Annotated in this window: 42 protein-coding genes, 2 pseudogenes and 1 riboswitch; of the genes and pseudogenes, 8 read left to right on the top strand and 36 right to left on the bottom strand. The window is 44.2% G+C overall.

What is annotated here, in order from left to right; all coding sequences use genetic code 11:
- The 13 genes and pseudogenes from ABR397_RS17250 to cobA form a co-directional block, all read right to left on the bottom strand.
- Positions 1–459: pseudogene (locus ABR397_RS17250) on the bottom strand (ISAs1-like element ISPlu17 family transposase); the annotation flags it as partial.
- An 11-nt stretch (positions 460–470) separates the two neighbouring features.
- Positions 471–659, bottom strand: a complete 189-nt coding sequence (locus ABR397_RS17245; protein WP_350306843.1) for a hypothetical protein — start codon at positions 657–659, stop codon at positions 471–473.
- A gap of 281 nt (positions 660–940) precedes the next feature.
- Positions 941–1795 (bottom strand): gp53-like domain-containing protein, encoded by an 855-nt coding sequence (locus tag ABR397_RS17240; RefSeq protein WP_350306842.1) that lies wholly within the window; start codon positions 1793–1795, stop codon positions 941–943.
- Positions 1796–2108: 313 nt separating this feature from the next.
- Entirely contained in the window at positions 2109–3092 is a 984-nt protein-coding gene (locus ABR397_RS17235) for a tail fiber protein (protein ID WP_350306841.1), read from the bottom strand.
- 370 nt (positions 3093–3462) lie between these two features.
- A complete protein-coding gene (locus ABR397_RS17230) occupies positions 3463–3996 on the bottom strand; it encodes a tail fiber assembly protein (protein WP_350306840.1) in 534 nt (177 codons plus the stop codon).
- A 5-nt stretch (positions 3997–4001) separates the two neighbouring features.
- Positions 4002–5705: a pyocin knob domain-containing protein gene (locus ABR397_RS17225; protein WP_350306839.1), complete on the bottom strand. Its 1704-nt coding sequence runs from the start codon at positions 5703–5705 to the stop codon at positions 4002–4004.
- A gap of 306 nt (positions 5706–6011) precedes the next feature.
- Positions 6012–6425 carry a tail fiber assembly protein gene (locus ABR397_RS17220; RefSeq protein WP_350306838.1) on the bottom strand — a complete coding sequence of 138 codons (414 nt, stop codon included), beginning with the start codon at positions 6423–6425 and terminating at the stop codon, positions 6012–6014.
- Positions 6426–6427: 2 nt separating this feature from the next.
- Positions 6428–7006, bottom strand: a complete 579-nt coding sequence (locus ABR397_RS17215) for a gp53-like domain-containing protein (RefSeq protein ID WP_350306837.1) — start codon at positions 7004–7006, stop codon at positions 6428–6430.
- A gap of 847 nt (positions 7007–7853) precedes the next feature.
- Positions 7854–8492 (bottom strand): hypothetical protein, encoded by a 639-nt coding sequence (locus ABR397_RS17210; protein WP_350306836.1) that lies wholly within the window; start codon positions 8490–8492, stop codon positions 7854–7856.
- 419 nt (positions 8493–8911) lie between these two features.
- Complete coding sequence (cobO, locus tag ABR397_RS17205) at positions 8912–9475, bottom strand: cob(I)yrinic acid a,c-diamide adenosyltransferase (RefSeq protein ID WP_350306835.1); 564 nt, start codon at positions 9473–9475, stop codon at positions 8912–8914.
- Between the two features lie 70 nt (positions 9476–9545).
- Positions 9546–10175 (bottom strand): annotated as a pseudogene (locus tag ABR397_RS17200) (NAD(P)-dependent oxidoreductase); the annotation flags it as partial.
- Between the two features lie 19 nt (positions 10176–10194).
- Positions 10195–11286: a threonine-phosphate decarboxylase CobD gene (cobD, locus tag ABR397_RS17195; protein ID WP_350306834.1), complete on the bottom strand. Its 1092-nt coding sequence runs from the start codon at positions 11284–11286 to the stop codon at positions 10195–10197.
- 31 nt (positions 11287–11317) lie between these two features.
- Positions 11318–12100 carry a uroporphyrinogen-III C-methyltransferase gene (gene cobA / locus ABR397_RS17190; RefSeq protein ID WP_350306833.1) on the bottom strand — a complete coding sequence of 261 codons (783 nt, stop codon included), beginning with the start codon at positions 12098–12100 and terminating at the stop codon, positions 11318–11320.
- A gap of 315 nt (positions 12101–12415) precedes the next feature.
- Between cobA and eutA the strand changes: the two genes are divergently transcribed.
- The 3 genes from eutA to eutC are packed head-to-tail and all read left to right on the top strand — an operon-like array spanning position 12416 to position 16078.
- A complete protein-coding gene (gene eutA / locus ABR397_RS17185) occupies positions 12416–13828 on the top strand; it encodes an ethanolamine ammonia-lyase reactivating factor EutA (protein WP_350306832.1) in 1413 nt (470 codons plus the stop codon).
- Positions 13829–13840: 12 nt separating this feature from the next.
- The gene (locus ABR397_RS17180; protein WP_350306831.1) at positions 13841–15202 is read left to right on the top strand and encodes an ethanolamine ammonia-lyase subunit EutB; all 1362 of its coding nucleotides are present in this window, start codon (positions 13841–13843) and stop codon (positions 15200–15202) included.
- A gap of 57 nt (positions 15203–15259) precedes the next feature.
- Positions 15260–16078 carry an ethanolamine ammonia-lyase subunit EutC gene (gene eutC / locus ABR397_RS17175; protein ID WP_407072886.1) on the top strand — a complete coding sequence of 273 codons (819 nt, stop codon included), beginning with the start codon at positions 15260–15262 and terminating at the stop codon, positions 16076–16078.
- 342 nt (positions 16079–16420) lie between these two features.
- On the opposite strand, the gene ABR397_RS17170 is transcribed toward eutC, so the two are convergent.
- Complete coding sequence (locus ABR397_RS17170; protein WP_350306829.1) at positions 16421–17053, bottom strand: hypothetical protein; 633 nt, start codon at positions 17051–17053, stop codon at positions 16421–16423.
- A 2186-nt stretch (positions 17054–19239) separates the two neighbouring features.
- A complete protein-coding gene (locus ABR397_RS17160; protein ID WP_350306827.1) occupies positions 19240–20070 on the bottom strand; it encodes a DUF4225 domain-containing protein in 831 nt (276 codons plus the stop codon).
- A 118-nt stretch (positions 20071–20188) separates the two neighbouring features.
- Here ABR397_RS17160 and ABR397_RS17150 point away from each other — a divergent pair, with 118 nt between their 5' ends.
- Positions 20189–20401 (top strand): hypothetical protein, encoded by a 213-nt coding sequence (locus ABR397_RS17150; protein ID WP_350306826.1) that lies wholly within the window; start codon positions 20189–20191, stop codon positions 20399–20401.
- A 202-nt stretch (positions 20402–20603) separates the two neighbouring features.
- On the opposite strand, the gene cobT is transcribed toward ABR397_RS17150, so the two are convergent.
- Genes cobT through ABR397_RS17045 form a run of 21 tightly spaced genes read right to left on the bottom strand, consistent with a single transcriptional unit; the run spans position 20604 to position 37766 of the window.
- Positions 20604–21668, bottom strand: a complete 1065-nt coding sequence (cobT, locus tag ABR397_RS17145; protein WP_350306825.1) for a nicotinate-nucleotide--dimethylbenzimidazole phosphoribosyltransferase — start codon at positions 21666–21668, stop codon at positions 20604–20606.
- Between the two features lie 5 nt (positions 21669–21673).
- Positions 21674–22291, bottom strand: coding sequence for an adenosylcobalamin/alpha-ribazole phosphatase (locus tag ABR397_RS17140; protein WP_350306824.1), 618 nt, complete (start codon positions 22289–22291; stop codon positions 21674–21676).
- A 9-nt stretch (positions 22292–22300) separates the two neighbouring features.
- Entirely contained in the window at positions 22301–23047 is a 747-nt protein-coding gene (gene cobS, locus ABR397_RS17135) for an adenosylcobinamide-GDP ribazoletransferase (protein WP_350306823.1), read from the bottom strand.
- The gene (cobU, locus tag ABR397_RS17130) at positions 23044–23589 is read right to left on the bottom strand and encodes a bifunctional adenosylcobinamide kinase/adenosylcobinamide-phosphate guanylyltransferase (protein WP_350306822.1); all 546 of its coding nucleotides are present in this window, start codon (positions 23587–23589) and stop codon (positions 23044–23046) included. The genes cobS and cobU overlap by 4 nt, the downstream gene beginning before the upstream one ends.
- Positions 23586–25124, bottom strand: coding sequence for a cobyric acid synthase (locus ABR397_RS17125; protein ID WP_350306821.1), 1539 nt, complete (start codon positions 25122–25124; stop codon positions 23586–23588). The genes cobU and ABR397_RS17125 overlap by 4 nt, the downstream gene beginning before the upstream one ends.
- Before the next feature lie 11 nt (positions 25125–25135).
- Entirely contained in the window at positions 25136–25939 is an 804-nt protein-coding gene (locus ABR397_RS17120; protein ID WP_036840064.1) for an ATP-binding cassette domain-containing protein, read from the bottom strand.
- Between the two features lie 13 nt (positions 25940–25952).
- Positions 25953–26630: an energy-coupling factor ABC transporter transmembrane protein gene (locus ABR397_RS17115; RefSeq protein ID WP_350306844.1), complete on the bottom strand. Its 678-nt coding sequence runs from the start codon at positions 26628–26630 to the stop codon at positions 25953–25955.
- On the bottom strand, positions 26617–26898 hold the full coding sequence (locus tag ABR397_RS17110) for an energy-coupling factor ABC transporter substrate-binding protein (RefSeq protein ID WP_021324508.1): 282 nt from the start codon (positions 26896–26898) through the stop codon (positions 26617–26619). Before ABR397_RS17110 ends, ABR397_RS17115 begins: the two co-directional genes overlap by 14 nt.
- A gap of 1 nt (position 26899) precedes the next feature.
- Entirely contained in the window at positions 26900–27631 is a 732-nt protein-coding gene (cbiM, locus tag ABR397_RS17105) for a cobalt ECF transporter S component CbiM (protein ID WP_350306820.1), read from the bottom strand.
- 3 nt (positions 27632–27634) lie between these two features.
- Positions 27635–28348: a cobalt-factor II C(20)-methyltransferase gene (locus tag ABR397_RS17100; RefSeq protein WP_350306819.1), complete on the bottom strand. Its 714-nt coding sequence runs from the start codon at positions 28346–28348 to the stop codon at positions 27635–27637.
- The gene (gene cbiK, locus ABR397_RS17095) at positions 28348–29142 is read right to left on the bottom strand and encodes a sirohydrochlorin cobaltochelatase (RefSeq protein ID WP_350306818.1); all 795 of its coding nucleotides are present in this window, start codon (positions 29140–29142) and stop codon (positions 28348–28350) included. The genes ABR397_RS17100 and cbiK overlap by 1 nt, the downstream gene beginning before the upstream one ends.
- Before the next feature lie 27 nt (positions 29143–29169).
- Positions 29170–29967, bottom strand: coding sequence for a cobalt-precorrin-6A reductase (locus ABR397_RS17090; RefSeq protein WP_350306817.1), 798 nt, complete (start codon positions 29965–29967; stop codon positions 29170–29172).
- Positions 29964–30689, bottom strand: a complete 726-nt coding sequence (locus tag ABR397_RS17085) for a precorrin-3B C(17)-methyltransferase (RefSeq protein WP_036840078.1) — start codon at positions 30687–30689, stop codon at positions 29964–29966. The genes ABR397_RS17090 and ABR397_RS17085 overlap by 4 nt, the downstream gene beginning before the upstream one ends.
- Positions 30683–31744 (bottom strand): cobalt-precorrin 5A hydrolase, encoded by a 1062-nt coding sequence (gene cbiG, locus ABR397_RS17080; RefSeq protein WP_350306816.1) that lies wholly within the window; start codon positions 31742–31744, stop codon positions 30683–30685. Before cbiG ends, ABR397_RS17085 begins: the two co-directional genes overlap by 7 nt.
- Complete coding sequence (locus tag ABR397_RS17075) at positions 31725–32498, bottom strand: cobalt-precorrin-4 methyltransferase (protein WP_350306815.1); 774 nt, start codon at positions 32496–32498, stop codon at positions 31725–31727. The genes cbiG and ABR397_RS17075 overlap by 20 nt, the downstream gene beginning before the upstream one ends.
- Entirely contained in the window at positions 32491–33060 is a 570-nt protein-coding gene (locus ABR397_RS17070) for a decarboxylating cobalt-precorrin-6B (C(15))-methyltransferase (protein WP_350306814.1), read from the bottom strand. Before ABR397_RS17070 ends, ABR397_RS17075 begins: the two co-directional genes overlap by 8 nt.
- Positions 33057–33650 (bottom strand): cobalt-precorrin-7 (C(5))-methyltransferase, encoded by a 594-nt coding sequence (locus ABR397_RS17065; protein WP_350306813.1) that lies wholly within the window; start codon positions 33648–33650, stop codon positions 33057–33059. Before ABR397_RS17065 ends, ABR397_RS17070 begins: the two co-directional genes overlap by 4 nt.
- On the bottom strand, positions 33647–34783 hold the full coding sequence (gene cbiD, locus ABR397_RS17060; RefSeq protein ID WP_350306812.1) for a cobalt-precorrin-5B (C(1))-methyltransferase CbiD: 1137 nt from the start codon (positions 34781–34783) through the stop codon (positions 33647–33649). The genes ABR397_RS17065 and cbiD overlap by 4 nt, the downstream gene beginning before the upstream one ends.
- The gene (locus tag ABR397_RS17055) at positions 34780–35412 is read right to left on the bottom strand and encodes a cobalt-precorrin-8 methylmutase (RefSeq protein ID WP_350306811.1); all 633 of its coding nucleotides are present in this window, start codon (positions 35410–35412) and stop codon (positions 34780–34782) included. The genes cbiD and ABR397_RS17055 overlap by 4 nt, the downstream gene beginning before the upstream one ends.
- Positions 35413–35427: 15 nt before the next feature.
- Positions 35428–36387 carry an adenosylcobinamide-phosphate synthase CbiB gene (cbiB, locus tag ABR397_RS17050; protein WP_350306810.1) on the bottom strand — a complete coding sequence of 320 codons (960 nt, stop codon included), beginning with the start codon at positions 36385–36387 and terminating at the stop codon, positions 35428–35430.
- Positions 36384–37766, bottom strand: a complete 1383-nt coding sequence (locus tag ABR397_RS17045) for a cobyrinate a,c-diamide synthase (RefSeq protein WP_350306809.1) — start codon at positions 37764–37766, stop codon at positions 36384–36386. The genes cbiB and ABR397_RS17045 overlap by 4 nt, the downstream gene beginning before the upstream one ends.
- A gap of 113 nt (positions 37767–37879) precedes the next feature.
- Positions 37880–38066, bottom strand: a riboswitch (cobalamin riboswitch).
- Positions 38067–38402: 336 nt separating this feature from the next.
- Here ABR397_RS17045 and dmsD point away from each other — a divergent pair.
- The 4 genes from dmsD (at position 38403) to ABR397_RS17025 (ending at position 41834) form a co-directional block, all read left to right on the top strand.
- The gene (dmsD, locus tag ABR397_RS17040) at positions 38403–38999 is read left to right on the top strand and encodes a Tat proofreading chaperone DmsD (RefSeq protein WP_350306808.1); all 597 of its coding nucleotides are present in this window, start codon (positions 38403–38405) and stop codon (positions 38997–38999) included.
- A gap of 422 nt (positions 39000–39421) precedes the next feature.
- Complete coding sequence (locus ABR397_RS17035; RefSeq protein ID WP_350306807.1) at positions 39422–40933, top strand: trypsin-like serine peptidase; 1512 nt, start codon at positions 39422–39424, stop codon at positions 40931–40933.
- A 318-nt stretch (positions 40934–41251) separates the two neighbouring features.
- On the top strand, positions 41252–41548 hold the full coding sequence (locus ABR397_RS17030; RefSeq protein WP_350306806.1) for a type II toxin-antitoxin system RelE/ParE family toxin: 297 nt from the start codon (positions 41252–41254) through the stop codon (positions 41546–41548).
- A 1-nt stretch (position 41549) separates the two neighbouring features.
- Entirely contained in the window at positions 41550–41834 is a 285-nt protein-coding gene (locus tag ABR397_RS17025; protein ID WP_350306805.1) for an addiction module antidote protein, read from the top strand.
- The last annotated feature ends 730 nt before the right edge of the window (positions 41835–42564 follow it).

Genomic DNA, 42564 nt, shown 5'->3' with positions numbered 1-42564 from the left:
GGTAATTTCATTGGATTTTTTCTGAGTTTTAACCTGGCCGATGACCATTTTATTGGCTGTCGCATAAGCACTCACAAGGTGGAGCGCCGAACTGCGTTCTCCCGGGGCATAGGCACCCCGTAAGACTTTACCATCAATCGCCACTAATTCCTCCTGAGTGACCTGATGAACCGAACGCATCCAGTTGATAAAACAAAGATTAAATTGTTCCGGATTAATCCGTGAGAGAAGTCGGGCAATCGTGTCATCAACAGGGATCCCCTCCTTGAACATATTATGTTCAAGAAACCATTCATGGTGGCCTTCAATATACTCTTGGATCTCACTCCAACCATCTGCGCCGCCCAGAACAGCGCACAATGAGGCAAATAAAATATCGAATAAAGGGTAGGCGACTTTGGCGCTTTGACGGGGATCTTGAATGTCTGAGAAATGTTCAGTAAAAATATCAAAGCACATGGTTTTTGCTCTCAAAAAGAGAGTATGAGATCATAACTATTACTGTCGGTCAAATCTGATTTTTTTAACAAAATATTCACGATCTTGCCCTGGGGGGGAAACCCAGTCAGCAAATCCTTACTTTCTTCATATCTTTCCTGACTCACTACATTGGCATTATTACTAATAGGAAAATCTCTAAAATCATTCTTATGACTCATATACCTTCCTTAAATTAAATGATGTTATAATCAATATATTGAATTATTGTAAAAATAATCATTCTATAATTCACACCAATCAAAGTCTAATTCAGAAAAAGAATAATGCAGTGCTCTTATTACTTATATGGCTATTTTTTATTTCTGGAATTTTATTAAAGCAAAAACCAATCGGGAGAATTTATTTATTCTCCCTTGATTTAAAACCTATTGTTACCTACAAACTCAATAAAAAAACCAATTCTTTAACCTTTATCACATCGTTAGGAAATGTACCGGCATTAAAACCCCCAAGCGTACCAGACACATCTTGACCCAACTACCGGTCCAAATTCTTTAGAGTTACGACTCAAGGTGCCAAGATTTTCCGCAGTGAAACCGGATAATTTAATATTATTTATTTGCCAAATTGCCGTCAAAATTCCACCACCGTTATCTTGCTGACCAACTATAACAACCCTTTGTGGAAAAGGAATTGGGAAACTAACATTTACATTAGGACTGGTATATCCAGTAATATTAGATACTCCCCACTGAAATATTATCCCAGTATCACCACATTTCCACCAACCATTCTCTGATTTTAAGATTGTATTTTTAGCCCCTCTGGCATTGATTTGGTGGTCTATTTCTGCTTTGGTATATGATCCTATATCCACGGCATTCAAACTGATATCCGAGCTTAACGCCTTCCCATTCACTCTACGGATATTAGGTACTCTATTATTAATATCTTCACGCAATGAATTTATTATTTCCTGAACCAGCTTTTGTGTAACCGCCAATGTGTCGCTATTGCCAATCACATTTGTCAGCTGAACAACGCCTTTTTGGGTTAACGAGGCATCAGGAACTTTTGTTGTGGTTTTTTGTTCTAAAGCTCTATTTAATTGTGCGGTGAGTTTAGTTATATCACCATCATCCAGAACATCATTACCAGATTGTGTCGCAATGAAATTGGCTACGACAGATGATATAATTGACGATTGACGCAATACTTTATTTAACAAATGAGTAGGAACGTCATTTGTCGGAAACCCTGTCAGTAAATCCTTACTTTCCTCATATCTTCCCTGACTCGCTACATTAGCACTATTACCAATAGAAAAAGCCTTAAAATCATTCTTGTGACTCATATGCCTTCCTTAAATTAAATGATATTATAATCAACATATTGAATTATTGTAAAAATAATCCCCCATTCATACCAATTAAAGTCTAGTTCAGAAAAAGAATAATGAGGTATCTTTATTACTTATAAGATTAACTGTTTTTGTATAATTGGCAGCAATAAATCATTCAATTTTATCTCAAGTTATAGATGGAATCTTTCGACATTTAAATTATAACATCATCAAAATAACTGTAAAAATGGCCTTTTTATTCAGGCCATCTTCATTATTTTGGTGGTTAAGCCCATTGAATATCAGTTAATAATTTATTATTGTTTTATACTCCCAAATAAATTACAGGAATCATACTAACATTGAGTGGCCGGTTTTCGTTTGCCGTTGGCACAACTTTTGATGCATCAAAAGTTGTATATGCTGAATATGAATGTTGGCTATTATCTACCGTTCCCGCAGCAACTATATTAGCGTTACTCTTTACACCATAAAATACCCCACTGACACGAGTAAAAAGTCCATGAGACCACCACCCCACATTACCTGTAATATTTCTAATCGCATCTCCCTGTATCACACCAGGTGTCAATCCGGCACGCATAAATACCCCTCGTCCATCAGCAAACAGATTAGGGAGGTTGATTTTATCACCATTCTGCTTAATTCCCCATGCTGCCTTATATGCATCAGACAAATTATTCAATGCCCTACCAACAGTTGAATTAATCGCGTGAACAGCCCCATTCGCAATATACTCTCCTTTAGCCAGATCTGATGCCGGATGTGCAGATAAATAAATATCACCCGGCCGTTTTGCTCCGATATCAATCGCGGAAAGCGCAATATTATCAGTCAATGCTTTCCCGTTAATTTTACGAGTATTAGGTACTCTGACATTAATATCTTTACGCAATAAATTTATTATTTCCTGAACCAACTTTTGCGTAACAGCTAATGTGTCACTATTACCTACCACATCAGTAAGCTGAACAACACCTTTCTGAGTTAATGAGGCATCTGGAACTTTTGATGTACTTTTTTGTTCTAAAGCCCTATTTAATTGCTCGGTGAGTTTAGCTATATCACCATTATCCAGAACATCATCACCAGATTGTTCCGCAATAAAATTAGCTACAACAAATGCTATCGTTGATGATTGACGCAATATTTTATTTAACAAATGAGTGGGAACATCGTTTGGTGGAAATCCAGTCAGCAAATCCTTACTCTCTTCATATCTTTCCTGACTCACTACATTAGCATTATTACTAATAGAAAAAGCTTTAAAATCATTCTTATAACTCATATGAAATCCTTAAATTAAATAATATCATTTTATAATTAATTCTATCTCTATTTAATAACAGTCAATTACGAGACATGTAAATTCAAATTCGGTTTTTTGGCTTCACTCATAGAATTTAAACGATCAGAGTCTTTGCAAAAACTCTGATCGTACCTCAGGCAATTTATCAGGTTAATTAAATGTTCTTATAGTGTTAACAATTTATTATAATTGATTGCAATAACCAATTCAATATCAAGAAATTATTCTTCTCTCCCCTCTATTATTTCTTACTATAATTTTCTCATTTCAAGCTCAAGACTGAATCTTTCATAGTCTTAACATCAACATAATCATTGTATAAATAGCCGGTCTATTCAGGCCATTTTCATTATTTCGGCTGTTCCGGCCACTTAACATCAGGGGCTAATGAAATATCAACTCTGTTCAACATCACTCTATATTTCTTCCATGCTAATAAAGCCTCTTTTTCAGCTTCTGTAGCAATATCTAAATCAAGAGCATCTTGTAGTGGTGTAACGATATTATTAACTTTAGTCAATAGTTGAAATTTTTCATATTCGGCTTTCTGTATTAATTCTTCTTTAGTCACAACATAAAGTAATATTTTCTGACCGTCAAATATCCATTTCTCTTTGGTTTTCTCATCAAATCCTATGGGCGCATCATTCTTATTAATTTCTGCGACGGAAAAACCAAGTGGTGCAAGTTTAGATACATCTGTTGTTATTGCACGAATGAGACCTGTCTCATCATACATAATTTTTAATGTATCTATTGAAAATTGACTTTGAGATCTATACCAATCATTGCCCTGCTTATCTTGAAGATAAAGCGCAAATTGAATAGCGTTTTCACTGTCAGGTATATATTGTTCAAATGGACCAATATTTATTAAATTCATTATTATTATCCTCGTACGATAGTGAACCATTGGTCATTATTAGAAAACTGCATAGGGCTAGAATAAAGTATCTCGGCGGAATCACCTCCATCTTTGTTATAAATCTCAGCACCAATACGAATGCCAGTAATATAGATATTAGACGATTCTGCTTTCGTACACCCATCAATAGTCTTAGCTGGGGGTTTATTTAAAGTATTATATTCTTGAGCCCAAGGTGTCCATGGATTGTCATGAAACTGGCTACGTGTATATACCCGGCTACTGTTATAAACAAAATAACGTTGAATGACACCAGCCGCTTTCAATACAATAAGTGAACCCGCGAACGGTTCAGGGTAATTACAACCATTTTTAGCATAAGTATTAGACTCTTGATAATAAATCCCCGGTGTTTTGTAACTATCTAAATTCGCATTATTACCTAAATTAATCGCCTGACCAGAAAAAATATCTTGAGACGTAATGTTGATATCTGTCGCTAACGCTTTTCCATTTACTTTGCGGATCCCTGTAATATATCGAGCATCAGATTCTGCTTTTGCATACGCGCCAACATCCTCAGCGGTAGGTTTATTCACCGCGTTATATTCTCTAACCCAAGGGGTCCATGGATTACCATGAAACTGACTGCGTGTATATACCCGACTGCTGTTATAAACGAAATAACGTTGAATAACTCCAGCCGCTTTCAACACGACGAGCGAACCCGCAAACGGCTCAGGGTAATTACTGCCACTTTTAGCATAAGAATTAGACTCTTGATAATAAATCCCCGGTGTTTTGTAACTATCCAAATTCGCACTACTACCTAAATTAATCGCATGGTCAGCAAAGATATCCTGAGAAGTAATATTGATATCCGCAGCTAAAGCCTTTCCATTTACTTTGCGGATCCCTGTAATATATCGAGCATCCGAATCTGCTTTTGTATACGCACCAACATCCTCAGCAGTAGGTTTATTCACCGCGTTATATTCTCTAACCCAAGGGGTCCATGGATTATCATGAAACTGACTGCGTGTATATATCCGACTGCTGTTATAGACGAAGTAACGTTGAATGACCCCAGCCGCTTTCAATACAACAAGCGAACCCGCGAACGGCTCAGGGTAATTACTGCCACTTTGAGCACTAGAATTATGCTCTTGATAATAAACTCCTGGTGTTTTGTAATTATCCAAATTCGCATTATTACCTAAACTAATCGCCTGTCCAGCAAAGATATCTTGAGAAGTAATATTGATATCTTCGGCTAATACTTTTCCGTTAACTTTTCGGGTATTATGTACCTTAACATCAATATTTTCACGTAATGAATTTATTATCTCCTGCATGAATTTTTGCGTAACAGCTAATGTATCACTATTGCCCAATACATCGGTAAGCCGAACAGCGCCTTTTTGTGTTAATGAGGCATTGGGCATTTTTGTGGTGATTTCTTTTTCTAAAGCTCTATTTAATTGCTCGGTAAGTTTAACTATATCACCATTATCTAAAACATCATCTCCAGAGTGTGTCGCGATAAAATTAGCTATCATAGATGCTATTGTCGATGATTGACGTAATACCTTGTTTAACAGATCAGTAGGAATATCATTTAGCGAAAATCCAGTCTGCAAGCTCTGGTGTCCTTCATACTTTTCCTGGTTCACTATATTAGCACTATTACCAATAGAAAAAGCCTTAAAATCATTCTTGGCACTCATATATACTCCTTAAATTAAATAGCATTATTCACAACCAATATGTTTAATAATTGCTGAAGCAATCCTTCATAATTTACGGCAGTCATAGTTTAATTCATAAAAACAATAATAAAACGTTCTTATAACTTAGAAGAATAATTATTTTTGTATAATTAGAAGAAATAAAAAACCAAACAAATTGCAACCAGAAATATATCTAACCAATTGCATTCAATACATGAAACTATTCCATCGATTTCATATATCAGACTGAATTTTTCAGTATTACAATTACAACAACAATAAAATATTGTATGAATGGCCTGTTTATTCAGGCCATTCAATATCAGGGACCTGCTTAATATCGATTCTATTCAGCATCACTCTATATTTCTTCCATGCTAATAAAGCCTCCTTTTCAGCTTCTGTTGCAATACCTAAATCAACAGCATCTTGTAATGGAGCTATTCTATCACTGGCTTTCATCATAAGTTGTTGTTTTTTATTTTCGGCATATTGCTGCAATTCTTCTTTTATTGGTGGCGGAATATCTGCCCATTCCGGTAAACCATTTTTACTTGCTATACGATATTTTCCTTCTGGTGCAGTATTAGCTGCATATTCTTGATAAATATCATCACTAACTTCTATAAGTTCATCGGGTAATGAACCAGAAGCAATATAATCCAGTTTCAATTCTACAGGGTAGAATGCATTTGTTTTTTCACTATAATAATACATAATTAATATCCTATAGCTAAATATCTCACAACAGTACTTACAAGAGCTCCGTTAGCGTTACGGCATGTCACAATAAACTGAGATTTAGAGACAGGATAAGCAGCACAACCAAAACCAAAGTTATCAAACTCGGAGTACGATGTAACTAATTGAAAACAAGCATTGGGAAATGAAATTGGGAAATTTCTATAATCACTTTGATTTATACTGCCAAGTTCCTGACCCCACTGAATAATTATTCCTGTATCGCCACATTTCCACCATCCATTTACTGAGAGCAGCGCTTTGCTCCTATCAAGTTCTGTTTTGATTTTTTGTCCCAAAGCTTTATTTAATTGTGAGGTAATTTTAGTTATATCACCGTCATCCAAAACATCCTCACCAGATTGTGACACAATAAAGTCAGCTACAACAGACGATATTGTTGAGGCTTGACGCAATACCTTATTTAACATATGAGTGGTAACAGTATATGGTGGGAATCCTGTCGGCAATTCTGAACTTTCTTCATATAATTGCTGGCTTACTACATTAGCATTATTACTAATAGAAAAAGCTTTAAAATCATTCTTAGGACTCATATATACTCCTTAAATTAAACAATATAATACATTTAATTATCAAAAAACTCTCCAGTAATTAATGTCAATCATAGTCTAGTTTCGAATAAATAATAATGAAATATCTTTATAAATTAAATGATCAACTATTTTTATATAATTGCAAGCAATAAAAACCCAACACATTGAAACTAAAAACATACCAAAATAAAACATATCTATAGTACTCAAATTAAATTCCCAAACACTATTCATCATTATTTTATTTACCCAAGTACATCAATGTATTAGTTCATAATTCACTAACCTAACTATTAATATTAAGATTTTATATATTTATAAAAATATTTAGTTTATTTATCATTTAATACTAATATGACCACGTGATTAGCTTATTATTTTCACACCTTCAGCACATCACTGGAAACAACACAAAATCTTATCTGCTTAAACACAAAAAACCCTGCCTCGGCTTATATCTCACCACATCTGCACCACCGATCAGCATTTCATCTCCGTAAGATGCAAGCTTCCTGCGACTTAAAGCACCATACAAAATTATTTTAATGATTAAAATAATTTTTAAAAACAACTTGACTCTGAAGTTTTTCTGATTAAAATCACCGCCACAGTTTAGATTTTCGTGAAAAAAATCACATTTTACCAATAAAGAGAACCTATCATGAAATCTGTCAAATCTTTTATATCAAGTGTTCACGGCGTTGTTATCTATCTGTCAACCCCTCGTTTTCTTTAAGTTTTTATCCGATAAGTGAAAAGCCAGTTTCGAACTGGCTTTTATGCTGCGGAGCTGATCAAAATTCTTGGCCTAATGACCAAGAATACATAAGACAATAGTTAAATTATATTAATAACTTAATGCATCAAGAAGCCGTTTCTTCAACAATGCAACATCATCCACACTATTCTGAATCAGCAGCGTCAGATTGGCTACATCACTCTCCAGAGTTTCAATTCTCTCTTCCAGTTGCTTATTCTTTGCATCCAATAATATTTCCAGCTTTGCCGATTCAGCATGTAACTGCTGACCATTAACCGCGTCAGTACTGTGATTTGAAATATCCCCGGCAGCAACATGCACAATCTTACGTTCATGGCCCGTTTTTCCTACAGAAACAACATTTGGTTTATTAGCAATTGAATCTGCACCTAATGCAACGCTCCCTTGTTCTGTTGCAGAGGAGTGTTGACCAATCGCCACTGCCTGAGTCGCACTGGCTGTTACCTTTTGCCCTAAAGCGATAGAAGCCAGACCGCTAGATATAGAATCAGCACCAATCGCAATTGGCCAAACGACCTTCACATCACCTTGTTTACCCGCAAGTTGATTTTGCCCAATAGCAATAGCTGCTTCACTGATTGTTTTAGAATTCCGGGGCGACGCGCCAATTGCGATAGAATGTACTGCCGGCGCTTCTGCATGTCCTAGTACAACTGAATCTTTGCCAGTTATTTGATCAGCTACATTGGTATTCTCAATAGACATATTATATCTCTTAATTTATAAGTTAAATAACTATGTTCTGTTTGAAACTTAATAATGCGCACAACAGAACGTGATATGGATTACACGAATTTATTCCATAGATTAAAATAAAAATTAACGTTAATTTTTTCACCGACAATATTAGATAGAAATTTCAATTTGTAAACAAATTAAAATTATTAGATCGCAGAATATATGTCATGGAATTTATTTAATGTATCATTAAGCTTTGTGTAATATATACCCTATCAAATTCATTACAATTGATTAGCTGACGACATATTATTTACATATATTTTCATTACTTTAAAAATAATATTTCCATATAATCAATCTCAGTAAAAATAAATGAAGAGCGTTTATTCATCCTCTATTATTTAGAGAAGAAAAATTAACATTCTATAAATGATAGGGAAAATTTAATTCCCTTTGAGAACATGTTTTACAGCACGCATTTCACTAACCGTATCGGCCAATTCAATCAATGCAGGATGGCAATCTCGTCCGGTAATGATAACTGTCTGATCGATTGGCCGCTCGTTTAGTGCCTTGATAATTTCATCAAGTAAAAGATAACCACTATTTATCATGTAAGCCAATTCACTAAGCACCACCAATGATAACGCAGGATCACGCATCATTCGCAGCGCATGTTGCCAAACACCTATGCAAGCCGCTATTTCCTCGGCATGATTTCGCATTTCACCGGTAAATTCTATCGGCATGAATTGACACTCTACTCCATGTTGTTCCAGCAAAACACCCTCACCGGCTGACCATCTTCCTTTCACAAACTGGATGACCCCAGCCTTTAATCCATGCCCTAACACCCGTGTAACGGTTCCCATAGCGGCAGTTGTTTTCCCTTGACCATTGCCGGTATAGATAATTATGATCCCTCGCTTCTCCTGAGCCGCTGCAACTTGAGCCATGAATCTCTCTTTTTGCCGCTGTTTCCTCTGTTTATACCGCTCCTCACTCATATTTATCACTCCAGTAATGTTAGTCAGTCAAAGAACAATTATCTGTTTTGTTCGTATCTGCTTGAGATAACTCAGAGAACAGTGTTTCTGTCACACTCTCAACTTGTTGATAATCTTGGCTGATCAACGATTGCGTCAACGGCTCGCTGGTAAAAAACTGTTCCCAAAAACGACGGCGGGCCGCCAGATGATGAAAATGCCGTTTTACTCGCTGGCGAAGTGTCCCGCCGTAAGCAGCCAAACGGCCAAGATACATCGGTAACAGCCGTTCCAGTTTTTCACGCAATAACCTGACCAATACCGGTGCATTACCCCCGGAAGAGATAGCAATCACCAGCGGCGAGCGATCAATGACCGACGGTGTAATAAAACTTGCCTGTTGTGGTTCATCCACCACATTGCAGAAAATACGACGCTCCGTCGCACAATCACTGACATAACCATTAACTGCTGCATCATTGGTCGCAGCAATCACCAACCAACAGAGCTCAAGCCAATGGGGCTCAAACTCACCACGAATCAGTGTCACTTGACCCGCATCTTCCCAAGTCTGGAATTGCGCAGTGAATTCCCGTGCATTTACCAGCAGGCGCGCACCGGCATCCAATAATAGACGCGCTTTGCGTTCGGCCACCTTACCTCCCCCAACTAACAGGCAAGTTTTATCCCGAATCTGACAAAACATCGGCAAATAATCCAGCATGATCCCCTCTCCTCAGCTAGCGCACGCCGCCCGGCGTCTTAGCCACCAATACCTCACGTAACGCCAATACCAACCGATGATTATCATGCTTGCCCTTTATGGCAACCCGGTAATGAGCAGCACTCAAACCTGGATAGTTAGCACAATGACGGATAAGTATTCGGTGTTTCAGCAACGCTTGCTGAAGATCGATTTCCGGGCGCAGACAACGCAAGAAAATATAATTGGCCGCGGGAGGCCAAACACGTAATTCCGGCAACGCAGCTAACGCCTGATAGAGCCAACGTTGCTGCTGTGCCAGCCAACGGTGTGTTGCCTGAATGTAAGCCTTATCATTGAGAATGATTTCACCGGCCAATGCCGCAAAAGCATTAATGGTCCACGGTTCCCGCCAGCATTTCATCTCACGAATACCGGTCACATCACCGCTGACCAGATAGCCAAGACGTAATCCCGGAATAGCAAAAAACTTCGTTAATGAACGCAAAATATAGAGGTGAGGATAATGGGCTATCTTGGGAATAAGTCCGGCAGCATCCGGGATAAAATCAATAAACGCTTCATCGACAATCAACGCGATATTATGTTGGTGACAACGTTCAAGCACCGCCTGTAACAGTTCAGTATCCGGCATCAAGCCGGTTGGGTTATTCGGTGCGGCAAGAAACAGACAATCAGGGCGACCACGATCCAATGCAGCCAACAAACGCTCATCAGGCTGATAACCCTCGGTTTCACTCATCACATAATCATCAATCTGGCAACCAACCCGCAGTAAAGCGCGCCGATATTCAGCGAATCCCGGCATCAATAACATGGCGCGGCGTGGCTTAAGATAATTCACTACCGCATAAATCAGTTCAGTGGCGCCATTACCCGCGATCAGGTTTTCGACGGTGCAATGATGAACACGCGCCAATGCTGCATGTAACCGACGATATTCGGTATCAGGGTAACATTCTGCACGTTGCAGCTGGTCGATAATGGCCGCTTTCAGGGATACCGGCATCCCCAGCGGATTAATATTAGCGCTGAAATCCGTTAATTCCTCTGCTGTAACACCGATTTTCTGCGCCATTTCCAGCACATTCCCACCATGTTCGCTCATCAAATATTAAATCCAGATGTTGAATAGAGAATCAAAATGCCATCAGTGATGAAACGGAAGCCAGCAACAAACGATCCCGGTGACAAGCCAATGTTTCCCGCAGACGCACCACATCACCAATAACAATCAATGCCGGCGCAGTCAATCCCTGAGCGGCCACTTGCTGTGCCAGCGTTAGCAAAGTTGCACTGACCACTTGCTGTTGCTGGTGACTGGCATACATCACCACTGCCGCCGGTGTTGTTGGCACTTTACCGCCAGCAATAAGTTGCTCACAGATGCTCGCCAGTTGCGTCATTCCCATTAGGATCACCAGCGTGCCCTCCAGCTTTGCCAATGTCGCCCAATCCTGCGGCTCATTTCCCTGACGCAGATGGCCGGTAATAACATGAAAACCTGAAGCATAATCACGATGAGTCACAGGGATCCCGGCGCAAGCCAGACCCCCAATTGATGAACTGATACCCGGTACAACTTCAAAAGGGATCTGCGCCAACGCCAACGCTTCTGCCTCTTCACCACCACGCCCAAACACGTAAGGATCGCCCCCTTTCAACCGGACAACATTTAACCCCTGTTGCGCGCACTCGACCAAGATCTGATTGATTTGCCGTTGCGGCACCGGGTGGTAATTCGGCGTTTTGCCGACGTTGATCATTTTGCAGCAATCGGGGGCTTCAGATAATAGATCCGGGCTGACTAACCGATCATATACCAGCGCATCAGCCTGACGAATACAATGTAATCCTCTGACAGTAATCAGTGCCGCATCACCAGGACCGGCGCCTACCAACCAAACTTTTCCGCTATTCATCATTTTTCTCACTCTGTAACGAAAGTCTGTTAGCAGATATATTACCCATAGCCGGTAATACGATATGGTGTGAGATCAATAATTCTTCATTTTTACTGATGTATTGATGATGACAACGTGTCCTGGCACATTTTGACTTTATCTGTTTATTTCTTCTGGTAACTTAACCCTTCGCGTTGCCCCTACACCATTTTTATTATAACCCCTGACGTTTTTGTGATTACCGTTGACTTTTCGACCAAATTGCCGGCATTTAATACTGATTTATAGAAAAAAATGCCAACATACGCCTTATTACAGACAAGGGGCGTAGCTATGGAGGTCAAGGAATTATTCAGTGTCGGTATTGATATTGGTACCACCACCACACAAGTGATCTTTTCGCGTCTGTCGCTGGTAAACCGGGCGGCAGTATCACAAGTACCACGCTATGAGTTTGTCCAACGCGAGATTATTTGGCAAAGCCCGGTGTTATTTACTCCCGTGGATTTCGCCGGACAACTGCGTGAAGAAGAGCTACTCAACTTAATTCAGACGCAATATCAGGCAGCCGGTATCGATCCAGAAAACATCGATTCCGGGGCGGTGATCATTACTGGTGAAACCGCTAAAACCAGTAACGCACGTCCTGCGGTCATGACACTGGCCCAGAAACTGGGGGATTTTGTTGTAGCAACGGCGGGGCCACATCTGGAATCAGTGATTGCTGGTTTTGGTTCCGGCGCTCAAGCACTGTCACAACAGAAAATGGCCAGAGTGCTCAACATTGACATTGGCGGCGGCACAGCAAACTACGCACTGTTCGATGCCGGACGACTTATCGCCTCCGCTTGCCTGAATGTCGGCGGTCGCTTATTGGAAACCGATCCTCAAGGAAAAGTCTTACGGGCACATCCGCCCGGAGCGCTCATCGTTCATTCTCTGTTTGGTGAAAACACCGATGTTCAACATCTAACAGCCACACAGATACAACAGGTCGCCGCCCGAATGTCACAGTTGCTATGGGAAGTCGCCGTCGGACATCTCACCCCACTGGCGCAGCAATTGCTGATGACTGAACCACTGCCAAACTGTGATGAACTCTATGCGGTCACCCTCTCCGGCGGTGTAGGTGAATGTTATCGTCAAGCGTCGGACAGTGATCTATTCCGTTTTCACGATCTGGGGCCACTACTGGCGAACGCTATTCATCGTGATCATGATTTCACCAAGCTGCCGCTGCAAGTACCAAAACAAACCGTCCGCGCCACCGTAATTGGCGCCGGCGCTCATACCTTATCGCTATCCGGTAGCACTATCTGGCTTGATACACTGTCGCTGCCACTGTGCAACATCCCCGTGGTTCATCCTGGAACAGAGGTCACTGAATCACTGACAGAAGCCTGGCGGCAAGCACTGACGCAAATGGACCTTGACCCACAACAAGATCTGTATGCCCTGGCTCTGCCCGATGCCCTACCAGTCAATTATGCCGCAGTACAGACATGCATCACCGCTTTACAGGATTTTACCGAGAGTTATCCCTCTTCCCATCCGCTGCTGATAGTTGCCGGTCAAGACTTTGGTAAAGCACTGGGTATGCTGCTGCATCCTCTGATGGAAGAACGGCCACTGGCGGTAATCGACGAAGTGATTACCCACACCGGAGATTATATCGATATTGGGATTCCATTATTTGGCGGCACCGTCGTTCCCATCACCATCAAATCACTGGCTTTTCCTTCCTGAGAGAGCGTAAACATGAAATTAAAAACACAGCTTTTTGGTAAAACGTATCAGTTTAAGGATGTCAAACAGGTGTTGGCGATGGCTAACGAACTGCGTTCAGGGGATATATTAGCCGGGGTAGCTGCCGAAAGTTCTCAACAACGTGTAGCGGCTAAACATGTCCTGTCGGAAATGACGATAGCGGATATCCGTATGAACCCGGTAATTCCCTATGAAGAAGATTGTGTTACCCGCATTATTCAGGATGACATTAATGAAACTGCCTACACTCGCATAAAAAACTGGCGTATTGGCGAACTGCGTGAATATATATTGAGCGATGACACCCGCGTGGATGATATTGCCTTTCTGCGTAAAGGGATAAGTTCTGAAGTTGTCGCAGCCGTGGCAAAAATCAGCTCCAATGCCGATCTGATTTATGGCGCGAAAAAAATGCCGGTGATCAAAAAAGCCAATACCACCATCGGCACACCGGGAACGTTCAGCGCCCGCCTTCAACCCAACGATACCCGCGACGAAGTACAAAGCATTCTGGCCCAGATTTACGAAGGACTGGCGTTTGGCGTTGGCGATGCAGTTATCGGCGTTAACCCGGTAACGGACGATGTGGAAAACCTGACTCGCGTGTTGAACACCATCTATGAGGTGATCGACAAATTCGCCATCCCAACACAGGGCTGTGTCTTAGCCCATGTCACCACTCAAATAGAAGCTATTAAGCGTGGGGCGCCGGGCGGTTTAATTTTCCAAAGTATCTGTGGCAGTGAAAAAGGGCTGAAAGAGTTTGGGGTAGAGCTAGCGATGTTGGATGAAGCACAAGCTGTCGGCGCGGAATATTGCCGTCTTGCCGGCAGTAACTGCCTGTATCTTGAAACCGGCCAAGGCTCTGCCCTCTCCGCTGGCGCTCACTTTGGTGCCGATCAGGTGACAATGGAAGCACGGAACTACGGTCTGGCGCGCCATTATGACCCATTTCTGGTTAACACCGTCGTCGGCTTCATCGGGCCGGAATACCTCTACAATGATCGCCAAATTATCCGCGCCGGATTGGAAGATCACTTTATGGGAAAACTCAGTGGTGTCTCCATGGGATGTGACTGCTGCTATACCAATCATGCCGATTCCGATCAGAACCAGAATGAAAATCTGATGATCCTGCTGGCAACCGCAGGGTGTAACTTCATCATGGGAATGCCGCTCGGTGATGACATCATGCTCAATTACCAAACATCCGCTTTCCACGATACCGCCACTATTCGTCAACTGCTCAATTTGCGTCCATCACCAGAGTTTGAGCGCTGGCTGGAAAACATGGGAATCATGGCAAACGGGCGCTTAACATCACGCGCAGGCGATGCGTCGTTCTTTTTCTGATGCTTTGTTGAGATAAATCACATGAACCAAAAACAAATTGAAGAAAATATAAGCAATATGGTGTCTGGTCAGGAACCACATGCATCTCCTGAAATCACTGACGAAACTGAAAGCTGTACGCTGGACTTAGGCTCCCAGGAAGCCAAACAGTGGATTGGCGTACAAAACTCGAGCCGTATGGAAGTTCTACAGGAATTACGCCGCAGTACCGTATCAAGAGTATGTACCGGTCGCAGTGGTCCACGTCCGCGAACCCAAGCATTACTGCGTTTTCTGGCTGACCACTCCCGTTCCAAGGATACGGTGCTGAAAGAAGTTCCTACCGAATGGGTACAAAAACAGGGGCTGTTGGAAGTGCAATCTCAAATCAGCGACAAAAACCTCTATCTGACCCGGCCTGATCTGGGGAGAAAACTCAGCGCCAATGCCGTAGAAACCCTGCTGACACAATGTAAAACGGCTCCTGACGTACAGGTTGTTATCTCCGATGGCCTCTCTACTGATGCGATTATTTCCAACTATGAAGATATTCTACCCCCTCTGCTGAAAGGGCTGGAACAAGCAGGATTGTGCATCGGTACGCCGTTCTTTGTACGCTATGGCCGCGTTAAAATTGAAGATCAGATTGGCGAATTGCTGAAAGCTAAAGTGGTTATCTTGCTCATCGGAGAACGTCCCGGATTGGGACAATCGGAAAGCCTCTCCTGCTACGCGGTCTACAAACCAACCGTAGAAAAAACTGTTGAAGCGGACCGCACTTGTATCTCCAACATTCACCGGGGCGGAACACCACCAATCGAAGCCGCAGCAATTATTGTCGATTTAACTAAAAATATGCTGGCGCAACAAGCGTCCGGCATTGCTCTTAGCCGTTGATGGAAACTGATTATTCCCGCATCATAAACAGGTACTTAAAAAATAATGAATTGAGCTGGTGTAACTTACAGAGGCATCAGATCCGATGCCTCTGTAATCTTGATTACCCTGTCTACTATATTCATCTACAACCTGCCCAACGAAACTTGCGATTGCTAAGACCCACTTCCCCAGAATTATAATTAGTAGATTCACATAATAAGCGCAAATGATTTTACCTATACTCTATCTGAATGCATCTGCCAAAAGTTTGGCTTTATATAAACCACCATATATGGAACTGCATACGTACAGTGATGTAGGAGGATGGCAGGCCAAAACCTGCCTCCTATTTTATGTGCTTTACCACATTCCTGATGTAACTTCAAGTTCTGCGTTTATACCACCGCTAAGATTGAATAATACAATTTTATAGTAATTAATAGGGTTAGGAGGTGATGCGAGTATTTTAGTTTCACCGGCATAAATATCAATATCGCTATACTGATTAAAACCTCCAAACAGACCAGCCCAGTAATTTACAACCTTGATATTTGCCGGGCCATGGTTTTTTATCAGTGCGTCATCGAAATATTTGGGAATGACTACATTACCTTTATTAAAAATTTCAAAGGGTTCATTAGAGTACATATATACCTTTCTTAATATAACGTTAAATCCCTCCTGTAAAGAACTCGTTACAAACTCAACTTCTGCATCTAGTTTATCGTCCAGATTGAAGACTACAATTTTATAGCGATAAACAGCATTCAGAGATGATGGGAGTATTTTAATTTGGCCGCCATAAACATCAGAATAGCTATACTGCTTATAATCTCCAATCAGAGGAGCCCAATAATTTATAACCCTAACTGGCGCTACTTTATTGTTTCTTAGCGTTACCCCTTTGACAACAGAGGGCATTGGCAAATGGTTTTCACTATAAATCTCAACGGATTCAAGAGGGCGTATAGATATAGTCTTTTTTAATGACATTATATTTTTCCTTATTATTTCTGTTAATTAGATACATATATAACAAGTAATTCCACCTGTAAAATTTAACTTAACACTTTCCACAATCAGTTAAATGTTTAAATTTATCAGTATAGTAAAAAAATATAGTCAACGAATTCATCGTATAAACAAACTTTCATAATAGTAATGCAGCCTACACAATTGATCTATATCTGAATAGTTGAGATTTTATATTTGGAAATACCTTACCAGTTCAAAGCCTGCCATGAATAAATCTCAACCCTTGCTATCCAAAGAATCGTGCACGATATATCACTATTTTGGAAAATAATTTATATACCCGTCATCTTTCAAGTTGCCTCTTTGTTGGCTGCGTTCACTCACCCCGGTCACATAGTTATTTATGTTCCCGGGGATTCGCTCCCTTGCCGCCGCGATGCATCTTGAAATCCATAGGGTATAAATCGTCATTCAATATTATAATAAACAACAGCCGAAATCAGAATGAGGAATGTTATCAATATAAAAAATAAAAGCTAATTTTCATTTCCAAATTTATATTAAAAACCTGATAATAATCTTACCAAAAATTAAATATATAAAAATATATTTAAAATCCAATTATTTAATTGAAAAAATAAAATAAACCCATATAACGATACTACGTAAACTTTAATTTAATATGAGGAGAAAAATTTCATGTGATTTTCTTGAAAATTTATTCATTTTTTTATTGGTGTTAGTTTATCAGCAAAGTGGTTAATATAATTAAAAAATTTACAAGCGCAACAAACCTTCGAAAAACAGATCTAAAGAACGCATTTATTAGGTATAATAAAGGAATAAATATGTTATGATAAATCATTATATCAATCAGTAATATGAGGTTAAATAAATGGATTTGGAAAAACTAAGAAAATTAACACTCAGTAGTGGATTCACGTTTAAAGAGCTTCTTATGATGCAAAGGATCTTTAAAAATCTTGACGATGATGAAAGAAGATATGTTATAAGGAATTATACAAAAAGCGATAATATTTACAATATTATAATAGTATTTGCTGAAGATGCAGGCGACCCAGTGTTATTTTTCACTCTTATGTATGTCTGCTGCATAATAATGGAGGTTTTCCTCCATGACAAAAATACAATTTTCTTTTTATCATTTGTATCGCTTATTTATATCGTTTCAACAATGATATGTCTTTGTTACAAGTCTTTTTATTATCGCTATAATTTTTTCACATGCATAAAATTAGTCATTTTCTATATTAGACTTAGAGCAAACTTTAAGCAATTATAATGCGCGATAAAGAATAAACATGTAACGATAATAAATTTATAGAAACAGAAAATCGAGTATAAATAAATGAATACAACTGACTTAAGAAAATTAATATTAAATAGCGGATTCACCTTAAAAGAATTGCTTAAGATAAAGAGAAATTTTCTTATTCTTCATAAAGACAACCCCTATATTTATGATAAATACCAAAGTAAAACAGATTGTTTTTGCCATTATCTGTTATTTATAGCTGAAGAGATAGCATTACCAATAATACTATTAACCTCAGTTTATTCATTTATAATATTAGGTATGTTTTTCAGTGAAAAAGTATATAGTATTTCATTGATGTTATCTATTTATCTATTTTTTACTATTTCGTTTTTTATCTACTATAGCCTCGCCGTTAGCTGTAATTTAATCACTGGTTCAAAATTACTAATTTTCCATATTCGTTTTAAAATAAAAACAAATTCAATTATTAAGTTCATCAATAAAACATTGATAAAATCAAATAAATCGAGTATAAATAAATGAACCCAACTGACTTAAGAAAATTGATATTAAATAGCGAATTCACCTTAAAAGAATTGCTTAAGATAAAGAGAAACTTTCTGATCCTTCATAAAGACACCCCCTATATTTATGATAAATATAAAAGTAAAACAGATTGTTTTTGTCAATATCTATTGTTTAGAAGCGAAGAAGTATCCATGTCAATAATATACTCAACACTTATTTGTTCATTCATAATGTTAGGAATGTTTTTCAGTGGGAAAGCATATGGAATTCCATTAATGTTTTTTGTTTACTTATTAACAACAACATCTTTTTTATTTTTATTCGGTCATTCCATTAACTTTATAACAGAATTAAAATTATCAATATTTTACTTCCGCTTTAAAATAAAAACTAAACTTCAATCATCATGAAGTTTATATATGTCATCTATCAAAAGTTTAAATTTATATCCACTACTTAATACTTGAATAGTTAACATAGGCTTTGGTGTTAACCGCCATTTTCTGGCAAGATCCTCATTAATATACCTAAATAATTTTCCCGCCCCCGGCTTTACAGGATAGCCCCCCGATATATTATTCTTTGGTTTAATAGGCTTAAGCTTTAACATTCCATATGTTCCATATGCACTTGCCACTAAATCAACTGAACTATAAGCAACATCAGCTACACCATCATCATAGCCTAAAGCATGAGAGATGTGCCGATATCCCTCCCTGACCCAGCCTGTATCTTGATTCTCATAAAGAATCGGACTAATAGCTTCATAAAAGTTATTACCTCCATGAGCCAACAAAACAACCCCCATAGACTGAACCTTTTTAGATCTTACCAATTTACCCGATTTAAAAACTGCAACTCCAGCAACTGTTTGAACACTACCAGCAACAACCCCTCCCCCTATTTTTGCATATTTAACCACTCCCTGATCTTCAAATATATCGGTTATAATATATTTGGTATAATCATTACGCCTTAAAGCCTGATATTCTTTTTCAATCGTTTCATATTCATCTTTTACTTCATAAACTAATCTCTTTTTTTCACTTATATCAAATGTATTTTTAAACTCACGTGTTTTTATATTAACAAAGTCATCTATTTCTTTTAAATATGACATTCTTAATTGGCTATCTTCTATAAAAAAGCTGGCAGCTAAATGTGCTTTACGCTTCAATGACGAAGCGTAATTATTTAAATCATAAGAAAGATGAGATATCCCTTTCATAAAAGCCTCAATAAACGTTGTCTTCCCATATGCTATATGCACTTGTGCCAGACATAACATGTTCCCACGTGATTGACTGGTACATTAAAGATAAACTTTCCTGTGGCTGACACTCATTATGACTGATATTCAATTTATTACAGACGAACATAGCAAAAAACAAGCCGTGATTTTGCCAATAGATGAGTATGAAAGACTGTTAGCAGCCACTGATCATGATGAGGGTTATCAAATTATTCCCTATACAGCGGGACCAAATGATGATGAAACCATTCCTCATGAAGTGGTTTCTATCATGGTAGACGATGAAGTTTCACTGCAAGCCGCTTGACGCATTTATCGTGAACTATCACAGGCAGAGGTACGAAAAAATTGGGTATAAAACAAGCAGCCCATTATTGTGGGAAGACTACCAACAGAGGAAACCATGAAGACATCACTTAGTCATGTTGCCAAGGCTCGTAACGACATATAAATCAAATACCATTTTCTCCACGTTATCCTATCTCGATAACGCTTTTTCTCTCATTCTTTTACGACGGCAGCACAATATTGCTATCGGCCAATAGCCCCATATTGTTATACATAGAACAAGCCGCATCCACCAGATGCATAGCCAGCGCAGCACCGCTGCCCTCTCCCAGACGCATGTCCAGATGCAGATAAGGCTCCAGTTGCAGATGTTGCAATGCAATAATTGAGCCCTGCTCAGCCGATAAATGTGACGGAATAAGGTAATGACGCACAGCGGGAGCGATACGGCAGGCTGCCAACGCCGCAGCGTAAGAGGGAAAACCATCCAGAATCACTGGCAACCCGGCAGAAGCCGCGCCAAGCATCACGCCCGCCATCCCCACCAAATCATAACCACCAACCTTCGCCAACACATCAATGCCGTCGCTGGCATCAAGCCGATTGATTTCAATCGCCTGCCGCACAATAGCCACTTTATGATGCAAACGATCACGGGGAAAGTTAGCCCCAATACCTACTATCTGTTGTGGATCGCTGTTGGTAAAAACGCTGACCACAGCCGCCGCCGGTGTGGTATTCGCCATACCCAATTCACCCACACCAAATAGTTTCACGCCATCTGCGGCTTGTTCCAACGTCAGGCGTGCGCTTGCCAGCAACAGATCTTCCGCTTGCTGACGACTCATGGCCGCTCCATGAGCAATATTGCCGCTGCCACGCCCTGCCCTCATGTCCACCAATCCCGGCAGCGGATCACTGTCAATCCCTACGTCCACAACTTTAACCTCTGCGCCCGCATTCGCCGCCAACACACAAATCCCCGTGATCCCTTTCTCCATATTCTGGGCGTGAATCGCCGTTGCTGATTTAGGGGATATCGTCACGCCTTCGTCATAAACCCCATGATCAGCCACCATCACAATGATTTGTTTACGATCAATATGGTGGCCCGATAATCCCCGCATCCCGGCAAGTTGAATCGCCAAATGTTCCAGACGCCCAAGACTGCCCGTTGGTTTAAGCAATCCATCCAATCGGGTAGCCGTACGCGCCATAGCCACGTTATCCAGCGGCACAATCGCACTGATGATCGATGAAAGTGAGATTGATGAAGATGTTTGCATTAGCGTTATTCCCGCGTCTCAAATTGCCAGCAAGCTTGGCTATTAAATGTACGCAACGTAGTAAATCCATGGTGGATTTCTACTACGCTGTATGCACCCTGTTCAAAATGAAAATGCCACATGGCAGAAGGCGGCATAGCCAGCAAACGCGCCAATAACAGACCAAGCACCCCCTGATGAGCCACCAGCAATAAATTATCCTGATTTTCCTGTTTCAGCAGTTGCTGCGCCACGTTTTCTATACGTGCGGCAAATGCAGGAAAGGTTTCACCACCGGTAGGAGAGGCTTGTTGCCAGTCTACTAACCAGGCAGACCAGGCTTCAGCATCTTCGTGTTGCAAATCGTGATGGTGGCGCATTTCCCATGCGCCGAAATACATTTCATTGAGTTGCGTATCGATACTGGCCGATAACGCGCGGTCTGCCAGAATGATTTCCGCAGTATGACGCGCCCGCCGTAACACGCTGCTTGTCGCTTGCGAAAATGTCACGGCGGATAGATAGCGGGCAACTTGCCGGGCCTGATTTATCCCCGTATTAGTCAACTCCACATCTGTCATACCACAGAAAACGCCGCTCAAATTCGCTTCCGTCTGACCATGCCGAACCAAAAATAGTCGCATCAACCTGACTCACAGTAGCGCCAGTAAAAACACCAGTTCCCCGATTTCCACAGACGCACCCAAGGTATCGCCTGTTTGTCCACCTAAACGACGGTGCAAATAAATCGCCAGTAATCCAATAACCAACAGTGTGATCACCAATGCCAACACACCAGGCACCCCAGCCAGCAGAGTAATCAACACCATTCCACTCAACAATGTTAACGCTGCCTGATGACCATTAACCCGGCCAATATAGAGATTCCCCAACCCACTTCCTTCACGGGCGCAACGCTGACGATACATTAACAACACAATCGCACTCCTGCTCGCCACTGACGCAGCGATTAAGGTCACCAACATCGGGACGTCACGCAGTGCCAATTCGCTCACGACCAGCACTTTCGCCAGAATAAGGAAGATCAACGCCAACCCGCCGTGAGTTCCCAAACGGCTGTCACGCATAATTTCCAGCATTCTTTCCCGGTTACGTACGGAAAACACGCCATCACAGGTATCCGCTAAACCATCAAGATGAAGCGCACCCGTTAGCAATGCCAGCACTAATACGTAACTTAATGCCGCCAGCGGCACGCCACACCAAGGCGCAAGCAGGGTAAAAATAACCGCAGCAAGTGTACCAACGATCAATCCAACAAAGGGGAAACTAGCAATACCACGCACGTATTGATCCATTTCCACTTCCTGTGTCCAGCGCGACGGAACGGGGATGCGAGTCATAAATTGCAAGGTGGCAAGAAACAGACGCAGATTCATTTAATTTTTACCTCAATCCCCGAAACCATCAGAAATACCTCACTAGCAGCCGCCGCCAGCCGCTGGTTAACCCTTCCGGCAATGTCACGGAAATGGCGCGCCAGTCTGTTTTCCGGCACGATACCCATGCCCAGTTCGTTAGTAACCAGATATATCGGTGAAGTCATGCGGGCGCAAGCCGCTAACAAATCGCTAATTTGCTGCTGAATCTCTACCTCCAATACAGCAAAATCCATCTGTTCAGGTGAAGTCTGTCCGGCTTGATCAAATAATAGATTGGTAATCAATGTCGTAATACATTCAAGAATGACCGCTTCTCCCGGCTGGGTTTGCGTAGTAATTACCGCACCAAGATCACGATAGCCCTCCCATGTACGCCAATGGGCCGGCCGGTTTTCACGATGTAGTTGTATACGTTCAGCCATTTCACTGTCTGTCACCACGGCAGTCGCAATATACAACACCTGCTCACTGGCTTGTGCCGCCAGTTTTTCCACCAGCACACTTTTACCACTGCGAGCGCCGCCGGTAATCAAAATCACGGCGTCAAGCCTTGCTGATGGTTTTTCATACACTGATAAATCTGTTCTATATCCAGATGTTCGCGCATAGCTTCCGCCAAAAGGTCAAACTGTGTCTGTTTGTAGTGGGCATAATCCAATGTATCTCCCTGATAAGCCATCAATCCTTTGCGCTGGCGCAAAGCATTAAGCAGAGCACGGGTAAAATGGGTACTATCGAACAGGCCATGAATATAACTGCCCATCACACTGCCCTCCCGATTGACCGCACCATCGAACCCACTGCCGGATTGGCCGTTACGATCGGTAATACAGGCAAATGGTGTTGCATCCGCCCCCAATAACGAACTTCCCATATGAATTTCATAACCACGGACCGGTTGCTCAATGCAATCTGACAGCAAGCCCGGCAACGCCGTCAGGCAGCTACCGTTTACCCTAGTTGTCACTTTTTCATGGGCAAATCGGGTTTCCACATCCAGCAATCCAAGACCATCCATCTGGTCAATACCCGATTCCACCCCATCGATAATCCGCTTCCCCAGCATTTGATAACCGCCACAGATACCGATAATCGGAATACCAGACTGATGTGCCGTCAACAGAGCATCCGCAAATCCGTTCTGTCGCAGCCATCGCAGATCGCCCAGTGTGTTTTTGCTGCCAGGTAAGATAATCAGATCCGACGACTGCAACTCTGATGGTTGAGTCACATAGCGCAAGCGAACATCCGGTTGCATCGCCAGTGCATTAAAGTCGGTAAAATTGGCAATATAAGGCAAACGAACTACGGCAATATCCAGCGCCTTTTCGGCTGCACCATCATATTTACCGGTTTGCAGCGCTACACCATCTTCATCTTCCAGGTCAATATTCAGCCAAGGCATCACTCCCAGCACAGGCACCCCGGTTAAGGCTTCAATCTGTTCAATACCCGGCTGGAGCAGGCTGATATCACCACGGAATTTATTGATGATCACCCCTTTGATCCGCGCTTTCTCCTCCGGCAATAACAGGGCCAGCGTGCCGTAAATAGCGGCAAATACGCCGCCACGATCGATATCCGCCACCAGCAGCACAGGCGCATCAACCATCTCCGCCATTCCCATGTTGACAATATCCCGATCACGCAAATTGATCTCCGCCGGGCTACCGGCGCCTTCCAGCACCATCACGTCATATTCACGGGCCAGACTGTGAAAAACTTCACAGATTTGCTGCTGCAAACGGGGCTTGTACTGGTGATACTCCACCGCATTCATGCTACAAGCCACTTTTCCCATCAACACAACCTGCGCCTTACAGTCGCTGGTGGGTTTTAGCAATATCGGGTTCATTCGTACATCAGGTTCTATACCCGCGGCTTCCGCCTGAAAAATCTGCGCCCGCCCCATCTCTTCACCGTTAGCAGTGATACCAGAATTCAGCGCCATATTCTGTGACTTAAACGGCGCGCAGCGATAACCATCCTGAACAAAGATACGGCATAGTCCCGCAACCAATATGCTTTTCCCAACATCGGACGCCGTACCTTGCAACATTAAAGACAGACTCATATGTCATTTCCTTAATTATTACGCTGACGTAGCAGAGCAAAAAGTTGCTCCTCAGTTTTACACAATGGCAACCCCAATTCGCTGTGGATCTTAACCAACCAAGGTTGCACTAGTCCGGCAGCCTGCAATTGTTCATGTTGCAGAAAAACCTCGGCAGTTTCACCTGCACAGACCAATTTACCGTGGGATAGTACGTACAGATAATCACAGACGTTGTAGATTAAATCGATATCATGGCTGGAAATAATCACCCGTTTTCCTTCTGCCACAATACGTTCGATGATAGCGATCATATGTTGTCGGCCAGAAGGGTCCAACCCGGCGGTCGGTTCATCCAACAGCAGATATTCCGCTTCCATCACCAATGCCCCCGCTATTGCAACACGTTTTTTTTGTCCATGACTCAGATGTTGGATTGGCTTATGACGGAATTCATGAGCATCCACCAGCGCCAGCGCCCGTTCAACACGCTGCGCAATCAGCGCCTCATCAATGCCAAGATTACGTAAACTGAAAGCGATGTCACTGTCGATGTCGGTATAGAAGATTTGCTGTTCCGGATCCTGAAATACCGTCGTCACCCGCTGGCGCAAAGCCCGCAAATGGGCTTTACCATAACCGATAGGCTGGTCTTGCCATAAAACCTCACCCTGTTGAGGACGCAGAATGCCGCTCAGATTCATAAACAACGTGGATTTACCGCAACCATTTGCCCCCAACAGGCCGGTAACGGCATGTCGGCTAAAATCCATGGTCAAATTCTGTAAGACGGGCTCATCCTGATAACTGAAACTTAACTGTCGGGTAGCTAACATCGGAATCCTGTCCTTACAGGTGAAAATTCCCCTGATAAAGTTTGATATCCAGCGAAACGATCATTTGCTGATAACGGACCATCACACGCGTAAATAGCATACTAACTAACATTGCCAGTGAACGGTAGCCACTTCCCAACGACGTGTAACCAAACCGCAGGGATTGCGCACGATGGATCGCCGCCGCCTCATCAATAAAAATAAAGATAAAACGCCAAGTCAGCAGGATCTGTTCCGTTAATAGATCCGGGACATGACAACGTTTCAACAGTTGGATCAATTGTGGAAACGGGGTATTAAGCACAAACCAGAAGGTAGCCGCCAATGCGGCCAGGCTGCGCCACATTGTCTGATTGGCGGTGGTCAGCCCTGCTTTATCAATACCGAACCAAAACTGCCCTATTTGAACGCCCCACCACAGGGCGTCCGGCTGACGGGAAACCGATAGCACAATGGCTATCAGTCCCACCAGTAAGAATGATAACGGTACAGACAACCAAAGCAGATAGCGACGTGGCCCGATCCGCAACAGATAGCAGGTCAGCGCCGCAATCACCAGCAATAGCAAGGCCTGGTAGCGCGGCGGGCTGATCATCGCCAGTAGCAGAAACAAGCCATAGAGCGCCAGTTTTGCCATCGGATCAACCCGCCGCCAGCGGCTTTGATAACTTAGTCGATCAATTCCCAACATGCTCACTGCGCTTACTCCGGTAGTAACCCAGAATATAGAAGATCACCGCTGCTCCTAATGAGCCTTGCAAGGTGAACAGTAAACTTTCAATCTCTCCGCTGGCCGGCTCATATAGTGGCTGGAACCAGGGTTCATAATCTGGAGCAGTGACCTGAATCAGCGCCTCTGCTTCTCCATCAGCGCCGCCATATTCGCCTCCGTGGTTAATGAAGAACGGCAGAATAACCAACGCGATTAGCAGCACCAGCAAGGTAATGGTCTTTTTCATGTTAATGACTCCTGACGTGTATAAGATGACGTTTAGTTAACTGATCGTAAATCAGTACAGTGAGCAAACCTTCCGCAATTGCAATCGGGATCTGAGTCAGGCAGAACACACTCATAAACTTAACGATAGAACCGCTAATACCGAATTCAGGCTCTGGGAAAGCCACTCCCAACTGCACCGACGTGACGAAATAGGTCACCAGATCCGCGATCATGGCACAGAGGAACACGGCAACATCACGCCGGAATCCGATTTTATTGGCTAAACGCCAGACCCAATAACCCACAATCGGACCAAGCACGGCCATTGACATACCATTAGCGCCAAGGGTTGTCAGACCACCATGCGCCAGTAGCAGCGCCTGAAATAACAGAACAATGACCCCAAGTACTGCCACGACCGAAGGACCAAATAAGATCACCGCCAGACCTACCCCAGTCGGATGAGAGCAACTACCCGTAACTGATGGAATTTTCAATGCGGACAGCACGAAAATAAATGCCCCACACAACGCCAGCAGCACTTTCTGATTACTGTCATCACTGACAATCTGTCTCAATCGTACCAACCCCATAAACAGACAAGGCAAAAACAGAACCCACCAGGCCAATGCCCAAATAGGAGGCAAAAAACCTTCCATAACGTGCATGGCAAAGGCTTGCTCCGGCACCAGCATCAACAAGACTGCCATTGCCAACCCGGTCAACGAGAGTTTCTTTAGCTGTTGTTCCATAATCTACTCCTTGGTATGCCATTGTTTATTCACCAAAATGGTGGAGAAATAGGGTAGCCGCTGATCGGCAGCTACCTGATCCAGACAACGCCAGCACTGCTCACCCGGCAATGAGGCGTCTGCCATCAGCAAAGCATGTTCAAACAGATTCAAGCGTGCCAGCAACGCACGCACGGTGGCAAAACGGTTATAAACTTTCATCAGCACGACACAATCATGGGTTTGCAATGCCTGTTCCAACTCAGCTTCCGGCGCGGTACAAGACATGACCGCCATTGATTGCTGCTCCATGGCAAGCGGCATTACGGTTCGCGCGGCAATAGCGGCAAAAGAAGTGATACCCGGTACAATTTCCAGCCATTCCTGCCTGCCAATACGCGCCAGCAAAAAGACCCAGGTACTGAACAGCATGGCATCACCCAATGTGATAAACCCGACTTGCCGCCCCATAACCACTTCATCTTTCAGTTGTTGCGCCACTTCATCCCACACCGCCTGTTTTTCTTCGCCGTTACTGCTCATCGGGAAATGGCAGGTGCGAATTTCAGTGTGGGGTAACAGGTATTCACGCACGATAGAGAGCGCCAGACTATCTCCTCCTTTACGCCCGGCGGGTGCATAAAGCACATCAAGACGGGCCAGTATCCGGGTAGCCCGTACAGTAATTAAATCACTGGCGCCAGGACCGACGCCCATGGCATAAAGTCTCCCCTTCATCACGCCACCTCCCGCTGATCTGACTGCAACGCGGCGTTCAGGTGTTGAACAAACATTTGGCGAATCAACGGATTTTCACCTAATCCTTGTAACCAAGATTGCGTGCTGATCCCAACGGCCTCCAACTGGGAACGCCAAGAGTCCGGCTCGTCTGATGCCATATCGTTGATTGCATGATCGCCGGCCACCAGCATTAATGGCATCAAATGTACCTTACGCACGGCCTGCCGCCGCAAACGGATGATGAGATGGCCGATTTCCGGGTAACTTTCCACCGCTCCCACCAACGCCGGAAAATTAAGTGAACTCATCAGGTGATCCAGACAGGCGTAGACAGAAAACGCATGATGACTGGTGCCATGTCCCATAAACACCACGCGCTCATCCGCAGCCAGTGGCGGCATCTGATTTTCCAAGGCAATAAGCAGTTGTTGATAATCGGCAAAACTGTTAAGCAACGGCATACCCACAACCAAACGTTGGAAACGCTCACTAAAGGCGCTCACTTCACTGACGATCTTCTCATACTCGTCACCGTTGATAACATGCAAGGACTGAATAGCCACATCTTGATAACCTTCATTGACCAAACGCTCCAGCGCCTGACGTGGGTTATCCACCTGTAGGCCATCACGTTTTTGCAATTTGCGGATGATCATTCCTGAAGTGAATGCACGATACAGATCACGATCAGGGTAAGCCGCCGACAATTGCCGCTCACAAGCATCAATATTCTTTTGCCGGGTCTGCTGATAACTGGTACCAAAGCTGATGATTAACAATGCTTTTTTCATTTTATTGCCCTCTTTTTTGTTGCCCTCTTATTGCCCTCGTTGTTCCTGCCATTGGGTCAGGTGTTGGACAAACTCATCCAGCGAACTAATCTGCTCTCCTTCATCTGTTTGTAAGGTCTGTGCAGGACGACACACAACAATACAGGGAATATTGAGTGCTAAGCAGGGAGCCACTTTCTGTTGATATCCCCCCTCAGCACCAGATTCTTTAGTGATCACCACATCAGGGCAGCAAAACTCATACAACGCATGATTGAATTCAGCCGTGAATGGTCCACGCAATGCGATAATGTGATCGACCCCCAACCCCAGAGCCTCACACTGAATCAGTACCTCAGCCGTCGGCAATACCCGTACCAGTAAAGTTTTTTCCGGCAGTAAACGCTGATACAGCGCCAGTTGTTTACTGCCGGTGGTCAGCAATACCCGCGGCCCCAGAGTCCGGGCAACGTCGCAAGCGGCCTCCACACTATCGACTTTGTGCAACAACGGATGATTCAGTAAGTCAATCTCACTGGGACGTTGATAACGGGTAAACCGCAGTGATAATTGGCGACAAGCGGCGATCACGTTGTGAGTTAACGCGTCTGCGTAAGGATGTGACGCATCAATTACCCAACCTACCTGATGCTGATCAAAACAGTGCGCCATCGCCTCGGCATCCATACGTCCCACCACCACCTCTCCCTGAATATCACCCGCCAGTTGTCTACCGGCATCGGTAGCAACCGAGAGACGGTAACGCGCTCCTGCCGCGTCCAGTGCCCGGCAAATCAGCCGGGCGTCACTAGTACCGCCGAAAACATGGATAGCCGGATGGCTCATAGCTCATACCCCCGTGGCGTGATCATCAGTCCATCCCGGCAATAGGTAGTATGATTGCCAACGATCACCAGACTGGTCATATCTACAGGTGAAAAATCCATCTCGCCGAAAGTGGTAATCCATTTATCCTGCTTTTTACGCCCGGCGGCTTTTACCACCCCCACCGGCGTATGCGGATCTTTCCATGGGCTCATAAGTTCAAACGCTTTGGCAAGGTGCCCTTCACGGCCACGACTGCGTGGGTTATAGAAACAAACAACAAAGTCGGCCTGCGCTGCGGCAATAACACGTTTCTCAATCACCGGCCACGGCGTCAACAAATCGCTCAAGCTGATATGACAAAAATCGTGCATCAACGGTGCCCCCAGTAACGTAGCCGCGGCAATGCTAGCGGTGATCCCGGCCACCAGTTTGACCTCAAGATCGCACTGTTGCTGGCAAACCAACTCCAGCACTAAACCGGCCATGCCGTAGATCCCTGCATCCCCACTGCTGATCAGCGCCACTTTACGACCGGATAACGCCAAATCAATCGCTGTCTGGCAGCGTTCAATCTCCTTACACATGCCAGTCTTAATCACTTCTTTATCCATCGTCAGATGTTTGACCAAATGGGTGTAGGTTTTATAGCCGACAATAATTTCAGCTTCGCGGATCGCCGCAATGGCATCCTGCGTCATCATAGATTCATTGCCTGGCCCAATGCCGATTACGGTTAACATAATTGTGATACCCCCAAAGTGATAGTGACGCCCTGCTGACGCAGGGTCCGGCCAACCAGTTTCCCTTCGCTCATCAACCAGGCGACAGGTTGTGAAACACTGCCAACCCCTACCGTCCGGCGGACAAAATCGGAAGCGGGAAAACGTTGCTCATGGCGACTTAATTCATTAACACTGAATAACTTAAACGGTACACACCAACGCTGTGCAAGCTGATTCAACGCCGGCTCATCCTTCTTGATGACAACGCTGCCGATGGCACTCAGCGCCATCAGATCAAAATGATTTTCCGCCATCTGCTGCTGCAATAACTCAATCAGTGTTTGCAGCGGGGTGTCCCGGCGGCAGCCGATCCCGGCCACAACACGCTTCGGCACCAATTTATAAACCGGCAGAGGCAGTTCGGGCAGAGAATCGCGCAACGTGACACACACCAGCACATCCAACGCCGGCAATGCCGCCAGACTCGCTATTGGGACAAAACCCCGGGTATCAAAATGTTCACGTTCGTTAAGCAGTGATTCATCCCACCACAGCCCGACTTTCTGACCGCTGACCAGCATTTGGTTTACCACTTTCACCACATGGCGAAAATCCTGCATATCCGCGTTTAACTGAGTGGCAAGAGTATCCAGCGCCGCTACCCCGTTGATATCCGTAGCGGTAGTAATCACCGGATCGGCCCCCAACAGCTCAGCCAGATAATGAGTCAATGCATTAGCGCCACCCACATGACCGGATAGTAAACTGATGACATGTTGACCACGCTCATCAATCACCACTACCGCTGGATCATGCATTTTGTCGTTTATCAGTGGCGCAATCATTCGTACGGTGATCCCCAGCGCTACAACCACCACCAGCGCCGAATAATGTTTAAATGCCTCACGCAAGGTATCGCCAAAACTGCCATTAAAAGGAATAAACCCCGGCTCCAGCAGCTTTTCACTGGTAAAACAGGTCAGCGGCAGATGCGTTCTCAACCTTCGCACCAATCTGACCCCGCCCGGAGTCAAACAGAACACCGCGATCGATTCATGCCCGGCGATATTCATGGCTAAACCCCGCATCGTAGAGCCTGGAATAGTGGTATTCCTCTCCCAGGAAAGCACCGACCAGAATCAAAGCGGTTTTACGGATACCCGCTGCTTGTACTTTTTCGGCGATATCGGCCAGCGTACCGCGCACGGTGCAACTTTCAGCCCAGGTCGCTTTGTATATCACCGCCACCGGAGTGGTCGCAGGATAACCACCGGCCTGAAGACGCGCAGCCACATGCTTCATCTTCTGTACAGAAAGATAAATCGCCATCGAAGTTTGATGAGCGGCAAAGGATTCCAACTGTTCGAGCGGCGGCACTGGTGTACGCCCTTCAATCCGGGTGATAATCAGGCTTTGCGACACTTCCGGCACGGTGTACTCCACCCCTAACTGCGCCGCCGCGCCAAGAAAAGCACTGACGCCCGGCACCGAAACAAAACCAATGCCAGCATCCGTTAGAGCTTCCCCCTGCTCACGGATAGAGCCGTATAACGAGAGATCACCGGTTTGCAATCGAACCACCAATTTACCCGCATGTACGCCATCCACCATCAGTGCAACAATTTGTTCCAGCGTCAGACCGGCGCTGTCATAGCATTCAGCTTCTGGCGGGCAGTAATCCAGCAGTTCGGTGTTAATCAACGAACCGGCGTAAATCACCACTTGCGCCTGTTGCAACAAACGATAGCCTTTCAGGGTGATCAACGCCTTATCACCCGGCCCGGCCCCCACAAACCAGACTTTCCGAGGATCAAAATGTTCAGACATCGATCTTCTCCTTGTAACAGGAAATCAGATACGTCGGATTATTCGGCTTGAAATAGTGGCCGCTGCCAAGTGATGCCAGAGTAGACGCCTGTAGTTGTATGCACTCCAAATCACTTATCTGACACGTCCGCAAATGCGCCAGCGCGTCATTCAGGTTATTCAGCAAAATGAACGTCAGCACCAAACGGCCGCCAGGGTACATGTGCTCCAGCGCCCAGTCGATCAGTGCCGTTAATTGGCCCCCGCTGCCGCCAATAAATACCGCATCAGCCATTACATCCAACGCCAACGGGGCCTCTCCAGCGATGATCTCCACATTATGGCAACCCAACCGCTGACGATTCTCCCCAATCAAAGCCAGTGCCGCAGGGTTACGTTCAATGGCGGCGACCGTCAGCGCCGGGAATCGCAGCGCCGCCTCCAGCGCCACGCTACCGGTACCCGCTCCCACATCAATCAACTGGCTGGCATGATTCAATTCCAACCGCTCCAATGCCAGTGCACGAACCGGCTCTTTGGTCATCGGTACTTTCTGTCCGCGTAAAAATTCGTCATCTCTCATAGGATCACCACTACGTTCATGTCATAGTCAGTCGCCACCGCTTCTGGCCGCAGACGGTGAATACGCTCATTAGGCAAAGAGAGGTTTTCACCAATAATCAATGTACGGCTCAGGCCACGCGCAATAATGGCCTCCGCAATTGCCCGCGGGCCGACGCGCCCATCAGTTACCATTGCTACTTTGTCGTGTTGCAGAATCCAGTCGAAATCCGGGGTACGCCCGTGACTGCTGGTCAGATAGATATCGTTCATATCCAGTGCCGCTTTGGCACACAGATATTGAATTGAACTGATACCGGGAATGATGCGCAGATTATCTGCGGTAAAATATTCAGATAACAATTTGCCGATGCCATACAACAACGGATCACCGGACGCCAACACCACAATATGACGTGTACTGTTGTTCTGTAGCCAGACAAGCAAACTGGCAAGATCAGCATCCAGCACGCGGGTTTCATGGGTGATGCCGCTAAATATCTCCAGGTGACGCCTGCCGCCGACCAGTACCTCCGCGTCAGTGATATAGTGCTGCGCCTGTGGCGTCAGATACGCCGTATCACCGGGACCAATACCGACAACAGTGATCATCGCATCTCCTCCAAAATGTCGTTCAACGGACGGCTGGCGCCGAGGATCTGATTATCAAAGGAGAACATAATGGCGTCACAACGCGGTGGGTTAACGGCAAAACGCAACATCTCGCTCATCCGTTCACAAATTCGTTCGGCAATACGGTCATAAACCGCTTGCAAACCATACTCCGCAATCAGTTCCATCGCAGCTTCCGTGGTATCGCAGCGATTCACCTCCAACAGAAGGGCCTGCGGCGCCCCCATCAGGGCCAGATAGGCAATCAATGTTTCTATGCGACCATCAGCAATGTGACTGTGAGTATGAAAAATCCCCGCAGCTACCTTCACCAGTTTGCCGGGATGTCCTACCAGCATGATATGGCGGAACCCAAGCCGAACCGCTTCCTGCAACATGTAGCCGACAAAGTTACTCATCGTCACCACCAGCTGACCATCAAGCCTCAATTGTTCACGCACAAAACGCTCGCCGTGATTGCCGGGAACCAGAATGACCTTTTCGGCTCCCGCAGCTCGTTTCATTTCCAGCTCAATCGCCAGTGAACGTTTCCAACTCTCCTCCGACATTGGCGTGACAATACCGGTGGTCCCAATAATGGAAATACCGCCAAGTATCCCCAACTTGCCGTTATAGGTTTTCTTTGCCCGCTCTTCGCCTTCCGGAGCAAAGATCTCCACCTCTGCCCCCCGCATCGGGCCAATGGCCTCCCGTACCGCTGCCTCAATAGTCTGACGTGGAGTACGGTTAATGGCGGCACTGCCCACCGGCAACCCGACACCTTTACGGGTAACCGTACCAACACCTTCCCCGCCGCTCAGATGGATTTCACCGTGATCGCACAACGTGACACGGGCAAAAATCAACATGCCATGAGTCGCATCCACATCGTCGCCGCCATCTTTACGGATAGCGGCAGTAGCCTGTTGGCCTTCAATCAGCGGCTGTTCGACATTAAGGCGTAATGTCACGCCGGAAGGGGTAACAATAGAAACATGGTCAATAACTTGCTGACGCAACACCATCAATGCGGCAACCTTGGCGGCGGCAGTGGCGCAGGAGCCGGTGGTATAACCTTTGCGATACTGTTTACCGTTATGCCAGATGCTGTCTAATTGTATCGTATCGCTCATTGTGCCTCCTGCAACCGATACAGAATGGCATTGACAATCGCCGCCGCGATATTGCTCCCACCTTTACGGCCTGCGGCTGCGATATAAGGCAATTCGCTTTGCATCAACGCCGCTTTCGATTCTGCCGCGCCGACAAATCCGACCGGCACCCCGATCACCGCCAGTGGTGAAGCCCGTCTTTCCAGTAGGCGGAACAGCGCTGTCGGCGCATTACCGAACACGAATATTTTGTCGCCTTCCTCAGCCAATGCGACATCTACCGCTGCCATAGAACGGGTAATACCCTGCGCTTTCGCCATCGTTACCACACGCGGATCACTGATATAACAACGGCATTCACAGCCCATCTGCTGTAACAACGTCTTGTTGATACCGGACTGAGCCATCGTGGTATCGGTATACAGAATGCACCCCCGACGCAATGCTTCAGTAATACGGGTCAGCACATCCGGTGAGAACCATAAAATATCCAACCAGTCAAAATCTGCGGTAGTGTGGATCACCCGTTTAATCACCGCTTCCTGTATCTCATCCACAAAACGATAATCAGGGCGCTCACTAGCAATAATATCGCCAATGATTGCGAAGCTATTCTGTTCAATTTGCTGAGGTTTCTGGAGATAGTTCATATTCGTTGCCCTTTTCTAAGCCATTCCGACCAACAATAAGCGCAGCAACGCAAACAACAGTAAGGCCAATTGCGAAGCTATCATCATCAAGTGGATACTGAGCGGGATATCCATCAGCGCGATTTCACGGCGTTCATCACCAATCCAGGGTTTATCTACCCGTTCGCCAAAGTAGTAATTCGGACCGCCAAGGCGGATACCCAAGGCTCCGGCAACCGTCGCTTCAGGCCAGCCACAGTTGGGACTGGCATGCTGATAACGATCGCGCCAGCCAATACGCAGAGCCTGACGAAAATCAACCCGAATAAACCCGGCCGCCGCACTCAGCAACAGCCAACTCAGCCGTGCCGGTAACCAATTTGCCAAATCATCCATACGAGCGGAGACATAGCCAATCGCGCGATATTCCGGCGTTTTATATCCCACCATTGAATCAAGGGTATTGACCGCTTTGTAAGCCATTGCCAACGGCGCACCGCCAATCATCAGGAAAAAAAGTGGCGCAATAACACCGTCAACGCTGTTTTCCGCTACCGTTTCCACCACTGCACGCGTGATTTGCGGCTTATCCAGTTGAGAAGTATCGCGCCCGACAATCCATGACAATTGCTGGCGACTTTCATCCAAAGAACCCTGCTGTAACACACCATGTACCGCCAGAGCGGCATCACTCAGACAACGGCCAGCCAACAGGGTATAAATTATCCATACTTCGACTAACCAACCGAGCCAGGGATGAATACAGTTCATCAACCATAAACATCCCCAACTCATCAGCCAGGTCAAGCCAACAACGACTACCCACAACACTGCCCCACCGACTTTCAATGCTCGTTCATTGTGGCAACAGCGCCGGATAGCCCGTTGCACCCATGCAATCAGATGACCGATCCAACGTACCGGATGAGGCCAATGTGGCGGATCACCCAACCAGCTATCGAGCAAGAAAGCAGCAAACCAGGCGGCAAGTGTCACAACAGCCTCCTCGCATGCATCAACCAGCGATCAAGCAGGCCAGGACGCTGGGCAAAATGGATATGAAGATAACTGGCCAGCGTTTGCTGTACCTGATAGCCCCCCGCCCATTGCTGGATTGCCATGCCGTCACGCCATTTCGTGCAATCAAAGACCGAAGGTACCGAACTGATAAAATCGGAATAGTGAAACTCGTGGCCGCGTAGAACTTCGCCCTTCGCAGCCAGTAACGTGTCACAACGGGCTTGTGCCTGACAGTAACCAAAGCGCATCAGCCGCGTCCCCATACGGCTTTCTCCCGGCAAAATGCCGGCCATCTGGTGACGCTTCCCTTCTCCATCGGTCAATGACCTGCCAAGGTACATCAGGCCACCGCATTCAGCATAAAGGGGAACCTGACGATAATGCGCATCCTGTAAAGCTTCCCGCATAGCACCATTGGCGGCCAATTGAGCGGCATAGATTTCCGGGTAGCCACCGCCCAGATAAATCATCTGGCAATCAGGCAGACGGCGATCATGCAGTGGGCTGAAACGGTGAATACGTACCCCTGCCCGTTCCAGCATTTCCAGATTATCCGGATAATAAAAGTTAAAAGCTTCATCATCCGCCAATGCCAGCGTCAGGCCGTCAGCCAGTGCGGGATCAGGCAATGATGGCGCCTCACCTTCAGGTGAAACAGGGCAATCACAGAGCGCCAGCAGGCGATCAAGGTTGATATACATTTCAACCTGTTGAGCCAACCGCTGCCAGCGGGCATCATCGTCAACCTGCTCCTGAGCAGGAATAAGACCAAGATGGCGGGATGGCAACGACACATCTTGCATCACGGGCAAACGCCCCAGCACCGGAACACCACAATAATGTTCAATGGCACGCCGGATGAGTTCGAAATGATTTTCAGAATTGACGCGGTTAACAATGACGCCCGCAATTGTCAGAGAGGGATCAAAATGACAAAAACCCAGAACAGTCGCCGCAACAGAAGTGGATACTGCCTTACCATCTACCAGCAAAATCACCGGACATCCCAACTGTTTCGCCATTGCTGCGCTACTGCAATAATTCGGGTTCGTACCATAACCATCATACAACCCCATCACACCTTCGATAACGGCCACATCAGCATGGCGCATATGCTGATTATAAAGACCGTTTAGCGTCGCTGTTGGCAACATAAACGCATCAAGATTGCGAGATGCCACACCACACACCGAGCTGTGCCAACCGCTGTCCAGATAATCCGGCCCCACTTTAAACGGCTGGACAGCCAACCCGCGCAGCATCAACGCCCGCAAAATGCCAAGGGTAACCGTGGTCTTACCGCAACCACTCCCCGTACCTGCAATAACAAACGCCTTCTTGCCTGACTGTTGCATAAAAAATTCCCGATATATCGACCGAGAATAGGTGTCAACAAGACGTGCCTGACGCAGCATCAGCACTGCGCACATCCATTGGATGACAACCCGCTTCCCTCCGAAGGAGTTGAATGTCTCATACCTGTCAGGTCGGTCTTCTGGCTTAGCGTCATCCTTCCCCGCCACCTTCCCAGTCATTCCGACCAGTGGCATCAGCGGAGTTGTCAGCATCACAGCAGCGGGGGCTGCGGAGGATTTTCACCCCCTTCCCAACCACACCATTGAGGTGCAGTATTAACCCGACAGCGGTTTATTTATTTTTAACGTGACTATTTATTAAGTTATTAGATAGCTAATGATATATATTCACTCACATTATAATAACCTTATTAACCCCATTGAATTAAGATGCGAATTAAATATATATTCTTCACATCAAGAGGACGGTTGGATTTATTATTTTCGACGATAAACTTATACGACTTATAACAAAAACCACCGCCAATCTGTTAACAAAGATAGTAACAACACCACAACAGCTTAATCGTTGATCATAATCAACTATCTATTCATATCATATAAGTTTATGATGCCGTTTGTCATAAAATAGCTTCTTACACCCTCTGTATAACCAAATCACAATGAGAGCTGCCGATGTTATTAGATACCACTGTACCCCGCATTCTTGGCGCCTGTTTTTATTACTCACCGCAATCAAAACAAGTCCGTCCGCTAATTCCATTGCTTACAGACATTGATAAATTATTTCCCTGGCCGGATAGCGGAAAAATAGGAAACCTGACGAAAAAAATCGCTGCTCTGCCGGCGGAATCCCTACAATATGACTATTCCATCCTATTCGAAGGACAAGGAGCCATGCCAGCGCCGCCTTGGGGATCCGTTTATCTGGACAGAGAAAACTTGTTATTAGGTGAAAGCACATTGGCTTACCGGGAATTTCTGGCGAAACAAAATATAGTCATGTCCAGCAAACAACGGGAGCCGGAAGATCAATTCGGCCTGATGCTGCTGGCCCTGGTTTATATTTTGGAACAAGGGCATAAACCTGCTGCGCGTACACTGCTAGAACAGCACTTACTACCGTGGGCGTATCGTTATCTGGAACTGACTGAAGAGACCAAACTGGAAAATGATTTCTATCCCATTTTGGCCACTATTGCTATTGACTATTTAAAAACACTTCAAACTGAACTGGAATTAATTCCGGTAAAACCAGAATTATTTCGCTAACCTTTTTATTATTCCTCAATTAATACTCCGGTGAGAAATTAAGTAACAACTAACAAACTTACATTCTCCCGGAGATTAAACCCTATTTAGCCAATTCATCATTTATAACGACGAATTTATATCAGAAAAACCCTTATTATCAGCTTTCGTTCCATTGAACGTTATAGCCCTATTGCCGTATATAAAACTGTTCAGCTGATTTTTATGTTATTTATTATTGGGTAAGGAACACCGGCACCCAATAGAATGATTTTATGCGCTAAGAAAAATGTTTATTAATTCATAAATTAGTAAGCATTAAATACCCCAATAAGAGGATTTATTAAAATCCTAAAAAAAGATTGGCAATAAACATCACTTTATTGAACGTCTGTTTTCTTTACATGGAAATATTAAAAATGTAAACAACCTGAGGTCAAAATATGAAAAAAATCTTTTTAGCTACTCTTATTACAGGGATTGTGTCAACAAACTGTTTCGCACAAACACTCCCTGAAGGCCAAAATGAGCATATTGCTCATCAGCAATCCAACACCAGAAACGAAGCTCCGCTATTAAAATCGACAGATCCGGGTGCAGATCGATTTAAGCATGTTGGAAAATTAAGAACGAATGGCCTCTGTACCGCCACACTCATTGCCGGCTCAGAAAAACCGGACGCCAATCAACAGGCGCTTATTCTCTCCGCAGGCCATTGTCTTGACGACAGCTTAGACACAAACGAAGTAATTATTGATCAACCCGCCGGCCCTGGTTGGACATTTACACCAAACTACTTTATTGACTTGATTGATAAACATCAACCTGTTGATATTGATAAAGTTTTATACGCAACCATGAAAGGTGGCGACCTGGCGGTTTTCAGACTAAAAGCAACTTATGGAGAACTGGCAAAGCGTGGAATACTGCCGGTGACATTACAAAAAGAACTTAAGCCATCAGGCCAGGCTGTTGAACTTGCTCATATACCTGTCAATGGCGTAGAGGGTGATAAACGTTATCTGCGATATTCCGACTGCCACATACTTGGAGAAACACCGCTCCTGTATGAACACGTATGGAATTGGACGCCAAGTGTTTCTGTTGATTGTGTGGGTGTTTCTGGTGGAACCTCTGGTTCGCCGGTCATATTGAAAAATCAATCTAAGATAATTGGCGTATTAAATACCACCGTCACTCCGGGTTACAGTGGCTGTGGGCTTGGCCGGCCGTGTGAATTAGTCGATGATAAAGGTTACTCGCGCGAAGGCGCCAGTTACTATATGCCTGTCGACAAAATTGCACGTGCACTTACCCATGATGGAAAACTGGATTTAAATAAACTTGACGATGGCAAAGGGATCACCATTAGCGTCAGTGGTCCTCTTGTTACTCAGAGTACCGTTAACGGCAGCGCTGCCACATGGAATTTACGACTTAGTGAAGATGGTTTTGACAAAATCCGCTATAAGCAAGGACTTGCGAGTAATACTGATTGTTCAAACCCTAAAGGGTACAGCAAACCCTTCTCAGTTACTGAGCAACCGCTGGATAAACTCCTGACACCTTCTAAAGAAGGGATTTACACAATGTGTGTTATTGGACGACATGCTGAAAATAAACGCTGGCAGGATACATCTTACGCGTCAGTAAAATTACGTGAAATTGACAACACGCCTCCGTCAATAAAACCCGCCATAAGATTAGTTTTTGAAGCAGAAGACAGATGGGTTGTTAATCCCATATTTAATCAATGGGAAATTGTTGACTTACGTATAAAATCAGGTCCTCTGGAATCTACAAAGTGTGACGATCACACTGGATATTCTATCTATAGAAGAATACCGATTTCTCTTATGAAGAAAGACTCCCCAGTACGTTTCTGTGTATATGGTTTGGATCAAGCGGGTAATAAAGGCCCAATAGATTATCGTGATTTTGGTGTTAAGAAATAAGTTTTTAAAATCGGCCAGCATTTGCTGGCCTTTTTTGTTTTTACGAAAATAATAAATATCTCAAATTTTACTAGTACTACAGCCGTACTTCCTTTTTTCAACAGAAAAGACACTCATAGAAAAGCTTAATTCATGCGGTTTCTCAGAGTTGTGAGCATCAAGGAAAATGCAACTTTCTGGTATCTACGGCTGTAGTAATAGGGCGGTTGACGTTTTGCGAGGAATTTTTAAGTGAAACACCCAGAAAACTGTTAACTGCGGTTGACAACACAAAAGGTTGTATTATACTCAGTATTATAGAAATAAATGAGGGGTAAAATGATTAAAGTAAATCGAACGCCCGAAGTAGAGAGATGGTTAAAATCTTTGAAAGACAAAACCGCAAAAGCAAAAATCATTATAAGAATTGATAGAATGAAAGAGGGTAATTTCGGAGATGCAGAACCTGTTGGAAGTGGAATATCAGAATTAAGAATTCATCAAGGGAAGGGATACAGGGTATATTTTGCTAATAGGAATAATGAAATAGTTTTGTTGCTTTGTGGTGGCGATAAAAATACACAACAACAAGATATCAAAAAAGCAAAAGAAATAGCTAAAGAATGGGGATTTTAACATGAATAAAGAGCTTAAAGAATTTGATGTTGTTGAGTTTTTAAATGATGATGAAGATATTCAAACCTATTTAAATGCAGCGATAGAGGAAAACGATACTAAATATTTATTTATTGCATTAGGCAATATCGCAAGAGCAAAAAATATCAGCCAGCTATCAAAACAAGTCGGAATGAGTAGAGAGGGTATTTATAAAGCACTTTCTGGAGAAGCAAACCCAACATTTAATACAGTGTTTAAAATAACGAAAGCGTTGGGTTTAAAATTACATTTCACAGGGGCTTAATTGCCCCGTTTTTTTATGCCTTATGCCTTATGCCTTATGCCTTATGCCTGTCAGAGCATGGGAGAACTGTACAAATCTAACGAAGTAAAAGCACAAACTAAAGAAATAGGCTTAATTGAAAATCTGGAATTTATTAAACACCATCCCGTTTTTTCAGTAAGTCGGATATTTGGAGTCATATAAAGCACACCAAGTGTGTTCTGCCGTTGGTCAATAGCTTCTTAGCCGATTCGATCTTGCTGCTGGTCATTTTGGGCTTGCGCCCATCCCTCAGATGTTGTAAGCCAGACAATGGCATTCGGTTAAGCTCTCATAACTGGGCTCCATAAGATGTACACGAAACATCAACAGCCCCTAGGTAACTCTCTAATTGATTCTGGTTATAACACTTCCCATGAATTGGAATACCTCATAGTTTACCAATATATGTGATTTATTTTTGGTTGTTTTTTTGAACAAAAAATGATCAAAATTCAACCACCAGCAATATTGCTTTCTATAATCGTCATTTTGGTCATTTATTGATACGTGAATATGCCCGATTTTTACCCTTTTTAATCCCGTTTAATGCTCTAGTAGGCTGACTTAGTAAACATTACTGTCAGTTTATTGATTACGTAAAACCTTGGTTTAGCGGAAACGGTGAATAAGGCGAATAATGCGGTGCCAAGTGGCAGGAGAATTAACGGAAAATCTCTGGTCGGGGATATCAGTTTGAGTGCAGGGGATG

The sequence above is a fragment of the Photorhabdus viridis genome (assembly GCF_040256935.1).
Taxonomy (GTDB): domain Bacteria; phylum Pseudomonadota; class Gammaproteobacteria; order Enterobacterales; family Enterobacteriaceae; genus Photorhabdus; species Photorhabdus viridis.
The sequence above is the reverse complement of the archived record's forward strand: the minus strand, read 5'-3'. Positions and strand labels throughout refer to the sequence as shown.

Bases quoted from the DNA above. Each gene is read 5' to 3' on its own strand.
- ABR397_RS17210 (WP_350306836.1), bottom strand. From the start codon at position 8,492: ATGTCTATTGAGAATACCAATGTAGCTGATCAAATAACTGGCAAAGAT.
- ABR397_RS17235 (WP_350306841.1), bottom strand. From the start codon at position 3,092: ATGAGTTATAAGAATGATTTTAAAGCTTTTTCTATTAGTAATAATGCT.
- eutC (WP_407072886.1), top strand. From the start codon at position 15,260: ATGGTGTCTGGTCAGGAACCACATGCATCTCCTGAAATCACTGACGAA.
- ABR397_RS17220 (WP_350306838.1), bottom strand. From the start codon at position 6,425: ATGTATTATTATAGTGAAAAAACAAATGCATTCTACCCTGTAGAATTG.
- cobT (WP_350306825.1), bottom strand. From the start codon at position 21,668: ATGCAAACATCTTCATCAATCTCACTTTCATCGATCATCAGTGCGATT.
- ABR397_RS17245 (WP_350306843.1), bottom strand. From the start codon at position 659: ATGAGTCATAAGAATGATTTTAGAGATTTTCCTATTAGTAATAATGCC.
- cobS (WP_350306823.1), bottom strand. From the start codon at position 23,047: ATGAATCTGCGTCTGTTTCTTGCCACCTTGCAATTTATGACTCGCATC.
- ABR397_RS17085 (WP_036840078.1), bottom strand. From the start codon at position 30,689: ATGTTAACCGTAATCGGCATTGGGCCAGGCAATGAATCTATGATGACG.
- ABR397_RS17100 (WP_350306819.1), bottom strand. From the start codon at position 28,348: ATGAAGGGGAGACTTTATGCCATGGGCGTCGGTCCTGGCGCCAGTGAT.
- cbiG (WP_350306816.1), bottom strand. From the start codon at position 31,744: ATGAATATCGCCGGGCATGAATCGATCGCGGTGTTCTGTTTGACTCCG.
- cbiK (WP_350306818.1), bottom strand. From the start codon at position 29,142: ATGAAAAAAGCATTGTTAATCATCAGCTTTGGTACCAGTTATCAGCAG.
- ABR397_RS17125 (WP_350306821.1), bottom strand. From the start codon at position 25,124: ATGAGTCTGTCTTTAATGTTGCAAGGTACGGCGTCCGATGTTGGGAAA.
- cobD (WP_350306834.1), bottom strand. From the start codon at position 11,286: ATGAGCGAACATGGTGGGAATGTGCTGGAAATGGCGCAGAAAATCGGT.
- ABR397_RS17160 (WP_350306827.1), bottom strand. From the start codon at position 20,070: ATGAAAGGGATATCTCATCTTTCTTATGATTTAAATAATTACGCTTCG.
- eutA (WP_350306832.1), top strand. From the start codon at position 12,416: ATGGAGGTCAAGGAATTATTCAGTGTCGGTATTGATATTGGTACCACC.
- ABR397_RS17230 (WP_350306840.1), bottom strand. From the start codon at position 3,996: ATGAATTTAATAAATATTGGTCCATTTGAACAATATATACCTGACAGT.
- ABR397_RS17070 (WP_350306814.1), bottom strand. From the start codon at position 33,060: ATGAGAGATGACGAATTTTTACGCGGACAGAAAGTACCGATGACCAAA.
- cobO (WP_350306835.1), bottom strand. From the start codon at position 9,475: ATGAGTGAGGAGCGGTATAAACAGAGGAAACAGCGGCAAAAAGAGAGA.
- ABR397_RS17075 (WP_350306815.1), bottom strand. From the start codon at position 32,498: ATGTCTGAACATTTTGATCCTCGGAAAGTCTGGTTTGTGGGGGCCGGG.
- dmsD (WP_350306808.1), top strand. From the start codon at position 38,403: ATGTTATTAGATACCACTGTACCCCGCATTCTTGGCGCCTGTTTTTAT.
- ABR397_RS17110 (WP_021324508.1), bottom strand. From the start codon at position 26,898: ATGAAAAAGACCATTACCTTGCTGGTGCTGCTAATCGCGTTGGTTATT.
- ABR397_RS17170 (WP_350306829.1), bottom strand. From the start codon at position 17,053: ATGTCATTAAAAAAGACTATATCTATACGCCCTCTTGAATCCGTTGAG.
- ABR397_RS17030 (WP_350306806.1), top strand. From the start codon at position 41,252: ATGATTAAAGTAAATCGAACGCCCGAAGTAGAGAGATGGTTAAAATCT.
- ABR397_RS17180 (WP_350306831.1), top strand. From the start codon at position 13,841: ATGAAATTAAAAACACAGCTTTTTGGTAAAACGTATCAGTTTAAGGAT.
- ABR397_RS17035 (WP_350306807.1), top strand. From the start codon at position 39,422: ATGAAAAAAATCTTTTTAGCTACTCTTATTACAGGGATTGTGTCAACA.
- ABR397_RS17090 (WP_350306817.1), bottom strand. From the start codon at position 29,967: ATGAGCCATCCGGCTATCCATGTTTTCGGCGGTACTAGTGACGCCCGG.
- ABR397_RS17120 (WP_036840064.1), bottom strand. From the start codon at position 25,939: ATGTTAGCTACCCGACAGTTAAGTTTCAGTTATCAGGATGAGCCCGTC.
- ABR397_RS17215 (WP_350306837.1), bottom strand. From the start codon at position 7,006: ATGAGTCCTAAGAATGATTTTAAAGCTTTTTCTATTAGTAATAATGCT.
- cbiM (WP_350306820.1), bottom strand. From the start codon at position 27,631: ATGGAACAACAGCTAAAGAAACTCTCGTTGACCGGGTTGGCAATGGCA.
- ABR397_RS17115 (WP_350306844.1), bottom strand. From the start codon at position 26,630: ATGTTGGGAATTGATCGACTAAGTTATCAAAGCCGCTGGCGGCGGGTT.
- ABR397_RS17150 (WP_350306826.1), top strand. From the start codon at position 20,189: ATGACTGATATTCAATTTATTACAGACGAACATAGCAAAAAACAAGCC.
- cbiD (WP_350306812.1), bottom strand. From the start codon at position 34,783: ATGAGCGATACGATACAATTAGACAGCATCTGGCATAACGGTAAACAG.
- ABR397_RS17045 (WP_350306809.1), bottom strand. From the start codon at position 37,766: ATGCAACAGTCAGGCAAGAAGGCGTTTGTTATTGCAGGTACGGGGAGT.
- ABR397_RS17140 (WP_350306824.1), bottom strand. From the start codon at position 22,291: ATGCGACTATTTTTGGTTCGGCATGGTCAGACGGAAGCGAATTTGAGC.
- ABR397_RS17225 (WP_350306839.1), bottom strand. From the start codon at position 5,705: ATGAGTGCCAAGAATGATTTTAAGGCTTTTTCTATTGGTAATAGTGCT.
- ABR397_RS17240 (WP_350306842.1), bottom strand. From the start codon at position 1,795: ATGAGTCACAAGAATGATTTTAAGGCTTTTTCTATTGGTAATAGTGCT.
- ABR397_RS17025 (WP_350306805.1), top strand. From the start codon at position 41,550: ATGAATAAAGAGCTTAAAGAATTTGATGTTGTTGAGTTTTTAAATGAT.
- ABR397_RS17065 (WP_350306813.1), bottom strand. From the start codon at position 33,650: ATGATCACTGTTGTCGGTATTGGTCCCGGTGATACGGCGTATCTGACG.
- ABR397_RS17055 (WP_350306811.1), bottom strand. From the start codon at position 35,412: ATGAACTATCTCCAGAAACCTCAGCAAATTGAACAGAATAGCTTCGCA.
- cobA (WP_350306833.1), bottom strand. From the start codon at position 12,100: ATGAATAGCGGAAAAGTTTGGTTGGTAGGCGCCGGTCCTGGTGATGCG.